Genomic DNA, 55,649 nt, shown 5'->3' with positions numbered 1-55,649 from the left:
TCGAGGCGGGCGTGGAAGAGCGCAACCAGGGCGCGGACGAACTCGGGCTGCGCGACGAGCAGATCGATGATCGTCGGCTCGGACAGCTCGAGACCGACCTGGCGCAGGTACCGGCTGGCTGCCCTGACCAGCACCGCATCGGTCCACGGCAGCTGCGCGGCTGCGACCAGTCGCAGGAAGCCGTCGACCTCGACCGCGCCGGTTGCGGTGGCGGCGAAGGCCCGCGACACCAGCTCCGCGGTATCCGGAGTCCAAGGAAAATCGGTGGGGCAGAAGGTGAATCGGTGTTCGTCGGTGGCGGGGGACCGGTCGTTGTCGCGCACCAGTTCGTGGGCGGCGACGCACAGGCCCATGTGGGCGAAGGTCTCCACCAGGTCGGCGAGCAGCGGGGCGCCGTCCGGCCAGGTCAGCGAGGCGATCAGCTCGCCGGAGCCGTCTCCGCCCGCGGGGGCGAAGCGCAGCGTGGCGGGTGGCGACGCCGGGTCATCCGATCGGACGTCCGGGGCCTTCCGGCCGGCTACCGTCGCGACATTCCCCATCGATACTCCCTACTTCGTTGTAGATCGTCTGGTGTGGACCAGTGTGTGGGAGGGAGACCTGGGCCACATCCGCCAGAACGGCGTGCAGCCACCCGTCCGCCACGCCCTTTTGGAATCGCCCTGCCGACCGCACTGCCGGGCGCTCGACGCCGCGGAGCCGACGGCTCCCGGGGGTCGGTGCACGTCAGACCGGGCGGCACAATGGTGGCGTGAGCGACAACAGCGTCGACGACGCGGAGCCGGGCCCCACCGAGTGGGGCGAGCACCCCAACGGGGTGGGGCCATGGGACACCGACCGGGACGGCCCGCTGCCTACCGATCCCCGCTACGACCCGGAGCTGCTCGCACTCGGTGACCGCCGCAACGTGGTGGACGCGTACCGGTACTGGACCCGCGAGGCGATCGTCGCGGACATCGACAGCAGGCGGCATTCGTTCCACGTCGCGATCGAGAACTTCGGGCACGACTCGAACATCGGCACCGTGGTCCGCACCGCCAACGCCTTCGCCGCGGCCGCGGTACACATCGTCGGCAGGCGTCGCTGGAATCGCCGCGGGGCCATGGTGACGGACCGATATCAGCACATCGTCCACCACCCGGACGTGGAGACCCTGCTCGAATACGCGGCCCGCAGCGACCTGGCCGTGGTGGCCGTGGACAACACGCCCGGCTCGGTGCCGCTGGAGACGGCGAGCCTGCCGCGCGAGTGCATCCTGCTGTTCGGCCAGGAGGGCCCCGGCGTCACCGACCACGCGAAACGGTCGGCGGAGATGACCGTCTCGATCGCCCAGTTCGGATCGACCAGGAGCATCAACGCGGGCGTCGCCGCCGGCATCGCGATGCACGCGTGGATTCGCCAGCACGCCGACCTGGGGCGTGCCTGGTAGCGATTCGTCACATATATAGGCAAGATCGTTTGTTATGCAGCATCAGTGGGCCGAGCGCGCCGACGCCGCCGAGGAAGCGATGGTCTCCCGGCACGTGCGCCGGTTGTGGGCCCTGCCCGGCACCGCGCTCGGCGTGGTGGCCTGGCCGCCGGTGCGTCGCGAACGGCTCTTCTTCAGCTGGCACTACTGGTGGCAGGCGCACCTGCTCGACTGCGTCGTGGATGCCGCGCTGCGCGATCCCACCCCCAAGCGCCGCCGTCGCATCACCAAAATTGCTCGGGCACATCGCGTCCGCAACATCGGGGGATGGACGAACAACTACTACGACGACATGGCCTGGCTCGGGATCGCGCTCGAGCGCGCGCAGCGACTGCACCACCTCGACTACCGGAACGCCATCCAGGACCTCGAATCCGAGCTCTTCGATGCGTGGGCCCCTGACCAGGGCGGCGGCATCCCGTGGTGCAAGAGGTCCAACTTCTACAACACCCCGGCGAACGGTCCCGCCGCGATCATGCTGGCCCGCACCGGGCGGCTGTGGCGGGCGCAGGCCATCGCGGACTGGATGGACGAGAAACTCCGGGACCCGTTCACCGGCCTGATGTTCGACGGCATCCGGACCGAGGGACCGGACTCGACCGGGGTGCTCGACCGCGAGATCTACAGCTACTGCCAGGGCGTGGCGCTGGGGACCGAGACCGAGCTCGCGGTGCGGCTCGGGGCGCCCCGGCACCGGCACCGGGTGCACGCGCTGGTCGAGGCTGTCGACAAACGGCTCACGGAGGACGGCCTGATCGTCGGCGGCGGGGGAGGGGACGGCGGCCTGTTCAACGGGATCCTCGCGCGCTACCTGGCACTGGTCGCCGCCGAGCTGCCGGGCGATCGCGCGGCGGACGTGCGGGCCCGCCGGACCGCGGCGCAGATCGTGCTGGACTCCGCGGAGGTCGCGTGGGAGAACCGCCTCCAGGTCGAGGGGCTACCGCTGTTCGGGCGCGATTGGACGGCGCCTGCTCACCTGCCCGGGCTCGGCGACGGGATCGCCACCTTCACCGGCGGCACCGTGCGGTCCTCCGACATCGCCGAGCGGGACTTCTCGGTGCAGCTCGGCGGCTGGATGCTGATGGAGGCCGCGTACGTGGCGTCGGGAGCGCTCTAGTCCCCGGCCTCAGCCCCCGGCCTTGATCACGCTGGTGACGGCGTCGATGAGCGCGAGGTGGGTGAACGCCTGCGGGAAGTTGCCCAGATGCCTGCCGCTGGACGACTCGATCTCCTCGGCGTAGAGATGCAGGGGGCTGGCGAACGAGAGCAGCTTCTCGCACAGCATCCGCGCCCGGTCGACCTCACCGATCAGGGCGAGGGCGGACACCAGCCAGAACGAGCAGATCGTGAACGTGCCCTCCACTCCCGAGAGGCCGTCGTCGGTCTCCTCCGTCCGGTAGCGCAGGACCAGGCCGTCGGCGGTCAGCTCGTCGGCGATCGCCAGCACCGTTGCACGGACCCGATCATCGTCCGGGGGAAGGAAACCCATGATCGGGATCAGCAGGGTGGCGGCGTCGAGGGCGGTGGTGTCGTAGTGCTGTACGAACACGTCTCGGTCGTCGACCCCGTTGGCGCAGACGTCGGCGTGGATCTCGTCGGCTGCCTGCCGCCACCTCTGTGCGAGCTCGGTCTGGCCGCGGTCCGCGGCCATGATCGCGCCGCGGTCGGCCGCAACCCAGCACATGACCTTCGAGGCCGTGAAGTGGCGGGGCTCGCCGCGCACCTCCCAGATCCCTCGATCCGGCTTGGGGTAAACGTCGATCGCGCCGTCGACCAGCTGGGTGACCAGGGCCCACGCGGGAGGGCCCAGCTGGCTGGCGTGCTTGACGTGGGTCGCGACCGACTCGATCAACATTCCCCACATGTCGTGCTGGCGCTGATTCCATGCGCCGTTGCCGACCCGGACCGGGCGGGCGCCGTCGTAGCCGGCCAGGTGGTCGAGGGTGCGTTCGGTCAGGTCTCGTTCGCCGTCGAGGCCGTACATGATCTGCAGCGGTCCGCTCGCGACCGCGTCGATCAGGAACGCGAAGTACTCGAAGGCCACCCAGTCGTAGCCGAGCTCGAACAGGGCCCGGAGCATGAAGGCCGAGTCGCGCACCCAGGTGTACCGGTAGTCCCAGTTTCGTTCGCCGCCAGGGGTTTCCGGCAGCGAGGTGGTCGCGGCGGCCATCAGCGCGCCCGACGGTGCGTAGGTCAGCCCCTTGAGGGTGAGGGCGCTGCGCTCGAGGTGTGGACGCCACCGGTGGTCGGGGAAGTTGCCCTTCCTGATCCAGTCGCGCCACATCCGGTCGGTGCCGTCGAGGAGCTCGGTGGCCTCGCCGACACTCGCGACGGAATGGCCGTCCCAGCAGAGGGCGACGAAAGCGGTTTCCCCCGAGGATAATTCGGTTCTGGCTCCCGCCCTCGCCGCGCCGAAGGTGAGCCGGAGGTTGCTCGTCAGCGTCAGTGTGAGCTCCCCGGCGGAGCAGGTGGCGCTTTCGTAGCCCTCGCCCGCGTAGGCCCACGAGCCGGTCGACCTGCCGTACTCGAAGAGCGGCATGCAGTTCACGGTGATCTCGACGCTGCCCTCGATGCACGCGGCGGTGCGCACCAGCATGTCCTGTGCCACGTGGTCGGCGGGCGGCCGCCGGTACTCGTCCGACCGGGTGGTGCCGTTCCACGGGCCCATCACCAGTGCGTCGCGCACCACCAGGGTTCCCGTCGGCAGGCACCAGGTCGTCTCGAGGACCATCGATCCCGGTAGGTACCGGCGCTGCGAGGGCACCTGGGCGTGCGTGGGGCTGAGTTGGAAGGAGCCAGCCGACCGGTCCAGCAGCGCGCCGAACACGCTGGGCGAGTCGGGCCGGGGAATGCACATCCACTCCACCGATCCGTCCGGCGCGACCAGGGCCGATGTCTGGCAGTCGGACAGGAAGGCGTAATCGGCGATCGGGGGGAACTCGGACATGACCGCCGTCCTTCGCCTCGTGTCCTGTGGTGCACCCATGCCCTGTGAAGGTACGCCGGAGCTCGGCGAGCGTGCGTGATTTGTACCCCCATTGGGGTGTGACTCGCGCACGGGCGACGCAGTCGCCTCAATTAAAACGACAACCATTATCATTAAGGTATGACTTCAGCCCCGACAAAGAAACTGCCCGTCACGGTCCTGTCCGGATTCCTCGGTGCGGGCAAGACCACCCTGCTCAACCACGTGCTCGCCAACCGCGACGGGCGCCGCGTCGCGGTGATCGTCAACGACATGAGCGAGGTCAACATCGACGCCGCCCTTGTCGCCGGCCAGGGGCACCTCGACCGGACCGAGGAGAGGCTGGTCGAGCTGACCAACGGCTGCATCTGCTGCACCCTGCGGGAGGACCTCATCGAGGCGGTCGGGGAACTGGCCAGGGACGGTCGGTTCGACCAGCTCATCATCGAATCGACCGGCATCTCCGAGCCGATGCCGGTCGCCGCGACCTTCGACTGGGAGTTCGAGGACGGGTTCAGCCTCGGCCAGATCGCGCAGCTCGACACGATGGTCACCGTCGTCGACGCCTCGACCTTCCTCGGTGAGCTCACCCGCGGTCAGCGCCTGGCCGACCGCGGCGAGGTCGCCGGGGACGGCGACGAGCGCACCATCTCGGACCTGCTCGTCGACCAGGTCGAGTTCGCCGACGTCCTGCTGCTCACCAAGACCGACCTCGTCAGCGAGAGGGCGCCGGGACCGTGGAGGCAACGCTGCGCAGGCTGAACCCGTCCGCGCGACTGCTGCGCACGGTGGCGGGCGTCGTCGACCTCGACGAGGTCCTCGAGACCGGGCTCTACGACCCCGAGCTCGCCGCCCGGGCGCCCGGCTGGGACGACGAGCTCGCCGGTGGGCACACCCCGGAGACCGAGGAGTACGGCATCCGCAGCGTCACCTACCGGGCCGACCGGCCGTTCCACCCGGCGCGACTCGAGGTCGCACTCACCGAGCTGAAGGGGGTGCTGCGCAGCAAGGGGTTCTGCTGGATCGCCAGCAGGCCCGAGGTCGCGGCGATCTGGTCGCAGGCGGGGCCGAACCTGACCATCGAGCCCGCGCAGCTGTGGTCGAGCACCGAGGTTCCGCGGGGGCAGGAGCTCGTGTTCATCGGTGTCCGCCTGGACGTGCACGGGCCGAAGCGGATCCTCGACGCCGCCCTGCTGACCGAGGACGAGGTGGCTGCAGGTGCGCGGGCGTGGGTCGGCTACCCGGATCCGTTGCCCGCGTGGGAACTCGGCGGTCACGAGCACTGAGTGGCTGCGCCGCGGCCACATTGCGGTCAGTGCACGCCTAGGGGAGGAGCATCGTCCGCTCGAAGGCGGCGCCGCCCTTGTCGTCGACGAAGACGAGCTTCACCGAGTCCGTGTGCGGATCGAAGGTCAGGAACGGCACGTGCGGGGTCCCGCTCTTCCACACGAACTGCTGGTCTGGAAGGAGCATCCATCCGGGGTTGGTGTTGCCGGACGTGCAACAGATTTCCCACATCTGCCCGGCGAGCGACCCGTCGTCGGCGGGCAGCTCCATCTGGCCCGCGTAACACATGTGGATGTCGCCGGTGACCCAGAGGACCTTGCGGATGTTCTTCTCGTTGATGAAGGTCTTCACCCGGTCGCGCTGGTCGCTGTACCCCTCCCAGCGGTCCTCTTTCGAAGGGAGGTGGTTGACCCGCGCGAAGGGCACGGAGGTGACGACACATTTGAAGTGGCAGGGCGACTGCTCGAGGCGCTGCAGGAGAAAGTCGAGTTGCTGCTCGCTCATCATGCGATCGGAGGTCCGCTCCTGGCGGCAGTCGAGGATGATGAATTCGACCGTGTTGCCCCAACGGAAGGTGCGCCACAGCGGCGTCTCCTCGGGGTCGTCGGCTTCGAGAGCCTGCACGCGGTAATAGGCGCGCTTGGCGTTGTCGATCTTCTGCCGCTCCGCGGGGTTGCTGGTCCAGGGAACGACCGTGCCGCTGTCGGTGACCTCGTGATCATCCCAGGTGGCGTAGATCCCCGCACGCGGGAAGAGGTCGCGATAGCCGCCGGCGTGATACGCCCCCCAGCCGGCGAGGTAGCCCTCGTACGTGCCGCCGTTGGCGTACACCAGGTCCATGTAGCCCTGGTCACCGAGCGTGATGAAGGCGTCGAAATCGCGTTCGGCGACCTTGCTGAGCAGGGGCCAGTGGAAGGGGGTGAGGCTGAGCGGGTTCGCGTAGTCGGGTAGGAGGGTGCCCTGTCCGACGCAGGAGCTGACGCCGACCGTGACGGGCTCGAGGCTGCCTTCAGCGAGCGCGGTGCGGGCGCTTCCGATGAGTGAGCGAATGGTCGCAGTCCCGGCCTCTCCATCGAAAAGGCCGTAGGAGTACCAGGTCCCGGACTCCAGGTTGTCGACCTTGGTCTTCGAGAAGCCGTCCGCGTCCGGGACCACGTTCGACTCGAACGCGACCTCGACCGTTTTCGGGGTCGCGCCCGCCCGCCAGACGACCAGGCGCTTGGGCGCCTTGTCGGCCATGTAGCACGCGACGACGAATGACGTCGGTCGCATGTCCCCCGCGATCACGGTGCGCGGGAAGACCGCGGTCGATTCGGGCACGGTCTCGGGCTCCCAGGACCGCACGGAGGCGGGGGACGAGGAGAGGTGGGGTGATCCGCTCGTGCCGGCGCCTCCTCCGGCCGGTCCCTCGCCGGGCCTCGCGTCGAGCACAGAGGCATTGGCTTCGGCACAGCCCGCAGCGAGTGCCGGGACGCCGATGGCGAGTGTCTTCAGGAACTTTCGGCGAGCGAGCTCCGCCGGGACGAGGGGGGCGGGGTCGTCATTCACACGCCGAGCATCGAACGAGTCCTTCGACAACGGGATTCCACCTTGAGCGCGAGAAGATACCGATTGGTCGGTGGAGAACCTATACCCATCCGATCGCTGCCGCAGCGCAACGAGGTCTGAAGGTCAGTCGACGGTGTAGTCCACGGGTGGCTTCGCCATCTCCTGCCGGTAGTGCCGGATGCCGAGCAGGGTGCCGACGATCAGGCACACCACCATCACCGCGAGCACCGCGGGCATCAGCCACGGCACGCGCTTGAGGAACTCACCCGCGTAGAAGCCGATCAGCAGCAGCACCGGTGCCCACGCCAGCGCTCCAAGGCTGCTGGCCACCGTGTACATGCGGTGGTTCATCCCCGCCGCGCCCGCGACCAGCGGGCACAGGGTGCGGACGAACGGGATCCAGCGGGCCACCAGCACCGACATGAAGCCGTGCCGGTCCAGCAGGACATTGACCTTGTGCAGGTTCTCGGCCGTCACGTAACGGCCACCGCGGCGAGCCACCAGGTGGTGGCCGGTACGCATACCGATCCGGTAGCCGACCTGGTTGCCGGCGATGGCGGCGACGGCGGCACCGGCGGACAGCGCCCACACGTGGACGGAACCCGAGGAATGGCCTGCGAGCACGATGCCCGCCGTGATCAGCAGCGAGTCACCGGGCAGGAACAGCCCGATGATGACGGCGCACTCGAGGAAGACGAAGGCGAGGACTATCAGCCACACCACCGCCGGCCCGGCGGTTTCAAGTGGCGCAAAACTGCCGGCGGCGAGCGTCATCGGCTACGGCGTCGGGTCGTCTTGGGCCACGGGGACCTCCTGCGCCGTCACCTCGGCCGGTTCCCGGCGCGAGGCCAGCACCTTTTTACCGACCGCGGCGATGCCCGGCAGGATCGAGATGAAGACGATGAGCAGGAAGATGGCCTCGACGTGGTCGCGGATGAAGGCCACATTGCCGAGGAAGTAGCCGAGGATCGTGACGCCACCGCCCCACAGGATGCCGCCGACGATGTCGTAGCCGAGGAAGGTGCGGTAGTTCATCTTCGAGACGCCCGCGATCACGGGGGTGAAGGTGCGCACGATCGGCACGAAGCGGGCCAGGATGATCGTCTTCGGCCCGTGCTTCTCGAAGAAGGCGTGCGACTCGGTCACGTACTCCTTCTTGAAGAAGCGCGAGTCCTCCTTCTTGAACAGCGCGGGGCCGATCTTGCGACCGATCCAGTACGCGGTCTGGTCGCCGAGGATCGCGATCACCGGCACGGCGACCATCAACACCCAGATGTTGACCGGCGGGTTCGGCTGGGCGGCGAGCAGGCCACCGGTGAACAGCAGCGAATCACCAGGCAGGAGCGGGAACAGCAGGCCCGTCTCGATGAAGACGATGGCGAGGATCGCCGGCAGCACCAGGTTCTTGAGCCAGGACTCCGTCAGCAGATACATCGGGTCCATCCACTGGGGCATCAGGGCTAGGTTGGTCACGGACTCCGAGGCTGCCTGCACAATCACGCGGCCCAGAGTACCGGCGATCGGCGTGTGCCCGCCCGCCCGCGCCCCGCGGCCGGTCGGCGAACGTGGCGACGCACGCGGCCGTGGCGGTAATCGTGAGGTCGCCGGGGGACGGTGAGGGTCAGGAGTCGGAGGGGACACCCGGCGGCGTTTGCAATACTGCATGTACCCCCGGCGCCCCTGACATCAAGGGACGCGCCCCCTCGACTCTTTATATGGAGGTCAGTTCCGTGCCGATCGCAACTCCCGAGGTCTACGCCGAGATGCTCGGTCGGGCCAAGGAGCACTCCTTTGCCTTCCCCGCCATCAACTGCACCTCTTCCGAGACCATCAACGCTGCCATCAAGGGCTTCGCGGACGCAGGCAGTGACGGCATCATCCAGTTCTCGACCGGCGGCGCGGAGTTCGGTTCCGGCCTCGGCGTCAAGGACATGGTCACCGGCGCCGTCGCGCTCGCCGAGTTCGCGCACGTCATCGCCGCGAAGTACGACGTGACCATCGCGCTGCACACCGACCACTGCCCCAAGGACAAGCTGGACGGCTTCGTGCGCCCGCTGCTCGCGATCTCGCAGGAGCGCGTCAACGCCGGCCAGAACCCGCTGTTCCAGTCGCACATGTGGGACGGCTCGGCCATCCCGATCGACGAGAACCTGGAGATCGCCAAGGAGCTGCTCAAGCTCTCGGCGGCCGCGAAGATCATCCTCGAGGTCGAGATCGGCGTCGTCGGCGGCGAAGAGGACGGCGTCGAGGCCGAGATCAACGACAAGCTCTACACCTCCAGCGAGGACTTCGAGAAGACCGTCGACGCGCTCGGCGTCGGCGAGAACGGCAAGTACCTGCTGGCCGCCACCTTCGGCAACGTCCACGGCGTCTACAAGCCGGGCAACGTCAAGCTCAAGCCCGCCGTGCTCGAGGAGGGCCAGAAGGTCGCGGCCGCGAAGCTCGGCCTGGCCGCGGGCTCGCAGCCGTTCGACTTCGTCTTCCACGGCGGCTCGGGCTCGCTGAAGTCGGAGATCGAGGACTCGCTGAACTTCGGCGTCGTCAAGATGAACGTCGACACCGACACCCAGTACGCATTCACCCGCCCGATCGCCGGACACCTCTTCGCCAACTACGACGGTGTCCTCAAGATCGACGGCGAGGTCGGCAACAAGAAGGTCTACGACCCGCGCAGCTACCTGAAGAAGGCCGAGGCCGGCATGACCGCTCGCGTCATCGAGGCCTGCAACGACCTCAAGTCGGCCGGACGCTCCGTTTCCGGCAGCTAGTCCGCTCGCACGAGAGTGCAGCTACCGGCTCGGCCTCTCGGCCGATGCCCCGGTAGCTGCACTTTCGTCGTTTCCGGGCCCGGTCAGCAGACCTTCCATGCGTCGCCGTCGCGCTGCAGGTTGAACGAGCGCGCCGAGCTCTCGTTCGGGGTCGCGCCGGTGTGGACGGTGGCCTGCGCGATCGCGGTGTCGTCGGTGATGGAGACCGTGTCGATGCTCTCGACCACGGGGATCGACTTCTGGTCGACCGCCACCCGGTACACATCGGCGAACTCGGCGTCGGGGATCTGTGCGTAGTAGGTCGCCAGATCGCCGCACGAGATCGTCCGCAGGGTCGCGAGGTCACCGTCTTCGATGGCGTCGACGAAGGTGTTGATCGCGGTCTGGACCTGGTCCTTGTCCGAGTCCCCGCTGACCTTCGAGGTGAGCAGGTAGGCCCCGCCCGCCGCGGCGGCCAGCACGACGCCGACGGTGACGACGATCGGCCACCGCTTCTTGCCGGTCGATGCGGGTTCCGGGGCGGGGATCTTCGCGGGGCCCGCGACCGGAGGGGCGGGACGCGGCGCGGCGGCCGCGGGAGCGGCACCGGCGGGCGGCCGGACCGTCGGCGCGGGTCGGCCGGGACCGACCTTCGCGGGCGCGGCCTTGGGACGCGAGACCTGGGTCGGGGGCACCACAGCGGCGGGCCGCGGGGGCGGCGGCGTGACCTTCGGGAGGGCGACGGTGGCGTCGTCCGGGGCCGCGGGCGGCGGTGTGACCCTCGGGAGGGCGACGGTGGCGTCCTCGGGGGTCGCCGGGGCGTCGGCCGGCGCGGGTGGGGCGCCTGCGGGCACGACCTTTCGCGGTGCCGCCGTCGGGACCTGCGGCTTCCATGCCGCGCCGGACCTGTCCACCGGGACGGTGACCGCGGCGGGCTCGTCGTCCGTGTCCGTCGGCTCGGACTCGGCCGGTGCGTCGGCCGCCTCGGACACCGTCTCGGCGGCGGCCTCGGGTTCCGCCTGCGCGGATTCGGGCTCGGACTCGGCGTCGGACTTGTCGTCAGGCGCGGCCGCGGGCTCGGCGTCGGACTCCGACTTGGGCTCCGGCTCCGGCTCGGGCTCGGGCTCGGCGTCGGACTCCGACTTGTGCTCGGGCTCGGGCTCGGGCTCCGGCTCCGGCTCCGACGCCGACGCCGACTCGGGCTCGGACTCGGTTTCGGTTTCGGGCTCCTGCTCGGCTTCGGTCACGCTCTGGACCGGCGCGGGGTCCTCGTCCTTCTCGGCCTGCTCCGCCGACGCGGATGTATCCGTGTCCGGCGTGTCGACGGCGGGATCCGCGTCCGCCGCGGGCTCGTCCGCCTTTGCGTCGGCATCGGCGGCGACGTCGGGTTCGGTGGCGGAGGTCTCGGTCTCGCTGGTCTCCTGCACCGCGGCGTCCGTCGCTTCCGGCGTTGTCACCGAGGTGTTTCCGGTGTTCTCCGCATCCGCGCCGGTCGCTGCCCGGTCGCTGCCGGGGTCCGCGCTCTGGGCGGCAGAGTCCTTGGGTTCCGAGTTCTTGGGGTCCGACACGTCCGCCCTCTCGTTCGACAATCCTCTTCGTGACTGTGGGCAGCCTATCGAGCGACCGGTGGCCGGGGCACAATGGTCGGCATGACCTCTTTCGGTGACCTGCTCGGCCCCCAGCCCACCCTGCTGCCAGGAGACGACGACGCGGAGTCCGAACTCCTGAACAAGGCGGATCCCAAGCAGGTTGCGGCCGACCATCCGACGGCCTCCATCGCGTGGGCCTACCTGGCCGAGGCCGCACTGGCCGACGATCAGACGATCACCGCCTACGCGTACGCGCGCACCGGCTACCACCGCGGGCTCGACCAGCTGCGGCGCAACGGCTGGAAGGGCTTCGGTCCGGTGCCGTACAGCCACGAGCCGAACCGCGGGTTCCTGCGCTGCGTCGCGGTGCTGGCCAAGGCCGCCGACGCGATCGGCGAATCCAACGAGCACGCCCGTTGCCTTGACCTGCTCGAGGACTGCGACCCCAGGGCCGCCGAAGCACTTGGCCTCGGCTAGCCCTCAGCTCTTCACAGCCGACCGGGGCCGCGCCCGACTGCGCGCCTCGGTCAAACGGCTGCGCGGATCGGCATTTCCCGTCCTGCAGTGCGCGCTCGCCGCCGGACTCGCCTGGTGGATCGCCAACGACCTGATCCACCACCCGAATCCGTTCTTCGCGCCCATCGCGGCCGTCGTCTCGCTCGGCCTGTCCCTCGGGGCGCGGCTGCGGCGGTCGGTGGAGCTGCTCGCCGGCGTCACCGTCGGCATCGGGATCGGCGACCTGTTGATCTCCCAGATCGGCACCGGCGCCTGGCAGATCGTGCTCGTGGTGCTGCTTGCCATGTCGACGGCGATCTTCCTCGACGGCGGGCCGATCATCTCCATGCAGGCCGGGACCTCCGCGGTGCTGGTCGCGACGCTCATCCCGCCCGAGCGGGGCGGCGGGCCCGACCGGATGATCGACGCTCTCATCGGTGGGCTGGTCGGGATCCTCGTCGTCGCGTTCGTGCCGACCCATCCGGTGCTGCGGGCGCGGCAGAACGCCGCCGCGATCCTCGGCACCGCGGGGGAGGTGCTGCAGCTGGTGGCGGACGGGCTGGTCGCGAACGACCCGGAACCGATCGTCAAGGCGCTGCAGAAGGCCCGCGACACCCAGTCGTCGATCGACGGGCTCAGGTCCAACCTGATCGGCGGTCGGGAGATCAGCCGGGTGTCGCCGCTGTACTGGAACTCGCGCGAGCGCCTCGCTCGGCTGAGCGCCACCGCGGACCCGATCGACAACGCGATGCGCAACATCCGGGTGCTCGCGCGGCGATCGCTGACGCTGGTCCGCGATGACGAGATCCTCGATCCGCGCTTGGTGGACGAGGTGGAGAAGCTCGCGCAGGCGCTGGAGGTGCTGCGCCGGATGATGCTGGCCGATCCCGGCGAGAAGCCCGATCAGGCCGATGCGGCGCGGGTGCTGCGCTCGGTGGCGGCGGGGGCGAAGGCCGAGCTGGTGGAGAACGCGGGCGTGTCCGCGACTGTGGTGTTCGCGCAGATCCGCTCGCTCACCGTTGACCTGCTGCAGGTCGCGGGTCTGAAGCGGATCTCGGCCATCGCGACCCTGCCGCCGACGGTCGCGAATCCCTACTACCGGCCGGAGCAGTAGCGGCGACGATGTAGCCACATATGCGAATGTATGCATATGATGGACGCGAACCGCACGAAGGGGAGCGTCATGGGAGTTGGGCACGGGCACAGCCACGGGGGTGAGCCGACCGCCGCGGGGCCGTCGGTGGGCCGCATCCGCCGGATGGTCATCGCACTGGGGATCCTGCTCGCGTTCCTCGCGCTCGAGGTGGCGGTCGGCCTGACGATCAACTCGCTCGCCCTCCTCGCGGACGCCGGGCACATGCTCACCGACGTCGTCGGCATGTCGATGGGGCTGGTGGCCCTGCTGCTCGCCAGACAGGGTTCCAAGGCCGCCGCACGCACCTTCGGCTGGCACCGCGCCGAGGTGCTCACCGCGATGGCCAACGCGGTGCTGCTGCTGGGTGTCGCGGTGTGGGTGATGTACGAGGCGATCGGACGGATCGGCGACGCCCCCGAGGTGCCCGGCCTGCCGCTGATGCTGACGGCGGCCGCCGGGCTCGCGGCCAACATCGTGGTGATGCTGATGCTGCGCGCGGATGCCAAGGGCTCCATCGCGGTCCGCGGCGCCTACCTCGAGGTGCTCGCGGACGCCGTCGGCAGTGTCGGCGTCCTCATCGCGGGCGCGGTGGTGCTGGTGTTCAACTGGCCGTACGCCGACATCGTGGTGGGCGTGCTGATCTCGCTGTGGGTGGTGCCCCGCGCGATCAAGCTGGCCGGCGCCGCGCTGCGCATCCTCACCCAGGCCTCGCCCGCGCACGTCGACGTCGACGCCGTCGAGGCGGATCTGCGCGCCCTGCCGGGGGTTTCGGACGTGCACGACCTGCACGTGTGGACGCTGACCACCGGCATGGACGTCGCGACAGTGCACCTGACCACCGAGGCTGATTCGCGCCAGGTGCTCGGCGCGGCGAAGGTCGTGCTCGACGCGCACGGGCTCGGCCACGCGACCGTGCAGGTCGAGTCCGGCGCCGAGGGCAGCCACTGCCAGGAGAACATCACCTGGTGACGCCGGCTCAGCGGTAGCCGTCGGTGTTCGCGGGCAGCCCCCGGTCCTGCACCTCGACGAGGTAACGCCAGCAGTCCGGCCGCGAGCCGTCCACGTCGGTGAAGCCGTACCGCTGTGCCAGCTGCCCGCTCGAGACGACGGTCCCGCTGAACTGCGTGACATCGGGATCGGCGGCCAGCGCGGCGACCGCCCGGCCGACGAAGGCAGGCGACTCGGAGATCGCGAAGTGCGGTTGCCGGTCGAGTGCGTCGCGCCAGTTGTCCTCGGTCACCCCGAAGATCTCCAGCATCGCCTCCGAGCGAAGCCAGCCAGGGGTGACGGCGACAGCCGCGCCGCCCAGCGGGGCCAGCTCGTGCGCCTGCGCGGTGGTCATCCGCTGCACCGCGGCCTTGACCAGGTCGTAGTAGAAGCCCACCTGGTGCCGATAGGCGACGTTGTATTCCGCTGTACCGTCGGTCATCTCGACGACCAGGCCGCCGGGCCGGCGGATCAGCAGGGGCAACGCGAAATGGCTGGTGATCGCGTGGGTGTCGATACCCATCCGCAGCATGCGCAGTCCGCCGTCGAGGTCGTGCTCCCAGAGCCTGGTGCCGAACTGCGCGTATCTGTCCCCGCCGAAGATGTCGTTGACCAGGATGTCGAGCCGACCGTGATCGGTGTCGATGCGGGTGATCAGGGCGCGCACCTGGTCCGGTTCGAGGTGGTCGACCCGCAGGGCGATGCCGTCACCGCCTGTGGTCGCGATGAGATCGCCCGTCTCCTCGATGGTCTCGGGCCTGCCGATCTCCGACCGGCCGGCGTCGCGGCTGCTGCGTCCGGTCGCGTAGACGGTCGCCCCGGCCCGGGCCAGCTCGACCGCGATGGCCCGGCCCGCGCCGCGGGTCGCACCCGCGACCAGCGCCACCTTTCCGGTCAGATCCGGCGCGCTCATCGGCTGCGCCTGGTGACGCCCGTGCCCGGACGCCACAGGTCGACGTGCAACTGGTCCTCCGAGACCGTCGTCAGGACTGCTTCCTCGATGCCGAGCTCGAAGATCTGCGCCTCGTCGCCGGGGTTCTCGTCGTAGCTCTCGAGGATGGCCTTCTTCTCGTCCCCGAACAGCTCGCGGGCCCGGCCCGAGATCTTCGCGTCGCCGCCCTCCATGGTGTGGTGGCCAGGATTGGTGTGCAGCGAGTAGCGGGGGTCGCGGCGCAGATCACGCACCTTCATCGCGCCCGGCATCGACCCGAGGACCAGCAGTCCACGGAAGGTCTCCACCTCGGTGCCGCTGACCCGGGGGGATCCGTCGGCCCGCAGCGTCGCGAGGACGTGGTGCTTGTGCGCGCGGAGCCGCGCAGCGATCGATTCGGACAAGGCCGGTGCTTCGTCGGAGAACTGCTGCCAGGTTGTCATGCCGACCAGTGTGCGCCGGAATCCCTGACATCTTGTGTCAGGGATTCCGCATAGACTCGTCCGGTGCGCTCCAGTCGGTTGCTCGACCTCATGCTGCGGCTGCAGGGCGGTCCCGGTGCCACCGCCGAGCGGCTGGCCGAACAGCTCGAGGTGTCCGTGCGCACCGTGTACCGCGACGTCGCGGCGCTGCAGGCCGCGGGCGTCCCGCTGTGGACGGAGAGCGGGCCGGGTGGCGGCATCCGGCTCCTCGACGGCTGGCAGTCCAAGCTGAGCGGGATGACCGGCGTCGAGACCTCCGCGCTCATGCTGCTCGGCGTGCCCGGCCTGGCGGCGGACCTGGGCCTGGGGGAGCAGACGGCCGCCGCGGAGGCCAAACTCCTCGGTGCCATGCCGCTTCCGCTGCGTGCGGGGGCCGAACTCTGGCGCAGGCGGCTGCACGTGGACGCCCCCGGCTGGTTCGGGCGGGCGGCGGACACCCCGCACCTGGCGACGGTGGCACGGGCGGTGCTCGAGGGCAGGCGGCTGCGGATCGGCTATCACCGGCGCGGCAGGGAGGTGACCCGCACCCTCGACCCCCTCGGGCTGGTGGCGAAGGCCGGGGTCTGGTACCTCGTCGCCGGGCATCGCGGTGCGACGCTGTCCTTCCTGGTCTCGCGGATCGGTGCCGCGGTGGTCCTCGACGAGGACGCCCGGCGGCCGGACGATTTCGACCTGGCGGCCTGGTGGGCGCGGTCGGCCGCCGAGTTCGACCGGTCGCTGCTGCGGTACCCGTGCCGGGTTCGGCTCGCGCCCGCGGCGTGGCGGTCGCTGCCCGCCGCGGTCGGGCGGGAGGCCGCGCGGGTGACCCCCGGCCCTGCGGATGCGGAGGGCCGGGTCGAGGCGGCGCTGCTGCTCGAGTCGGAAGAGGTTGCGGTGCACCAGCTGACGGCGCTCGGCTCGGGAGTGCAGGTGCTGGAACCGGACTCGCTGCGCGAGGGCCTGCGCGAGATCGGCGCCGAGATGGCACGCCGGAACGGCTGATCGGTCAGAGCATCCGGCGGACCCGGTCGAGCGCACGGGCCCGGCGCACCGACACCCGCGTCCACAGTGCCTGTTGAATCGTCAGCGTCGCCCAGCCGGCCATCGCCATGCCGGACAGGTTCAGCAGCAGCTGCAGCGAACTGCCCCAGATCTCGTGGCTTGCCCCGAAAGCCAGGGCCAGACCCACGTTTCCCGCCGCGGGCACCGTCGTCACGGAGATGAACACCCCGGCCAGCCCGGCCGACTTCGCCGAGGTCAGCGACAGCACCCCGGCGGCCGCCGCGATCACCGCCACGATGAACGACCACTTGTCCGGGCTGTAGATGAAAGCGGTGTCGGGCCGCGGGCCGGTGACGTCGTCGATCGTCACCCAGCCCAGCCCCCTGCCGACCAGCGCGAGGATCGCCGTGACCGCGATCGCGACCACGAACCCGACGACGAGGGTGCGGACCGCGAGCGCGAGCAGCACCCACCGGCGCCGCACCAGCGCGACCCCGAGCGCGGCGATCGCCCCGAACTCCGGCCCCAGCACCATCGCCCCGATCACCAGGATCTGTGAGTCGGTGATGATCGCGATCGCTGCCAGCAGGGTCGCAAGGGACATGAAGCTCAGGTAGGTCCAGTTGAGCTCGGTCTCCTCGTAGGAGCGTTGCGCGACCTCCGCCCACACCACGGAGTCCGCGCTGCTGCCCGGGGTGCTCAGTTCGGCGTCGAATCCGCTGCGGGAGAGCCACGCGTTGACCGGTTCGATCTCGATGCTGCCGCGGTGGTGCAGCCCGGTGGCCCGCAGGTCGTCGATGACCTCGTTGGCCGCCTCCCTGGCGATGTCGGCGTACACGACGTCGCCCTCCGGGCGCAGCGAGGCGCCGCGCATCACCGCGAGGCCGCTGACGGCCGGTTCCGCATCGAGGATCCGGAGGGCCTCGTCCGTCAGGTCGCTCGGCGCCAGGATCCGCAAGTGAAGCATGCGGACAGTCTGCCGGTCGGCGGACGGAAGTCGCGGGAGGCCGCATGCACGAAATTCGGTTTCCGGGGCGCAGGTGCGGTCGATAGCATGGCCTGCCATGGCTACCCCACATCCCCGCGTGTACTTCGGTGACCGGATCGTCGACGTCGCGGAGGCGACGCTCGGCGTCGCCACCTCGTCCGTGCTGTACGGGCTGAGCGTGTACACGGTGTTCCCGGTGCAGGTCGACGGGACCCGGCGCAGCGCGTTCCGTCTGCGCGACCACTTCCAGCGCATGGTCGAGTCCTGCAAGATCATCGGGATGGATCGGTTCGCGGACGAGTGGGACTACGACCGATTCGTCTCGGTGGCAACCGAACTCGTCGCCGCGAACGCGCCGACCGAGGACGTGTTCGTCCGGGCCACCGTGCACGTCGACGAGTCGATCGCGGGCACAAGGGTGCGCGGCTGCCACACCACCGTCAGCATGTTCGTCTACGACGCGGTGCCGATCGTCCCGCAGGACGGCATGCGCCTGAAGACCAGCACCTGGCGCCGGATCCCGGACGACGCGATCCCGTCGCGCGCCAAGGTCAACGGGGCGTACGTGAACTCGGTGCTGGCCAAGCAGGATGCCATCGACGCCGGCTACGACGACGCGATCTTCCTCGACGGGAACGGTCACGTCTGCGAGCTCAGCGCCGCCAACATCTTCCTGGTGCGCGGCGGCACCCTGATCACGCCGGACGTGTCCTGCGACATCCTCGACGGCATCAACCGGCGCACGCTGCTCACCCTCGCCGCCGAGGACGGCATCCCCGTCGTCGAGCGCACCGTCGACCTCACCGAGCTGTACATCGCCGACGAGGTGTTCGTCACCGGCACATCCGCGGGCGTCGCCCCGGTGACCGAGGTGGACGGCCGGGTGGTCGGCGACGGCATCCCCGGCCCGATCGGCCAGGCCCTGCGCAAGCGGCACGCGGCGGCGCTGCGCACCGACGAGCTGCACGGCTGGGTCACGGAGCTCTAGGCGCCTGCGGCGCCCGTGAGTACTTCTGGCCCGCAGAGGGACCGGAAGTACTCACGGGTGGCGGAGCCGCTCATTTCTTGACGGCGGTCAGCAGCAGGTACTCCCATTCCATGGTGCCGTCGCCACGGTCGTGCCGCCGTCCCAGTTCGGTCAGTTCGTGGTCAAGGGCCGCGACGCGCTCGGGGTCGTCGGCGATCGCCCGGTACACCGCGATCGTCGGGCCGTAGCAGGCCTTGAAGAAGTCGCGGAACTGCTCGGCGGTGTCGAAGCAGTCGACGGTCAGCCGCTCGCGGCGCGCCACGACCTCGGTGACGCGGTCGCCGAGGAGGGTGCGCACGTGCTCCTCGCTGCCCCACAGCGGTGGCGGCTGCGCGCCCGCGGGCGGCGGGGGAGCGTAGGGCTTCATCGTCGCGAACATCTGACCGATGAAACCCTCGGGTGTCCAGTTGATCAGGCCGAGAGTGCCGCCCGGTCGCAGGACGCGGACCAGTTCGTCCGCGCTCTCCTGGTGGTGGGGCGCGAACATCACGCCGACGCACGAGATCACGGCGTCGAACTCGTCGTTCGTGAACGGCAGTGCCTCCGCGTCGGCCTCGCGCCAGTCCAATGCCAGACCCAGCGACTCGGCCTCCCGACGTCCCGACTCGAGCAGCTCGGGGGTCAGATCCGAGGCGACGACGGTGGCGCCGATGCGGGCGGCGGGGATCGAGGCGTTGCCGGAACCGGCCGCGACGTCGAGTACGCGGTCGCCCGCCCGGATTCCGCAGGCCTCGACGAGGCTCGGGCCGAGGGCCGCGATGACGTCGGCGGCGACCGACGGGTAGTCGCCCAGTGCCCACATGGCCCGGTGCTTGGCCTTGATGTCGGGTGCGGCGTTGGTGGGTGTGCTCATGGAAGTCCTCCTCGTGTGTGGTGGTGCTTCCAGCGTCGGTCCATCCGGGCGCGCGTTCCAGTCCCAGATCTGAACCACCGGCGGTTCACGATCTGTACCGGCGTCGGTCCCCGGCTTGGCCCCGGGTCATCCCCGGGTCATCCCCGGGTATGACCCGGCCCCCGACGGATCTCGTCCGGCGAGTGGATGTCCCGCGGCGCGTGCCCTGATGGAGTGGAGGCATGCGTGAACAGGTGTTGTACTCGGTGCTCGTCGGGCTGGCCGTTGCCGCGGTGCTGGCGCTGCCGCTGACGGTCTGGCAGTACCGCAAGTACGGCCGGGTGTCGGCGGCGCGATCGACGGTGGTGGTCGCGGCCCTGATCTACACCGCGGCGGTCGTCGCCTTCACCATGTTCCCGCTGCCGTCGCTGACCCCGCGGTGGTGCGAGCTGTATGCGGTCACCGAGCCGGTGCTGCGCCCGTTCGCCTTCGTCTCCGACATCCGTCGCGACACCGCGGGGATGAGCGCGGTCGGGGTGCTGACGAGTTCCGCGGTCATGCAGGTGGTGCTCAATGTGGCGCTGTTCGTGCCGTTCGGGGTCTTCGGGCTGGTGCTGTTCGAGCGCTCCCGCGCCGCGACGATCGCCGCCGCCGTCGCCGTCTCGGGGCTGATCGAGCTGACCCAGTTCACCGCGGTGTGGGGTGTGTTCCCCTGCGCGTACCGGGTGGCGGACGTGAACGACGTGCTGCTCAACACGGCAGGCGCGGTGGTCGGGGTGGTGCTGGTCGGGCTCGCCCCGCAGCTCGTGCCGAGCCGTGGCCTGCTGGCGGTGGGCCGGCCGTTGCCGCGCCCGGTCACGGCCTGGCGCCGCTGGGTCGGCATGGCCGTCGATGTGACCGCGTTCGTTGGTGTCTTCGTCACGGCGGCCGTCGTGGTCCAGCTGGGCACGGAGGTCGTGGGTGTCGCGGTCGACGCGGACACCGCCAGGGCGGTGGCGGCGCTGTCGGCGATCGCGGCGGTCGTCGGGCCCGGCCTGATCGGGTCCGGTGCCTCGCTGGGGCAGCGGGTGGTGTGGTTGCGGCCGCAGTGGCCGACCGAGCCGACGGCCGGGGCCAGGACCGCGCGGGCGCTGAGCGTCGCCGGGGTGGGTGCGGTGCTGGTGTTCGTGGCCCCGCCTGCTGCGGTGCTGTGGCTGCTGGTCGTGGCGGCATCGGTTCCGTTCACCAGGGGAAACCGCGGGCTGTCCGGCGTGCTCAGCGGTGCCGACATGGTCGACGCCCGGGTGCGGCCGGAGCCGGCGGAGCCCGCGGTTGTTCGGTTTGCCGTCGACGCCGGACGCGGGTAGCCCTTCCCTCGAGCGGTTCCCGATCTGTACTGGCGTCCGAGCCTGGCCAGGCGTGTACTGGTCAGGGGGCAACCGAGGAGGAAGCCGTGTCGGCATACGGCCAGTTCTGCCCGGTGGCGAAGGCCATGGAGCTGCTCGACGAGCGTTGGACCATGCTCGTGGTGCGCGAGCTGCTGTCCGGCAGTACCCACTTCAACGACCTGCGGCGGGGCAATCCCAAGATGTCGCCCGCACTGCTGTCCAAGCGGCTACGGACCCTCGAGCGCGCCGGGGTGGTCCGCCGGACCGTCGAGGACGGCCGGAGCAGCTACACCCTCACCCCCTGCGGCGAGGAGCTCGGCGGCGTGGTCGAGGCGCTCGGGGCGTGGGGCGTGCGCTGGATCGGCGAGCTCGGCGAGGAGGACCTGGATCCGCACCTGCTGATGTGGGACATGCGACGGACGGTGCCGATCGACCGGTGGCCGCGCGGTCGCACCGTGGTGGCCTTCGAGTTCGACGACGTCGCCACCCGCGCCGGGCGGTGGTGGCTCTGCGTGACGGGCGACGAGGCCGACGTCTGCGATTACGACCCGGGCTTCGAGGTGACCGCCACCGTCGCCACCGGCCTGCGCACCCTCATCGAGGTGTGGCGCGGGGACCGGTCCTGGTCGCAGGCGCTGACGTCGGGGCTGGTCACCATCTCCGGACCGGGCTCCGCGGCGAGGGAGGTGCCCGCGTGGCTGGGCCAGATGAACCTGGCCGCGACCGTCAGGCCTGGGTGACGCGCGCGTGGGGCCCGAGTGTCCAACTAGAATGCCAACTGTCCAATCCACTGGACACCTTGCCTGCGGACGTGCCATGCTGCGGCGGTGCAAGATCATCATTCGTTCCGGATAGGCGTCTCCGCCGAGGCCGTCCGGCTCGCTCGGGAGCGGGCGGAGATCGCCGATGCGTCGTACCGGAACGTGATCGCCGAGGCGATCGCGGTCATGCGCGCCGAAGGATTGAGTGACCGCAGGATCGCGGCCGAATTGGACGTCAGCAAATCGTCGATCCGGGCGATGGCGATCGGTCCCGACGTCGACGAGTCCGCGGCCGGCCAGATCGAGGCGCTCAGGTTCGGGGTGTGGGTCGATGTCGCGGGTATGTCCGGGCAGCACTTCATCATCGAGGACGACCAGCTCGTCAGCCATGAGCGGATGGCCCTGCACGGCATCGGCATCGAACTCCTCCGCTCGGCCGGTCTTGCCGACACCGCTGCCCGGGAGTACCTGCACGTGACGACCGGCCAGCGGATCCTCGTGTACTCGCAGGAACGGTGGAAGGGCAGGCCAGACGAGGCGGCCGAGGACGGTTGGGACAAGCGAGGCCGCTACCGCATCGAACGCTGCCCCGGGCTGGAGGAGGGGCGATGCGCGGACAGCCACACGCCGCTGCTGCTCGGTGAGATCGGGCTGAGGGAGGGCGATGACCTCTTCGGAAACGGCTGGCCCGGCCGGCGCCCGACCGCGCATCAGGTGTGGAAGCTGCTCACCGCGGCCATCGAGGAGACCTTTGAGATCTTCGATCCCTCCTACCCGGAACTCGAGCGGCGGCGGCGGCCGGGCACCACGCCGCGTTACCAGGGGAGGCCGGGAAACGGTGTGTCCGTTACCGATTCCCATCGAAGCTGATCGGCCCGAAATCAACCGCCCAACCGAAGCGGTCCACGTGAGAAAGGGAGCCAGGAAGTGGCAACACAGGAAGAACTCGTTGCGGGAATCGCCGAGATCATCGAGGAGGTCACCGGAATCGAGCCGTCCGAGGTGACGATCGAGAAGGCCTTCGTCGACGATCTCGACATCGACTCGCTCTCCATGGTGGAGATCGCGGTCCAGACCGAGGACAAGTACGGCGTGAAGATCCCCGACGAGGATCTCGCCGGTCTCCGGACCGTCGGCGATGCCGTGGACTACATCCAGAAGTTGGCGGCCCAGGATTCGGAAGCCGCAGAAGCGATCCGGGCGAAGATCGAATCCGAGAACCCCTGACCCGCAGTCAGTGAAGGATCCGCCCCGGATGCCGGGGCGGATCCTTCCCGGCGGTGGGTGCTCAGATCTCGGCCCGGCGTTCCGCGGCCGCCGGCCATGGGTTCACCCCGTGGTTCAGCCACTCGGCGGTGCCACGCCAGAACCCGTCCCGGTGCCGGTCGTGGAAGAGCCCGAAGTGCCCGATCGCGTTGTGCCCGAGACTCTCCGGCCGCAGCTCCACCCTGGCCCGATCGCTGCCCCGGTAGTACCGGAGCGTTCGCTCGAGGGCGGCGGGGGTGCCGAACTCGTCGTCCGTGGTGGCCACCGCCAGGATCGGCGCCCGCACGGCGGCGAACCGGCGTCGCACCTCGGCTCGCTCGCCGCGCGGATAGCTGGACTCCATCGCGGCCCGGCGGAAGGCCCACTCGCGGGCCACCCCCGCGGGCAGGTCCTCGAGCCAGCCGAGCCGGCGACCGGGGAAGTACCCGTACGCGGCGGTGAGTGCCGGCATCGCCAGATGCCACTTCGCGAGCAGGCCAACGCGGCTTCGTCGCGCGTAGTCGCGCCAGTACGCGTACTGCGCGCCGACGGTGAGCATCCGGTCCACGTGCACCGCGCCCGCCGCGAACCCGGGCAGGAACCCACCGATGCTGTGCCCGACCACGGCCAGCGGACGGTTCGGCTCCTGCGCCCGCGCGAAGGCCACCGCCGCGTCGAAGTCCTGCTCGCCCCACGCCCGCCATGGAATCGCGGTGCCACGCAGCGTGTCGGGCGGCCGGGAAGCGCCGATGCCGCGATAGTCGTAGGTGAGCACCGGCGAGCCGAGCCCGGCCAGGTACCGCGCGTACCGGTGGTAGTAGCGGGCCAGCACCCCGGTGGCGCAGTTGACGATCACCATCGGCGCGTCCGTACCCGCGATCGCGGGGTCGAACAGGTGCCCGCCCAGCACGACACCGTCCCGGCACCCGAAGGTGACGGGACGGGTCGTGACCTCGGTGGATGTCACGGCAGACGTTCGATGACCGTTGCGTTCGCCATGCCGCCAGCCTCGCACATGGTCTGCAGGCCGTAGCGGGCGCCGCCCTGCTCCATCGCGCCGACCAGGGTGGTGAGCAGGCGGGCACCGCTCGCGCCCAGCGGGTGACCGAGGGCGAGCGCGCCCCCGTGCACGTTCACCTTGTCGAGGTCGGCGCCGGTCTCCCGCGCCCAGGCCAGCACCACCGAGGCGAAGGCCTCGTTCACCTCGAACAGGTCGATGTCCGCCAGCGTCAGCCCGGCCCGTCGCAGCACCTTCTCGGTGGCCGGGATGATCGCGGTGAGCATGTACAGCGGGTCGTCGCCTGCGACCGCGAAGCTGTGCAGCCGCGCCAGCGGGGTGAGCCCGAGGCGCGCCGCGGTCTCGCTGGTGGTGACGAGCACGGCGGCGCTGCCGTCGCTGAGCGGGCTCGAGTTGCCCGCGGTCACACTCCAGTCGATCTGCGGGAAACGCTGCGCCGCTGCCTCGTTCGCGAACGCCGGGCGCAGCGCCGCCATCGACTCGAGCGTGCCCCCTGGACGGACCGCCTCGTCGGTGGCGAGCTCGGGCAGCGCGGCGAGCTCCTTCGCGAACGCGCCGCCGATCGTCGCGGCATAGGCCTTGGCGTGGCTGCGCAGCGCGAACTCGTCCATCTCGGTACGGGTGATGCCCCACCGTGCGGCGATCAGTTCGGCGCTGATGCCCTGGGGCACCAGGCCGTCCGGGTAGCGCTCGGCGAACCGGGTGCCGCGCGGATCGGCGCCTGCGCCGATGTTCGACCCCATGGGGGTGCGGCTCATCGACTCCACGCCGCAGGCGATCACCACGTCGTAGGCGCCCGAGATGACGCCCTGCGCGGCGAAATGCACGGCCTGCTGGCTGCTGCCGCACTGCCGGTCGATCGTGGTGCCCGGCACCGATTCGGGGAAACCCGCGGCCAGCAGCGCCGTGCGGGTGATGTTGGCGGCCTGCTGGTCGACCTGGGTGACGCAGCCGCCGATCACGTCGTCGACGAGCGCCGGGTCGATGCCGGTGCGGTCGACGAGCGCGGTCAGGCTGTGCGCGAGCAGGTCCACCGGGTGGATCCCGTGCAGCGCGCCGCCCGGCTTGCCCTTGCCGATCGGGGTGCGGACGGCGGCCGCGATCACGGCGTCTCTCATGACTGCTCCTTCGTGGTGGTGCCGCCGAGGATTCGGCGGAGCTGGCGTGCCTGTCCGGCGAGTTCACCTGTCGCGGTGTGAAGTTCGGACTCGTCGACGCACAGATCGTCGGTTGCCCACACGGTGCGGTGGCGCAGCCGGTACCAGCGTGAGGCCGGTGCGGCGGGTGGGAAGTGGGCGCTGAACTCGATGGTGGGGATCGGGTCGGGTGCGGTGCGGGTGGCGTACAGGCCCGGCGGCAGGGCGTCGAGCAACACCGCCGCGACCTCCTGCGGGGCGAAGTCGATGTCGGCGGTCAGGCGGATCCAGACGTCGAATTCCGGGGTCTCACCGCCGGCGAACGGCCGGGCCGAGTTGATCGGCCGGATGTCGAGGTACTGCGAGAACGGCACGAAGTCGACCGGGATCTCCAGGGGAGGAAGCGATTCCGGATCCACCTCGGACACGGCGGCGGGCCCGGGTGGCCAGCGCAGGGTGGTGTCGGGGGTGCGGGCCAGCCGGACGACCGCGGTCGCGGCGTCGCCGAGGCGCGTCCGGACGCCTGCCGAGCGGCCGCCCCGCAGCACCTCCGCGTCCACGGTGAACGGGCCTGCGCCGACCGGGGCGTACAGGTGAGCGGTGACCGCGATCGGCGTGGCGTCGAGGGCACCGGCGGCACCGCGCAGGAGCGCGGCGACGACCAGGCCGCCGTGGATGCCGCCGAAACCCCGCCACGAGTCGTCGAAGTTCGTCGGGAACGCGGTGTTCGTGGTGGTGGTGGTCATCGCAATGCCTCTGCGGTTTCGGTTGTCGGGTGGACGGGGGAATCGGGGGAAGGTGCCCGCGCGGTGATGCCGAGTGCGGCGGCGGCAGCGAGCACCGAGACCGCCGCGACGGCCCACCAGGAGTGCGTGAAAGCCGTTTTGGCGGAGTCGAATCCGATGGGTGTGCCCAGGATGGCGACGAGGGCGCTGATGCCGATGACCGCGCCGATCTGCCGGTGCATGGTGACCACGGCGCTGCCGGTGGCCGCGCGGTCCTGCGGCAGTCCGGCGGTGGCGGTGGCCAGCACGGTCGGCAGTGCGAGGCCGACCCCGACGCCCGCGATCAGCCAGCCGGGCAGGATCTGCGTCGCGTAGGCCGGCTCGGGCCCGACGGACGCCGCGACGAGCAGCGCGCCGCCGCCCCAGAGCAGGCAGCCGAGGGCGGCGATCCGTCCCGCGTCGACCCGGGACGAGAGCCGCTGCGCGACGATCGCGAACACCGGCACCATCAGCGGGCCCGGTGCGATCGCCATGCCGGTGCGCAGCGCCGAGTAGCCCCAGACCGTCTGCATCCAGAGGATGGTCGCCAGCAGCGCGGCGGCGAACCCGGCGTTGAAGAGCAGCATCGCGGCGTTGGACCACGCGAAGCTGCGCACCCTGAGCATGGCGGGGTCGAGGATCGGGGCGTCGCCGCGACCGTTGCGGATCCAGAACAACGCACTCGAGACCAGCGCAACGGCGAGCGCGCCCAGCACACCCGCGCTCGACCAGCCCCAGTCGGGCCCCTCGACCAGCGCGAGGGCGAGCGCCCCGACCGCCGCGGTGAGCAGGGCGGCGGCGAGGACGTCGGGATGGTCGGCGTCGCGGTCGCGGGACTCGGGGATGGAGCGGGCCGCCAGCACCAGGAACGCGATCCCGATCGGCACGTTGATCAGGAACACCCAGCGCCAGGACGCGGCGACCAGGACGCCGCCGATCACGGGGCCCGCCGCTGCGGCGACGGCGCCGGCGGCGGCCCAGACGCGGACCGATGCGGAGCGTCGCTCGGCAGGCAGGACGGTGAGGATCAGGGCGAGGCTTGCCGGGGTGAGCAGCGCCGCACCGATGGCCTGCGCGGCGCGGAAACCGATGAGGGACCACAGGTTCGGGGCCACCGCGCAGGCCGCGCTCGCCGCGACGAACAGCCCGAGCCCGAGCAGGAAGCCGCGCCGTCGGCCCACCTTGTCCGCCCAGCGTCCCAGCGGGATCAGCAGCGCGGCGTAGAGGATCGCGTAGCCGTTGAGGATCCAGCTCAGGTCGGCGAGCGAGTGGCCGGTGAAGTCGGCGCCGATCTCGTCGAACGCCACGTTGACGACGAACAGGTCGAGGCCGGCCAGGAAGCTGGCGCCGCAGAGGGCGAGGAGCACCGGTCCGGGGCGGACCGGTCGCGATAGCTGACTATGGAGTTCCATAGTCAGCACGCTACGAGCTGACTATGGATTACGCAAGCCAGGGGTACGATGACGTCATGGGAGCGATACATCTGGAGGGCGTGCTGGCCGACCGGGACGCCTGGCAGGCCACGCGCTGCTCGATCGGCAAGGCGATGGAGGTCATCGGCACCCGGTCGGCGATGCTCATCATGCGAGAGGCCTACTACGGCACAACGCGATTCGACGACTTCGCGTCCCGCGTCGGGATCACCGAGGCGGTCGCGTCGGCGCGGCTGCGCGAGCTGGCCGAGGCCGGGTTGCTCGAGCGCAGCCCCTACCGGGAGCCGGGGCAGCGCACCAGGCACGAGTACCTGCTCACCGAGATGGGGCGCGATCTGCTGCCCGCGGTGCTGGCGCTGATGCAGTGGGGCGACAAATACCTGCAGGACGGCAGGGGCGCGCCCCTTGACCTGGTCGAGAACGACACCGGCGAGCCGGTGCGGGTGGAGGTGCGCGGCGAGTCGGGGCGCGCGATGCCGCTCGAGGGTCTGCGGATCCGTCCCGGGGAGCAGTACCGCGCCAGCCGGCTACGCCGGCCGTGAGTCCTTTTGGCCCACTGGCGGACCAAAAGGACTCACGGGCGGCGGAGCCGCCTACAGCCAGAAGCGCATCAGGTAGTTGCCGTACTGCGCCCAGATCTCCGGCACCCCGGACAGGCCGAACAGCCAGTAGATGGCGTCGAAGAACACCCGGTTGACCGACGGCACGAACAAGAACGCCACCAGGAACAGGATGCCGAGGCCCTTGTACTGGTCGAGGGCGCGACGGGTCTGCGGCGACAGCGAGGGCTCCAGCGCCCCGTACCCGTCCAGACCCGGCACCGGGAGCAGGTTCAGCACCGTGGCCATCACCTGCAGAAACGCCAGGAAGCTCAGGCCGTACCAGAAGACCTTGTGGTCGCCGCCGAGGCCGAACAGTCGGATGACCACCAGCAGCAGCACCGCCGCGGCCGCGTTGACCGCCGGACCGGCCAGCGAGATCTGCCGCTGCACCCGGGCCGGCAGACCCGCGGTGCGCAGATAGACGGCGCCGCCGGGCAGCCCGATGCCGCCGAGCGCGATGAACAGCACCGGCAGCCCGATCGAGAGCAGCGGGTGGCTGTACTTGAGCGGGTTCAGCGTGAGGTACCCGCGGGCCTCCACCTCGTCGTCCCCGTGCCGCCACGCGGTGTAGGCGTGGCCGAACTCGTGCAGGCACACCGTCACCACCCAACCCGCGATGACCAGCAGGAAGACGCCGAAGTGCGCGAGCGTGGACTTCGGGGCGGCGTTCCAGGAGAGCGCGCCGCCGAGCACGGCCAGCGCGAGCACGCCGTAGAAGACCGGGCTCGGGCGTATCGCAACCCTCCGAGTGGGGGCGCCGGGAAAGGTCATGCGCCCAGTATCACCCGCGCCCGCGCCCGCGTCGCGGTCGGCGAGGTGTGGCCGGATTCCTTCCGCTCGGGGCCTCCGAGCGGAAGGATGGCGGGTACGAGCGTCAACCAATGCCCAATTGGGGGTGTGATGTCTGGACGGGGAACGGGGCACCAGCCGCACCCCGTCGCCCTGCTGCTCGCGGCGGGCGTGCTGCTGGCGGCGACGGGCTGTTCGTACGGTTCCCCCGACGGGTCGCCGACGGCGACCCCGACGTTCGGCCCACCGCTGCCGGGCGGCGCGCAGGTCCTCGAGCCGGTCAGCGGGGCGCCCTCGAGCGAGCCGGCGCCGACGAGCTGCGACGCGACCGCCAGCCTGCGGCCCGGCCCGCAGACGACGCCGGGGGCGATGCCGCCCGGCGGCCCGCTGGCCCGCATCGCCGAACGCGGCAGGCTGATCGTCGCGACCGACCAGTCCACGAACCTGTTCAGCTTCCGCGATCCCGAATCGGGTCAGATCGCCGGATTCGACGTCGACGTCGCGAAGGAGATCGCTCGCGACCTCTTCGGCGACCCGTCGAAGGTCGAGTTCCAGGTCCGGGACACCGTCGATCGCGAGCCCGCGCTACGGGACGGTTCGGTGGACCTCATCGTCAACGCCATGACGATCACCTGTGACCGGGCGGAGCGGATCGCCTTCTCGACCGTCTACCTTCAGGCCGCGCAACGGATCCTGGTGACCGAGGGGTCGGGAATCGGCGGCGTCGCGGACCTCGCGGGCAAGCGGGTGTGCACCGTGCCGAACACCACCTCGCTGGCCAACCTGCAGCGGCTCCAGCCGGCCGCCACCGTCCTCGCCACCGAAACCTGGGCGGATTGCCTTGTCGCACTGCAGCAGCGACAGGTCGAGGCGGCCACCACCGACGACGCACTGCTGGCCGGTCTCGCGGCACAGGACCCGTACCTCGAGATCGTCGGGGGCAGCCTGGAACCGGAGCCGTACGGCATCGGGATCAGAAGCGCGGACGAGGAACTGGTCCGCTTCGTCAACGGGACGCTCGATCGGATGCGCTCGGACGGGACCTGGGCGAGGCTGTACGACCGCTGGCTGTCGGTGCTGGGGCCCGCGCCCGCGCCACCCGAGCCCCGGTACCGCGACTAGCGCCGTCAGCGCACGAGCAACCAGTCCTGCGGGTGCCGATAGAAGCTGCACCGCTTCAGCGAGCGCGGGGTGGTGACGCCGTCGCGGGTGACGACGGCGGCCGTCGACCCCGTCTGCACGGCGCGTGCGCCGGTCCACTTCGGGCCGAGGAATCCCCAGCCGCGGCCGACGGTGGCCCGGACGCCAGGGGCCTCCAGAGTCGGTGCGACGCGCACCGACCGGACCGTCCCGGAGAACAGCCGCGTCGAGTCCGCGTAGGTCTCGCCGACGAGCTCGCCGCCCTCGGGACCGGTGATGGTGGCCAGTCCGACCAGCGCGGTGCCCGAGTCGTCCCGGACCAGCGGCAGCGGAGCGGCCCGCCCCAGCACGGCCAGATCGGCGGCGGGGGAGCCGGTCGGGAGCCGGTACAGCCGGGTGGCGGCGGTTCGCGTCGCCGTGACGTAGGCCAGTTCGACGGACAGGCGCTCGCTCCGCATCAGCCGGGTCAGCGCCGCGGCCAGGGCGGCGTCCTCGCCGACGACGATCAGTCGGGGTGCGGACCTCGACCGTTCGCCCAGCTCGTCGAGCCGGGGGAGCAGCTCGTCGAAGTCCGGCTTGGCGGGGACGGCGGGTGCGGTGACCGTGGCGAGCTCCGCCAGCCGGGGTGGGATGGGCGCGTCACCGCAGGCGAGCACGAGACAGGTCAAGGTTCTGCTCCCGGTTCGGGTCGGGCGGTCGACCGGAGGTCACATTCGTACAACCAGACGATACGAAGGTGACATTCGGTCGACCAAACCGGGCACGCGGACATAACGAGTACCTCACTACTCGTGCCATCGGCGCGCCGCGGCAATAGCGTCGAAGTCAGACGACCAACCGACCGGAGATCCCCATGCAGATCACGATGCCGACGACCCGAGACCATCCCGACACCCTTGCCCGGACCATCCGGTTCTGCAGGTCAGGACTCGTCGCGGCGGCAGCCGAGATGCACGGCGAGGGCGAGGCAGGACGCGCAGCGGACCTCGAGGCGGCCAGGCGTCTGCTCGACCTCGGGATCGGGCAGATGTGCACCCCGTCCGGGCTGAACTCCAGGCGCTTCCAGGTACAGCCGCGCGGGATGCGGATCGGCAGGGCCAGGATCGACCGGCTCGTCGCGCGGGCCGACACCCTGCGGTTCACGGTTGACCTCCCCACGGGTTCCGGCCCTGAATCGTGGGACGAGACGCTCACGGTGACCTGGTTCAACATGGCCACCCTCCAGGGCGGAACCCACCCGCTCGACCACTTCACTGCCGAGAACCCACCGGAACCGGCAAGCCGCTCGGCGCTGGTGCGGACCGGAGTCGGGGTGATCGTCGCCGCGATCGACGGCTCGGAGGACGACGGGGGCCCCTCGCATCGGCCCGGGTTCGTTCTCATTGCGGAGTAACGGCACTCTCATCGCTGAGTAACGGCATTTCAGCGCCAGAGCTTAGAATCCGGCCATGGTCTTCGCGTGGCCCACGGTGAATCGGGACGACGAGCTCCGCACCGTGGTGTCCACGTTGCGTAATCGGCGGGGTCCGTGGGGTGCCGTGCTCACCGGCGACGCCGGGGTCGGCAAGACCACCCTGGCAAGGGCGGCCGTCGGAGCCTTCGCCGGTGAACGCCGGTGGGCCGCGGGCACGGAATCGGCGCGCGCCGTGCCGCTCGGCGCCTTCGCCCACCTCGTCGGCGTGTCGAGCCCGATGGACGCGGCCTCGGTGCTGCGTGCGGCGAGGGAGCATCTCGTCGCCGACGGCGCCGACATCGTGATCGGCGTCGACGACGCGCACCTGCTCGACCGGCTCTCCGCGACGTTCGTGCACCAGCTCGCCGTCAACCGGATCGCGCCGCTCGTGGTCACCGTCCGGACCGGGGAACCGGTGCCGGACGCGATCACAGCCCTCTGGAAGGACAACCTGCTCACCCGGGTGGAGCTGCCCCCGTTCACGCAGGCGGAGGCGGTCTCGCTCGTCGAATCGGTGCTCGGAGGGCCGGTCGAGGAGTCGAGCTCCAACCGGATATTCGTGATGTCGGAGGGCAATCCGCTGTTCCTGCGGCATGTCGTGGAGGGCGCGCTGGAGGCGGGCACGCTGCGCGAGGTCGCCGGGGTCTGGCAGCTCCGCGGCGAGACCGTGATCAGCCCCCACCTGAGCACGCTGATCGAGTCGCGGATCGATCACCTGGACCCCGAGCTGCGGCACGTGCTGGAACTGCTGGCATTTCAGGAGCCGCTCTCGCTCGAGGTGCTCTCGAAGCTCAGCGCCCCCGAGACGGTCGAGGCGGCGGAGAACGAGGGCCTGGTCCGGGTGCGCCGCCGCGACGACTCCGGGCTGACGGTGAAGTTGGCGCACCCGCTGTACGGCGAGGTGGTGCGCGCAGGCACCGGCATCCTCGCCGCGCGGCGGTTGCGCGGCGAGATGGCGCGTCAGATCGCGGATCATCCGCCCGCCCACGTGAGCGACCGGATCCGGTTGGCCGCCCTCGCGCTCGACAGCGACTCGCCCCCGGAGGCGGAGCTGCTGATCTCCGCGGCCAGGGACGCGCTCACCCTCGGCGAACTGGTCCTCGGGGAGCGGCTCGCACGCGGGGCGATGGCCATGGGCGCCGGGTTCGCGGCGGCCCTTCCGCTCGCCCACTCACTGGCCTGGCAGGGTCGCGGAACCGAGGCCGAGGCCGTGCTCGGCCCGATCGACACCACCTCCCTCGGCGAGTTCGACCTGCTGCTGTGGTGCCTGCCCCGTTCGGCGAACCTGTTCTGGATGCTCGGCAGGCCCGACGAGGCCGCCTCGGTGATGGCCACGGTGCGCGCCAGGCTCTCCAATCCGGCGGCGGTGAACCTGCTGGACGCGCTGGAGGCGATGTTCGCCGTGTATGCCGCGCAACCCGCGGCGGCGACGGCGAGCATCTACGAGGTGATCGACTCGCCCGTCGCGCTGCCGCTCGCGAAGGCATGGGCGGGCGCGAGCGGGGCCCTTGCCACCGCGTATCTGGGCCGGTTCGACGAGGTCCCGTCGTTCGCCGAGCGCGGGTTGGCGGCGGCGGCGGAGTCCGAGACCGGGTTGCTGCGCTTCACCATCGGGCTCGGCCAGGTGTACACGCTGACGATGTCGGGCGAGCTCGACGCGGCTGAGGAGCTCGCGCGGCACTACGTCGACTTCGCCGAGATGCAGCAGCCGGGCCGTTCGCTCGGTGGCGTGCTGCTGGGCCGGGTGCTGTTCGTCAAGGGCGCGCTGGCCGCCGCGGAGACCGAATTCCGCCAGGCGGCAGCGGTTCTCGAGGGAACCGGCTATTCGTGGGCCTTCCTGTCCGCGGCGTTCCTGTGTCAGTCCCTCGCCGCGCTCGGTCGGGCAGGGGACGCCCGCGAGGAGTTGGCGCGCGCCGAGCGCCTGTTCGGTGCGAACACCGAGGTCTTCCGGTCCGACCTCGAGGTGACCAGGGCATGGGTCGTGGCCAGCGAGTCCGACACCAGGCAGGCGATCGCCCATGCCAGGGCCGGGGCCGCCGCGGCCGCCGGGTCGGAACTGCTCGCGCAGGAGGGCCTGTGCCTGTACCTGGCCACCCGGTTCGGGGACGCGACCACAGCGCCGCGCCTGGCGGAGATCGCGGACCTGGTCCCCAGCCCCCTGCTCAAGGCCGCCGCGGCCCACGCGAGGGCGCTGGCGGAGGGCGACGGGGAGGCGCTGGACACCATCGCCGGGAAGGTGGAGGAGGCGGGCGCCCTGCTCGCGGCGGCGGACGCAGCGGCGCAGGCGGCGGCGGCGCACGCGAGCGCGGGGAACCGCCGCGCCGAACTCGCCTCGACGGCCAATGCCAAGCGGCTTGCGGACCTGTGCGGGGCCACCACGCCCGCGCTCGCCGTTGTCGCGAAGCCGCTGCCGCTGACCGAGAGGGAACGGGAGGTCGCGTCGATGGTGGCGCTCGGCCTGTCCAACAAGGAGATCGCGGATCGCCTCGTGGTCTCCGTCCGCACGGTCGAGGGTCACATCTACCGCTCCTGCACCAAGCTGAACGTCGCGGATCGGGCCGCGCTGGCGGACGCGGTTCGGGTCGGAAGCAGGTAGCCGACTACGCGCGCCGTAATCGGACGTAGGCGACACAATGGAAGGGACAACAACCGCCCCTTCCGATGAACGGAGCCGTAATGCGGCGAACCAAGCGCAGACGGCTCGATCCTGCGCGACTCGACGGTGCCGCCTTCGCACCGCCAGGTCCCCGACAGTCCGTCTCGTCACAGGCCCGGTTCGAGACCGTCCCCTTCCACACCGCGGAGGAGGAGCCTCGCGAGCTCAACCTCAAGCACCTGCTGCCGGGGTCGACCGCCCCAGGGGAAGGCCCGGTGCTGTTGATCGCCGGTACCAGCGTCCGCGCCGACATCTTCTCGCCGCCGACGGAGGACACGCTGCCGGAGTTCCTCGCCCGCGCCGGCTACGACGTGTGGATCCTCAACTGGCGGGCCAGCATCGACTTCGCCCCCAGCGAGTACCACCTCGACGACGCCGCCGTGTACGACCACCCCGCCGCGGTGCGGACGGTGCTCGAACGAACCGGCGCGGAGACCCTCAAGGCGGTGGTGCACTGCCAGGGCTCGACCAGCTTCATGATGTCCATCGTCTCCGGCCTCTTGCCGGAAGTGACCACGGTGGTGAGCAATTCGGTGGCGCTGCACCCGCAGCTGACCTCCCTGTCGTTCCTGAAGCTGCCTCTCGCCGTCGCCACCTTCGGCAAGGTGATGCCCTACTTCAATCCGCAGTGGGGGCTGCACGCGCCGGGGTTCTGGCCCAAGGTGTTCGACTGGGCGGTGCGGGCGACGCATCACGAATGCAACAACGCGGTGTGCAAGCACAGCAGCTTCACCTACGGCAGCAGCTTCCCGACGCTGTGGTCGCACGAGAACCTGGACGAGGCGACCCACGAGTGGATCAAGGGTGAGTTCGGGTTCGTCCCTGTCACCTTCTTCGCGCAGATGGCCGAATGCGCCGCCGCAGGCCACCTGGTCACGATGGGCAACTACCCGGATGTGCTGCCGAGCGACCTGTTCGCGCAGGCACCGCAGACCGATGCCCGGTTCGCCTTCATGACCGGCGACCAGAACAACACCTTCCTGCCCTCGGGGATGGCGAAGACCTTCGACTACTTCGAGCGGATCGCGCCGGGGCGCCACGTGTTCCAGCAGATGCACGGGTACGGGCATCTTGACGTGTTCCTCGGCAGGCACGCCGCGCGGGACGTCTTCCCCTTCATCCTCGACGAACTGAACAGGGGCTGACGATGCCGCGTTCGCTGCTGTGGAGCCACCTGCTGCTGTTGCTCTGCGCCTCGCTGCTCATGGGTGCCGGACTGGCCGCCGCGCTCTCCGACGAGGCCGCCGGTCCGCGGCCGCTGCCCGACGGATGGTTCCTCGCGCTCTGGCTGATCGCGTTGCTGACCGGGCTGCTGATGATGGGCACCGAATGGCTCAGTGGTCTCGGCTGGCCGCCGCGGGTCGCGGTGGTCGCCGGGCTGGCCGCGACGGCCATCGCGTACAAGACCGACTCGCTCAGCTCCGTCGCGGTGGTCCTGTGGTTCGTCCAGTGGGCCGCGGTGGCGTACTGGTTCTACCGGCTCGCCTTCGACGCCAGGGCGGACCGGTGAGCGGGCCGTCCGGTCGGTCCGTCGCCGGGATCCGCTTCGGCGAGACCATGACCGGGCAGCTCACGCTCGGCGAGACCGACCCGAGGGCGGGGTATCGCAACCCGGGCGCGTTCGGTGCGGTGGTGCGCGGGACCATCCACATCGAGGATCTCGGCGCGTTCCTCGACGATCCGCGCCACGAGGCGCGGCTGTCCGGCGAGGTCGACATCCCGTCGCTCGGTGGCCGATTCGAGTCCGACTCGGGGCGATTCGGTCTGTTCACTCCCACGGAGCAGGCCCGGATGACCCACATGGTCTACGAACTCGGTGTGGACATCGACGGGGTCAGGCACTGGTTCCGGGGGCACAAGGAGATCCGGGTCGCGGGTCCGTGGCGGCTGTGGCCCGCCACCACCACCCTGCTGGTGACCCTGCACGAGGGGGACCGGGAGGGTCCGGTGGTGGCGGCGGGGTCGCTGCGGCTGCGCCTGACGGCCTTCACGGCGCTGCTCGGCTCGCTCACCGTGACCGGTGGCGTGTCGATGTGGCGCCGGTGGGCGGCCGCGGGACGGTTCTCCGCGTTCTTCGCGGGCGGACTGATCTCCACCTATCTGCTGCGGCGGCGGGCATGACCGCGCCGTACCGGATGGCCGCCGGCCGGCTGACGATCAGTCCGCAGCGCAAGGTCGGCTGGTTCGAGGCCCGGCAACTCGTCGCTCTCGGCGCGCGCGCCGTCGCCGCATCGGTGATCGGTTCGATGAGCGGGCGCCGCGAGATCATGGCCGCGCTCGAGGCCGAACCGGCGTTCTGCGCGGATTGTTCCGGCGCGGAAGAGATCTGGCTGGATTACCTGGCGGACACCGGTGACGGCTGGGACGCCACCGCCTCCGTCATGTGGCTGCTCGGCCGGGACGGACTGGTGGTCGCGGAACCGGGGGCGCCGGTGCCGCAGCGGGTGCCAGGTGACTGTCGGACCGAGGGGCTGCCGACCCCTGGCCCCGGGCAGGCCGTGCTGCCCGCCGGCGAGGTGCTGTTGCTCGGCGGCGACCAGGTGTACCCCGCGGGGTCGCGTCAGGAGTACCAGCACCGGCTGGTCGATCCGATGCGCAGCGCCCGGATCGCACACCCGACGGGACGCACGCTCTTCGCCATTCCGGGGAACCACGACTGGTACGACGGCCTGACCGCGTTCATCCGCCAGTTCTGTCAATCACCCGACGGCAGAACCTGGTTCGGGGCCTGGGAGGCGCAGCAGCGGCGCAGCTACTACGCGCTGCGGCTGCCGCACCGGTGGTGGGTCTGGGGTGTGGACACCGCGCTGGAGGACGACCTGGACCCGCCGCAGTACGACTACTTCCGGGCCCGCGCGCAGCAACTGGAGCCCGGAGACCGGGTGATCCTCTGCGTGCCGAACCCGACGTGGATAGACGATGCCGCGGCCGGAACGCCCGGCGGCCGAGTGGATTCCGCGACCGCCACGAAGCTCGACATCATCATGGACCTGGCCCGCAGGCCCGACCGCGACATCGAGGTGCCGCTGGTGCTCAGCGGCGACCACCATCACTACGTGCGCCATCACGGCACCGTGGGGGATCAGGAGCGCCACTACATCGTGTGCGGCGGGGGCGGTGCATTCACCCAGGGCACGATCGGCACGCCGGTGGATGTGTCGATGTCGGACGGGCCCTCCTACGTCGGCTCCGCCCGACGGCAGGCGGCCTTCCCGACGGAGCGGCAGTCCGTCCGCCTGCGGCGCGGGGTGCTGGGCTTCGCGGCCTCGAACGTCTTCACCACCGCCGTGCTCACCGTGCTGTCCGGGTTCGCCGCGATGCTGCTGGGGGCCGGCGGCGGCAACGAGGGGATCCTTGGCGGTGTGCTCGGGACCCTGCAGGGGTTCGGACCGGCGGCGGTGTGCCTCGCCATCGTCGCCGCGCTGTCCGCGTTCGGGGTCAGCGGTTGCGCGCCCGGGATGCGTCCCGCCGCCGCGGGGGTCGTCGGCGGGGCGCATGCGCTGCTCCTGCTGACGGGTGGATTCCTGCTCGTGCGGTGGGTGCTGAGGGCAGGCCTCGCCTGGTGGCTCAGCGTCCCGATCTCGTTGGGCGCCCTCTACCTGTACTGCGGCACGCTCTTCGGTCTGTACCTGTTCCTGAGCCACAAGTTGCTGGGAATGCACAACCTGGAGGTCTATTCGGCGCAGGGCATCGAGGGCTACAAGTCCTTCCTCCGGATGCACATCTCCGCGCAGGGGCTGCGTGTCTATCCGGTCGGCCTGCACGCACCGTCGACCGGGTGGGTGGCGGCGCCCGGTGTGGAGTCCCGAAACGACCCGGCGCCGCGAGGCCGGTTCCGCCGGACCGGGTCGGTGAGCCTGGACCTGCCGGAGGGCTGTCAGCGGGTCATCGACCCCGTCGAACCGCTGCGCCCGCACCTGATCGAGGGGCCGTTCCTGATACCCAACGGCGCCGCGCCTGGTGGCTCGCCGTGATGTACGACGTGGTGATCGTGGGCAGCGGGTTCGGCGGCGCGGTCGCGGCCTGCCGGCTCGCGGCGGCCGGGCGTAGCGTGCTGGTGCTCGAACGGGGCAGGCGATGGGAACCGGAGGACTATCCGCGCAGGCCCGGCGACGCGTGGCTGTTCGATCCCCGCGCCCCACACCGGCGCAACGGGTGGCTGGAGCTGCGGTTCCTCGATCAGATGCTCGTCGCGCAGGGCGCGGGGGTCGGCGGGGGATCGCTCATCTACGCGAACGTGTGCATCGATGCCCGGCCGGAGGCGTTCGACTCCGGCTGGCCGTCCGCGATCACGGCGCAGGAGATGGCGCCGTACTACCGGGCCGTCTCCGACATGCTGACCCCGATGGAGATCCCCACGGGCCAGCACACCGCCCGGCTCGAGCTGATGCGGCGGGCCGCGGACGCCATCGGTGAGGGCGAGCGCTTCCAGAAGGTGCCCCTGGCGATCCGATTCGACCCGCAGTTCACGCCCGCACCCGCGGAGACGCCCGAGTACGAGAGGTCGGTCGTGGCGCGCAACGCCCACGGCCGCGAGCAGGGCACCTGCGTGCACTGCGGCAGCTGCGACGTCGGGTGTCCCACGCGGGCGAAGAACACCCTCGACCTGAACTACCTCGCGGCGGCGGAGAACTCCGGTGCCGTCATCGCGCCGCTGTCCCTTGCGCGGCACCTCTCGCGGGAGGACGGGGGCTGGCGCGTGCATTTCGATCACCTGGATGGTGGGCGTCGCAGGCCCGACTCGGTGACGGCACGCCGGGTGATCCTCGCCGCCGGGTCACTCGGCTCCACGGAACTGCTGCTGCGCTCGCGCGACGAGCACCGGACGCTGCCGGACCTGCCGCGCGCCCTCGGCCGCGGTTGGAGCTCGAACGGGGACTTCCTCACCCCCTCCGGGTACGGCCGCACGTCGATAGCGCCGACGTCAGGTCCGACGATCACCTCGGCCATCGACTTCCTCGACGGTGCGCGCGGTGGGCGGTACTTCGTGGAGGACGGCGGGATCCCGAACCTGCTGCGGAACTGTTTCGAGCAGCGGCTGCGCGACGGCGTCGGTTCACCGTTGCGCCGCCGCATGTGGCTGCGCCTGTCGCGGGCCGGCGCCTTCGACTCGGTGATGCCGTGGTTCGGCCAGTCGGTCGACGCGGCGGACGGCTCCTTCTACCTCGGTCGCGGCCGGGTCCGGCCGTGGCGCCGGGTGGTGAAGCTGGACTGGAATCCGCACCGGTCCGAGACGGCGATCGGGGCGATGGCCGAGATGCACGGGCTGCTGACCGAGGCGACCGGGGGCAAGCCCAACCCGTTGCTCACCTGGAAGCGGTTTCGCGCCCTGGTGACGCCGCACCCGCTGGGCGGGTGCAACATGGCGGCCTCGCCCGCGGCCGGGGTCGTCGATCACGCGTGCCGGGTGTTCGGGCAGGACGGGCTCTACGTCATGGACGGCGCGGTGATCCCGAGGGCGATCGGGCTGAACCCGTCGAAGACCATCGCCGCCGTTGCCGAACGCGCCGTCGCCCTGCTGCTCGCCGAGGACTGATCGCGGTGCGAACAGGCGGGTAGTGGACTACTGGTGCCGATGTCGGTGCGCGGTGTCACGATGGAGTCAGCGCGAACGATAGACATGTGGGACGGATGAACCGAGGTGATTGGCGATGACATGCGTGACCGTCAGGGTCGTCAACACGACCAACGAGGAACTGCTGCTCGACGGCGGGCCACCGAGCCCTGTGCAGCCGCCGCCTCCGCGGCGGATCGGTCCGCACGCGACCGACGAGTTCCGGACGGACACGGACCTGTGTTACCTGCTCGGCGGTGATCCGGATCGGGCGATCTTCATGCAGCTCAACGGTGCCGTCTGGGCACCGCCCACCTCCTCGATCCGGGCCGCGGCAGGCCCTTCGGTGCTCGAAGTCCAGGTCAGCCCCGCACCGTGGGTGCACGCGCCGCACGTCGCCTGACCGGCCGCGTCGCCGGGCTCAGTTCGCCTGTCGGAGCGCGCCGAACAGGCCGTCCTTCTCGTCCTCCGGTCCGGCGGTGAAGTACAGGGCGTCGGCGTCGCCCAGGCTCTCCCCGTTCCCGAACAACAGACCCCACAGCCCCTCCACCGCCAGCGGCGCACCCGCGTCGTCCCGCAGATAGTCCACGAAGTCTCCTGTGCCGTCGTCGAAGGCGAGGATGCGTCCGGCGCCGGCGAAATTGCCGACGAGCAGCTTGCCGCCGAGCGCGCCGAACTCGGCCGGGGCGAGGGCGACGCCCCACGGGGCGTTGAGGCGGCCCTGGTCGTCGAGCACCCGGACGAGGGTGCCCGCGGCGTCGAACTCGGCGACCTTCCCGCGATCGGGCCGGTCCCCGGCGGCGGCCTCCTGCTCGGCGTCGAGGGAGTCCTCCTCGCCCGCATGGTCCTCCGCCCGGGCCGGCGCCATGCGGAAGCCGCCGCGGATGGGGAGCGAACATCATCCTGTCCTCGGTGAGGCGCCGGGCACCTACGTCCGCGAATGAGAGTCCGGTGCCCAGAGACGGCACCCAGCCCGAGCGTTAGCAGTCATTCTGCTAATCTGCTAACAATCCGCCGATTCGACACCAGGAGACAAAAATGACCGCTCAGAAGACCACGCCGAACGCCGAGGCCACCGCGTCCGCCGCCGCTGCCACTGTCACGGCCGCCGCGGCCGACGGCGTCGCCGCTTTCGCCAAGATCGCAGGAGAGAATGCCGACCGGATCGTCGCTCTCAACGAGGCGGTCGTCGAGGCGGCGAAGCGGACGGCACGATCACGCTCGACGCCTACGAGTCCGGCCTCGCGGACCTGCTCGCCATCGAGGAGAGGATCGGCGCCGCCACCCGGCTGGACTGGGTGGGCACCCTGACCAAGGCTCACGCGTCCTACGTCAAGGATTTCAGTTCGGCGGCAACCGCGCTCGCGCGCGAAGCCATGAAGTGATCCACGCGCAGATGTGAAGCCCGGCCCGAGCGCCCGGTACGGTCATCCGACTGTGCCGGGCGTTCTCTCTTCGTGGGGCGTTCGCGGCAGCACGCGCCGCGTCATTCGGTGCGCGTCCCTCGCCGCCGCTTGGCCCTGGTGACGTCGCGGAACGTCTCGTACATCTCCTCGAGGGCCAGGCGCTGTGCCTTCGTCAGATCCGGATCCCGGCGGATGTGGCGCACCATCTCCGGCAGGTCCTCGGGTTCATCGCGACGCGCCTCCGCCGTCAGGACATCCGCGGACAGGTGGAGCTGCTCCGCGATCGCCTCGAGCACGCGGTCGCTCGGTTCGCGGAGATTGCGTTCGATCTGCGACAGGTACGGGTTCGAGATCCCCACCAGCGCGGCCAGTTGGCGCATCGGGAGCTCCGCCAGTTCCCGCTGTCGCCTGATGATCTCGCCCAGGGTGAGGCGACGTGCTTCATCGCTGGTCATGGGGCAAGAGTAGTGGGTTGGGTCAGCGTCATCCGACCCGTCTTGGGGCGGTCCGGCGATGCGCGGCCGGTTCGGGTCCGAGGCTGGACTAAACTGTCCTTTCGGCCACTGTCCAGGGACGGCTGGCCTCTGCGCTGCGACATGCACAGATGCCCGTCAACCGTAGGAGTCAACGTCATGCCGGCAATCGTCCTGATCGGAGCCCAGTGGGGCGACGAGGGTAAGGGCAAAGCTACCGATCTACTGGGCGGACGCCTGCAGTGGGTGGTGCGCTACCAGGGCGGTAACAACGCGGGTCACACCGTGGTCCTGCCGAACGGCGACAAGTTCGCGCTGCATCTGATCCCGTCGGGCATCCTGACCCCCGGCGTGACCAACGTGATCGGCAACGGCGTCGTGGTCGACCCGGGCGTGCTGCTGACCGAGCTCGCGGGCCTCGAAGAGCGCAAGGTCGACACCAGTCGACTGCTGCTCTCGGCCGACGCGCACCTGATCATGCCGTACCACGTGGCCATCGACAAGGTGACCGAACGATTCCTGGGCGCCAAGAAGATCGGCACCACCGGGCGCGGAATCGGGCCCTGCTACCAGGACAAGATCGCCCGCGTCGGCGTGCGTGTCGCGGACGTCCTCGACGAGAAGATCCTCACCCAGAAGGTCGAGGCGGCCCTGGAGTACAAGAACCAGGTCCTGGTCAAGATCTACAACCGCAAGGCGCTCGACGCCCAGCAGGTCGTCGAGGAGGTGCTCGGCCAGGCGGAGGGCTTCAAGCACCGGATCGCCGACACCCGGCTGCAGCTGAACCAGGCGCTCGAGGCGGGCGAGACCGTGTTGCTCGAGGGGTCGCAGGGCACGCTGCTCGACGTCGACCACGGCACCTACCCGTACGTGACCTCGTCCAACCCCACTTCCGGTGGCGCGGCGGTCGGTTCGGGCATCGGGCCGACCAAGATCACCACGGTCCTCGGCATCCTCAAGGCGTACACCACCCGCGTGGGCTCGGGCCCGTTCCCGACCGAGCTCTTCGACAACCACGGCGAGTACCTGGCCAAGCAGGGCGGCGAGGTCGGCGTCACGACCGGTCGCGCGCGGCGCACCGGCTGGTTCGACGCCGTGATCGCCCGCTACGCCACGCGTGTCAACGGCATCACCGACTACTTCCTGACCAAGCTGGACGTGCTCAGCAGCCTGGAGACCGTGCCGATCTGCGTCGCCTACGAGATCGACGGCGTGCGGTACGAGGAAATGCCGATGTCGCAGACCGAGGTTCACCACGCCAAGCCGATCTACGAGGAGATGCCGGGCTGGTGGGAGGACATCTCGCAGGCCCGCACCTTCGAGGAGCTGCCGGTGAACGCGCGGAACTACGTGCTGCGGCTCGAGGAGCTCTCGGGCGCCTACATCTCGTGCATCGGTGTCGGCCCCGGCCGGGACGAGACCATCGTCCGTCGCGACGTCCTGAGGTAGGACCCGCGGCCCGGGCGCATCAGCCGACAAAGAGGCCGATGCGCCCGATCCGTAGCGGCAGAGTGGTTTTCGTGGGGAGACCGGATTCCACGGCGCCCGCGTGCGCCCTCGTGGTGGGATGTACCGGCTGAACCGTCACCGTCAACGCCGCCGGATCCCACCGGTAGGCGGACGCGAGCGCCTGCACCAGGGCGGTGATGTCGAAGGTGAAGCCGAGTCGCCCGTCGGCGTCGACGCCGAACAGCGAGAAGGTCCCGGCGAGGTGGTGCTCGGGCTTGCCGTCGACCTCGGCATCGGGCAGGTTCATGTACACGTGGTACACGCACCCCGGGTTCCGCTGTGCCGCAAGGCCGTCGACCGTCAGCAGCACCGCACCGAAGCCGGCAGCGGCCGCGGTGTCCGGGGCGTGCTCGACGACAGGGCGGCAGCTCGGCGAGACCTCGAGCCCGACGGTGGTCCGTCCGGTCAGCTCGGTGGGTGCAGGAGACGAAGCGACCAGCGTGGGATTCGGCGTGACCGGGACCACCCGCTGCGGCCGGACGGGGAGCTGGGCCTGGTCGTCGTAGCGGTATCCGAGGCGATCGACGTGATCGAGCACGTCGCGGACCGGGCAGTCGACGGGTCGGCCGTCGGCGTCGTAGAACCGGAACTCGGCGTCGAGCCAATCCCCATCGGTCGGATTCGCGTGACGCTCGAGCCACTGCACCCACAGCCGGTCGAGATTCGCGTGGTGCAGCCAGAAGATCGGGTCACGCGCGGCGGAGTCGGCACTGCTCATCAGCGCGCCGAGTTCGTCGCCCGGATCACCGCCGATGGCCGCGTGCACCGCGCCGTGCGGGATGTTCTCCAGCTGCCCGGAGAACCCGGTGCGCATGGCGCCGGAGAACGACGGCTGCCACATGGCGGTGAACGAGGACGTGATGGTGGGGCTCAACGGATCCCCCGCCATGAGGGCGGCATTGCGCAGCGGGGCGGGGAGCGCCAGCGGATTGGGTGAGCCGTCCGGGAGGTCGAGCCCGGTGTCGCGGAACGGGTGGGGGAGCGTGCTCTGTGGCTCCGGGTTGCCGTAGTTCCAGTAGGGCAGCGCGAAATCGGCGGGCCCGCCGTTGTCGATGACGGTCGCACGCAGGATCTGCTCGAAGAAGTACAGGTACATCCGGTGCCACGGGAGGAAGAACCGGTTGCCGTCGTGGCTGTGGTCGGCATCGGCGAACGTGGCGCGGTAGGCGCCGTACAGGTTCGCCTGGAAGTCCCAGCTGGTGGGGTCGTCGGCCGGGCGTGCCTGCATGGTGCGAACGGCCTGGGCGTAGGCGAGCAGGGTCTGGTCCCAGCCGCGGCCGGTGCTCAGCCGCCACACATTGCGCCGGACCCGTTCCGCCGACCGGGCGGGCGGGTTCTCGGTGGTGGCCTGCACCTGGTCGAGCCCGAGCACCGTCCGCGATCCGAGCTCGCCGGTCGCCGCGGCGGTCCCCAGCTCGTTGAGCTGGAACCGGCGCACCGCCGCCGCGGTCTCGCTGCCGTAGGTCTTGTCGATGCCGTGCACGGGCAGGCTGTTCGGGTCCCATGACAGCAGGGCCGTCTGGACCTTTCCCACCGCATCGCCTGCGTCGTTCCTGGTCCGCGACATGGTGTCGAGGCCCGCGGCAATGGCGGCGAGCACGCCATCCCCCTGGAACAGTGCGGAAACGATCATTGAGCGGGCCCCCCGGGACGTTCGGACATCGAAACTGACTCGATTCTGATTCTTCGGGGGATCGCCCTCGCAGTCGCGGGTAGTGCACTACCTGTTCCGCGCGCGATCCTGAGCGAGTACCCGCCCGGCGTCGATTGGGGTCGCCGCATGAATCGATGTGGCTGGGTGTGGTGACCTCGGCGGCCGAGACGCCGATCGCCACCTCGGCGCCGGATCCCGGTCGTCCCGCGGGCACCACGACGTACGTCGTGGCACCCGGCGGCAGCCTGTCGGATGTGGCGACGTCGGGGAGATCCTGCGGCTCAACGGCTTCCCGAGCGTGGACACCGCGATCTACCCGGGCAGGTGCTGACGTGCCGGACAGGCCGGGCGTTGGCCCGTACTTCCCTGGTGCGGGCGGCAATCCGCCCCCGCCGCAGGGGATCGCGGACGTCACCTGTGGTCCGTTCGCCATCGGCCCCACCCAGTTCGACCTCGTCGCGGTGAGCACCTCCGCGGGCCGGGTGGGGTGCGGCGAGGCGTTCACCGTCATGGAGGGCTTCATCGCGACGCCGGGCGCGCCCGCGCAGGCCGCGAACATCCGGGGATGGGACTGCCATCCGCGCGAGAACAACTTCCCCGAGTGCACCAGGGACGGCCTGATGATGTTCGGCGCTCCGTAGACCGGCCTCAGGCTGGCTGTGGCCCAGATCAGAACAGTGTCGGCTCGTCGAAGCCGGGAGCGCGCTCGATCGTCAGCAGTGCGCGCTTGGTGACCGGCCCCCCGTGCGCGGAGAAGCCGCCGGTCTTCCCGCCCGCGGCCAGCACCCGGTGGCAGGGGACCAGGATCGGAATCGGGTTGCGCCCCAATGCCTGACCGACGGCCTGGGCGGCGTCGGGGCTGCCGATCCTGGCGGCGACCTCGCCGTAGGTGAGCGTCGCCCCCGGCTCGATCGCCCTGGTCACCGCGTAGACCCTGCGGTCGAAGTCCGGCACCGCGCGCAGGTCGAGTTGTACGTCGGTGAGGGGATCGGGTTCACCCGCCAGCAGGGCGAGGGCCCCGTCGATCGCGCGTCGGGCCGCCGGGCTCGAGTCCGGGTCCCCCTCGGTGGCGTCGGGGAAGAGCCGCGCGTTCCGTTCGCGGGTCAGTTCGTCCGAGCCCTCGGGGAGCTGGAAGCCCACGATCCCCTGCTCGCCCCACACCACCGCGCACCGGCCGACCGGGGTGTCGAAGAGGGCGAATTCGAGTGAGCGCACGGGTCCAGTATGCGTCAGCATTGCCCGTGTTCGACGGGTTCCACCGGGGCCACCAGTCCAGTTGGGGGCAACTGGACTGGTGGCCGTGGGCGGTCAGTGATGCGGCGCGGCCTTGACCGTCATGACGGCCTCGTGCCGCGACTGCACGGCCTGCAGGTCGCGGTGGGCGCGCGCCGCGTCGCGCTCTTCCGGCAGGAGTCCGGCCAGCGGTGCGGCGGGGCGGAACTGGTCGAGGTGGAAAATTCGGTTGCCGTTCGACCGACGCGCCGCGACGAACAGGCCCGCGGAGCCGAGGGTCAGGACGGTGAGGATCAGTGCTGCGAACATGCCCCCATCGTGCGCCCAACTGGTATTGCAATAAACATCCACTTTGCGAATACTGGACCGCATGACGGTGAAAGAGTCGAGTCCGCGGGGCCTGGCCCGATGAGGGTGATCGGCGCGACCACGCTGGCGCGCGACCTCGGGCAGTGGGACCCCAAGAAGGCGCAGGACGAGGACCGGGACGGCAGGCGGCAGATCGCCAGGCCGGCCTATCGGGCGCTCGCGGACAGCGTGCGACTGCTGGTGGCGGACGGGCGGATCCCGCTCGGGGTGGCGCTGCCGAGCGAGCGAGACCTGGCCGCCGTCCTCGAGCTGAGCCGGACGACCATCACCTCCGCGTACGCGGTGCTGCGCGACGAGGGGTACCTGGTCAGCAGGCAGGGCTCGCGGAGCACGGTTGCGCTGCCCGAACTCGGCTCCTCGGGTGTGGCGTTGCGCGACAAGGGGTTCGGCAGCGGGCACGGCGGACCCGTCGTCGATCTCACCTGCGCCGCGATGTCGGCGCCGGCGGAGCCGGTGCAACGGGCGTTCGCAGAGGGGCTCGAGGCGTTGCCCGGATACCTCGGCGGGCACGGTCTGGAGCCGGTCGGGCTGCCGGTCCTGCGGGAGGCGATCGCCGAGCGATACCGCGCGCGGGGGCTGCCGACATCGCCCGACCAGATCATGGTCACCTCAGGAGCGCAGCACGCGCTGGTCCTGCTGCTCGGCCTGCTGACCGCGCCGGGGGAACGCGTCCTCATCGATCACCCGACCTATACGAATGCCATCGAGGCGATCAAGCGGATGGGTGCGCGCCCGGTGCCGGTCGCGGTCCGGCAGGAGACCAGGGGCTGGGACCTCGACGGCATCCGCAGTACCGCCAGGCAGACCGCGGCCAGGCTGGCGTACCTGATCCCGGACTTCCACAACCCGACCGGCTTCTGCCTCGACGACGAGGGCCGGGCCGAGCTGGTCACCATCGCGCGGGACACCCGGATGACGCTCATCATCGACGAGACGATGGCCGACCTCGGGCTCGACGCCCCGACCCCGACCCCGGTCGCGGCCTTCGCGCGCGGCGCGGGACGGGCGGACGTCGTCACCATCGGCTCGACCTCCAAGGCCTTCTGGTCCGGGTTGCGGATCGGCTGGATCCGGGCGGAGCCGTCCCTGATCAGCGCGCTGGTGGCGGCCAGGTCCGCCCTCGACCTGGGTACCGCGGTACTCGAACAGCTGGCGGCGGTGTCGATGTTCGAGGCCGCGGATCACGTGCTGCCGGAACGGCGCGAGCAGCTACGCAGGCAGCGCGCCGCGTTGCTGGACGCGGTCGCGACCGATCTGCCCGACTGGCGGTGCACGCCGGGCGACGGCGGCATGGCGCTGTGGATGCAGCTGCCCGGCCCGATGTCGACCGCGCTCGCCGCCACGTCGCCCTATCACGGCGTGCTGCTCGCGGCCGGTCCACGTTTCGGCCTCGAAGGCGCGTTCGAGCGGTACCTCCGACTGCCGTATGCCCGCAGCGAGGACGATCTCCGGACCGCCGTCAGGGGCATCGCCGCCGCGTACCGGGCGCTGGCAGGCGGCACCGAGGTGGACCGTCCGGCCCTGGTGATCTGAGGTCGACGGATCTAGCGTTGACGCCAACGGAGGTTCCGGTGCGCCGAGATCACGTTGGACCACTCGATCGCGTCATCCGCCTGCGCGACGGCCGTCGGTTGGGTTTCGCGGACTACGGTGACCCGGCCGGATTCGTCGTCGTGAACGCCCACGGTGGGCTGGCGGGACGGCTCGACGTGTCGGCCGCGTCGGCCGTCGCCCGCGACGCGGGGATCCGGTTGATCTCGCCCGACCGGCCCGGCATCGGTCTCTCCGATCAGGTGCCGGGACGGACGCCGCTCGACTGGGCGCGCGACGTGGGGGAGCTGGCCGATCGCCTCGAGGTCGACCGGATGTCGGCGATGGGGTGGTCGATGGGCGGACAGTACGCCGCGGCGCTCGGATTCGCGTTGGCGCAGCGGCTGAACCGGGTGGCCATCATCGCGGGGGCGCTGCCGCTGACCGAGGACGGCGTGTTCGACCGGTTACCCGCGATGGATCGCGTGTTCACCCGGCTGTCCCAGCGCGCCGCGCCGGTCGCGCGGGTGGTGTTCCAGGCGATGGGCGTGACGGCAAGGGTCGCGCCGAGGCTGTTCACCCGGGTCTCGGCGAGGGGCCTCGGCAGAGCGGACGCCGAGGTGATCCTCGGCGAGCCCGTGGCGAACTTCGCCGCCATGACGGGGGAGGCGTTGCGCGGCGGCAGGGGGATGGTGGAGGACTACCGCGCCTGGGCGCGGCCATGGGGATTCGGCCCCGAGGACCTCACCGTGCCCGTCGACGTCTGGTACGGCGACGACGACGAGCTGGTCCCGAGCGCGTGGCCGAGGGAGCTGGCCAGGCGGATACCAGGCGCGCGGCTGCACACGCGTCCGGGCGGCCACTTCGTGGCGCATCTGTACTACCGAGAGATCCTCGAATCGCTCACGGCGCCCGCGTGATCCGGCTTCGATGAAGGAAAAGGGCGGGCGGGTACCCGAAATGGGAACCCGCCCGCCCTCGTGGCGTGCGTAATCGCGACCCGCTACTTCCAGACGTCGTCCGCGTCGACGGCCGCGCGCGGCGGCGGGGTCGGCAGGCCCGTCTCGGTCCGCGAGAACCGCGGCGCCGGGCGGTGCTGGGTGACCTTGTCGAGCTCGACGAGCGAACCGCGGGCCGCGATGTGCGCATTGTCGGGCGCCTCGGCGAAGGTCAGAACCGGGGTGGTGCAGGCGTCGGTGCCGTCGAAGATCGCGGTCCATTCGTCGCGGGTCTTGGACAGGAACGTCTCGGTGAAGACCTTCCGCAGCTCGGGCCAGCCGGTGAAGTCGTTCTGGCCGGGCAGCGCCGCCGGGTCCAGTTCGAGCAGCTTCAGCAGTTCGGCGTAGAACTGCGGCTCGATCGCGCCGACGGCCATGTACTTGCCGTCCGACGTCTCGTAGGTGTCGTAGTACGGGGCGCCGGTGTCGAGCATGTTCACGCCGCGCTCGTCCGACCACACGCCCTGTCCGCGGAAGCTCCAGATCATGTGCGAGAGGGCAAGCGTGCCGTCGACCATCGCCGCGTCGACGACCTGGCCCTTACCGGAGTTCTGCCGCTCGACGAGGGCGGCGAGGATGCCGAACACCAGGAACATCGAGCCGCCGCCGAAGTCGCCGACCATGTTCAGGGGCGGCACCGGGCGCTCGCCCTCGCGGCCGATGGCGTGCAGCACGCCGGTCAGGGAGATGTAGTTGATGTCGTGACCCGCGGACTGCGCGAGCGGACCCTCCTGGCCCCACCCGGTCATCCGGCCGTAGACCAGGCGCGGGTTGCGCTCCAGCACAACGTCGGGGCCGAGCCCCATCCGCTCGGTGACGCCGGGCCGGAAACCCTCGATCAGCACGTCGGCGCGCTCGAGCAGGCCGAGGACCTTCTCGATGTCGGCCGGGTCCTTGAGGTTGGCCTCGACGATCCGGCGGCCGCGCTGGGTCTGGTCGTGACGCTTTTCGGGGCCGGGGATCATCCCGGCGCGCTGCACCCGGACGACATCGGCGCCGAGGTCGGCGAGCAGCAGCGCGGCGTGCGGTCCCGGCCCGATGCCTGCCAGTTCGACCACGCGGACGCCCGCGAGCGGGCCTTTCCTTACGTCTTCTGCGGACACGGATTCTCCTCGTTCTGGGCACGGTGTGGCGTGAATTAACAGACGTTAACCCGTGGCTGCGGGGGTGTGTGCCGCGGGTCACTGATCGCTGTCATGCGGACCAGCAGGGGGCGGGGTCTTGCCTGTTCGCGACCGGCCGAGCAGAGTGAGTCCATGGCCTTCCCCGGTCGACTCGTGGCGTTCGCGCCCAGCACGGACCTCGACGTCTCGGCGATGTTCTACCTGGACACGCTGGGGCTCACCCTCACCGAACGGACCCCGTTTGCTCTGGTGGTCGACGGTGGGAACGGGGTCGAACTCCGGATCACCCTGGTCCAGTCGAAAGCGGACACCGGGTACACGGTGCTCGGCTGGCAGATGGACGACCTGGACGCGGCGGTCGAGGAACTGCGGTCCAAGGGCGTGGAGTTCAGCCGGTACCCGGGTCTGGACCAGGACGAGCACGACGCCTGGACGGGTCCCGACGGCACCCGGATCGCGTGGTTCCGGGACCCGCACGCGAACGTGCTTTCGCTGCACCAGGTCCCGGCGTAGCGGTCAGCCGAGCAGCTGCCCGCGGACGAACCCGGCCAGCAGCACCGCGAAACCGCCCATCTCGCCGACGATCAGCGCGATCATCGCCAGGCGCAGCCCCAGATCCGGGTGCTCGAACTGGTTGGTGGTGTCGCGCTTGGCGCCGTGCACGATGTAGCTCGCGATTGCGGCGACGAAGAAGAACACCGTCACTGCCGCCGCCGCCAGGTTCACCCACGTCGGCCAGGCGCTGAGCTCGACGAACACCGCGATGAGCAGGGTGGCGAAGGAGTACAACAGCGCCGCCCGGTGCGCGATGTCGACGTACGGGTGCGCGAGGTGGTTGTCCGACAGGGCCATCTGCCGGTACTTCCACACCCCGAGGCCGAGCGCGAGCAGGAAGATCAACCCGGCGGCGAGCAGGGTCAGCGTGGTGTCGATCCCCAGATCCATCCGGCCATTGTGGCGTGCGTGGCGGCGGAGCAGGGCAGCGGTCTGGCACAGTATCGCCGGTGAGCGTCGGAGTCGAGGTCCTGATCGGGTTGGCGATCGTGGTGGGACTGGTCGGGGTGGTGCTGCCGATCCTGCCCGGTGCGCTGCTGATCCTGGGGGCCATCGCCGTCTGGGCGATCCTCGAGGGCACCGGGACCGGGTGGGCGGTGTTCGCCGCGGCGGCCGTGCTGCTGATCGTGTCGGGCGTCGTCAAGTACACCTGGCCGGGCCGCCGGATGCGCGACGCGGGCGTACCCAAGCGGTCGCTGGTCGCCGGCGCGCTGCTGGGCATCGTCGGGTTCTTCGTGATCCCGGTCGTCGGCCTGCTGATCGGATTCCTGCTCGGCACCTACCTGGCGGAGGTGCACCGCCACCGCACGCACTCGGATGCCTGGAGCTCGACCGTGCACGCGACGAAGGCCGTCGGGCTGTCGATCCTGGTCGAGCTGCTCGGCGCGCTGCTGGCGGCCGGGATCTGGCTGGCCGCGGCGATCTTCGTGTAGCGAGAACCTCTCGCCCGGTCAGGTGAGGCGGTACCAGGCGCGGGCGTTGCCGCCGAGGACCGCCTCGAGGTCGTCGCCGACCGCGGCCGCGACGATGTCGAGGTCCGCGGCCTCGAAGGCTCGCCTGGCCCTGGTCCCGGGCAGGTCGGTGCCGAACATCAACGACTCCGGGTTCACGGCGTGGATGCGCCGCAACGCGTCGCCGACGTCGTCGATGGTGGCCCGGCCGAAGCCGGTCGCCTTCACCTTGACGCCGCGGTCGACCAGGTTCAGCAGGTAGGGCAGGCCCCTGGTGGACATGCCGAGGTGGTCGATGCTCACCGCGGGCAGCTTTTTGAACACCGGCTCCAGGGACAGCAGCAGCGCCGCGTCCACGTAGAACTCCGCGTGCCAGCCCACCAGGTCCCAGGCCCGCTGCGCCTGCGTGGCCAGCAGTTTCAGGTCGGTTGCGCTGCGGCGCAGATTGAAGCGCAGTGCCCGGACGCCCGCCTTGTCCAGCTCGAGGATGTCGTCGTCGGTGGCGTCCTCGGCGAGCTGGGTCACGCCAACCCAGCCGGGGCCGAGCTCCTGCAGCGCGGCGACCAGATAGGCCTGGTCGGTGCCCTGATACGACGCGGTCACCACCGCGCCGCCGTCCACGCCGAAGCCGTCGACCCGCTTGCGGTAATCGGCGATGGTGAACGGTTCCGGCAGGTAGCCGTCGTTCTCCACCAGTGGGAACCGGGGATCGATGATGTGTACGTGGGCGTCAAACACGGTAAGAGCATGCCTTGTCGGTGAAAAAAGTGTGGCGTCCGGCCCGCTCAGCGGGCCGAACGCCACCTCTTACGTGAAGAATCTACTGCTGCGAGGCGCGCAGCATGTCCTCGCGTTCGACGACCTTGATGCGCTCGCGGCCCTCGGGCTCGCCGAGGGAACGCTCGTGGGCGTCGAGGCGGTACCAGCCGTCCCAGGTGGTGAACGGGACCTGCTTGCCCTCGAGGAACGCCACGACCGCGTCCTCCTCGGGCTGCTGTGCGCCCTCGAAGTTGGGGGCGTCCTCGAGCAGGCAGGCGATGGTCTCGTTGGCGTCGCCCTTGGTGTGGCCGATCAGGCCGACCGGGCCGCGCTTGATCCAGCCGGTGACGTAGGTGCCCGCGATGTGGTTGCCGTCCTCGCCGATGACCCGGCCCGCCTCGTTGGGCACGGTCCCGGCCTGGTCGTCGAACGGCAGCTTCGCGATGTTCTGCGACAGGTAGCCGACGGCGCGGTAGACGGCCTGGACGTCCCAGTCGTTGAACTTGCCGGTGCCGCGGACGTTGCCGGTGCCGTCCAGCTCGGTGCGCTCGGTGCGCAGGCCGACGACCTTGCCGTCCTCGCCGAGCACCTCGGTGGGCGACTCGAAGAAGTGCAGGAACAGCTTGTGCGGGCGGTCGCCCTGGTCGCGGATGGCCCAGTCCTGCAGGGTGTTGGCGACCATGTCGACCTGCTTCGAGCTGCGGCGCGCGGCCTCGGAGCCCTCGTCGTAGTCGATGTCCTCGGGGTCGACGATGACCTCGATGGTGGACGAGTGGTCGAGCTCGCGCAGCTCGAGCGGCGTGAACTTGGCCTGCGCCGGGCCGCGGCGGCCGAAGACGTGGACCTCGACGGCCTTGTTGTTCTTCAGGCCCTCGTAGACGTTCGCGGGGATCTCGGTCGGCAGCAGCTCGTCGCCGGTCTTGGCGAGCACGCGCGCGATGTCGAGGGCGACGTTGCCGACGCCGAGCACGGCGACCTTCTCGGCCTCCAGCGGCCAGGCGCGCGGGACATCGGGGTGGCCGTCGTACCAGGAGACGAAGTCGGCGGCGCCGTAGCTGCCGTCGAGGTCGATGCCCGGGATGTTCAGGGCGCGGTCGGCGTTGGCGCCGGTGGAGAAGATGACCGCGTCGTAGAAGGTGCGCAGGTCGTCGAGGGTGATGTCGGTGCCGTAGTCGATGTTGCCGAGCAGGCGGACCTGCGGCTTGTCGAGCACCTTGTGCAGGGCGGTGATGATGCCCTTGATCCGCGGGTGGTCGGGGGCGACGCCGTAGCGGATCAGGCCGAACGGGGCGGGCATCCGCTCGAACAGGTCGATCGACACGCCGCGTCCGGAGGCAGTATCGGACTTCATGAGGGCGTCGGCGGCGTAGATACCGGCAGGGCCGGCACCAACGATGGCCACGCGCAAAGGACGGGTCTGAGTCATCGGGAGCGAACTACCTTTTCGATGTGCGGACGGTCGGTTTCGAGCATGGTCAGGCCGTTCTCGGGCCCACCGGTCGGCTTCCAGCTTAGGCTAAGCACACTCCGACCGGACGTCCGAGGCAAGAGCCTCGAACCGCAACTGTCAATCCTGCGCCCTCTGGCGCCCCGCCGCTAGGCAGCCCCCGGTTGGGGGGTCACAACTGTTGCTTGTGTCCCTCACTACGGGAGCGGCAGGCGTGTGCGCAACCCTCCCGATCACTCTGAGCGGAATCCTTGTCAGAACCCGGTTGGTGGGTGCGCGTGGGCAAGGTGCCGCCGCAGCGTGAATGGATTCACCGGCTGTGAAAAACTGATGCCATGAGCTACGCAGGCGACATCACCCCGCAGCAGGCATGGGACCTGCTGCGCGAGCATCCGGAGGCGGTCCTCGTGGATGTCCGCACCGACGCCGAGTGGAAGTTCGTGGGTGTTCCCGACACCTCTGAGCTCGGTAAACATCCGGTGTTCATCGAGTGGGTGAGCGTGCGAGGGGCCAGGAACGACAACTTCGTCGACCACCTCAAGGAGGCCGGTATCACCGGCGAGCGTCCCGTGGTGTTCCTGTGCCGGTCCGGTCAGCGCTCCATCGGCGCGGCCGAGGCCGCGACCGCGGCCGGGATCGAGCCGTCGTACAACGTCCTCGACGGCTTCGAGGGCGGCATCGACGCGGACGGCCACCGCGGGGCGGCAGGCTGGCGCGCGGTCGGACTCCCGTGGCGGCAGTCGTGAGTGGCATCCCGCAGGGCGGGGCCTTCCAGCGCGACCTCCCGCCGGATGTCGGACTCGGCACGCTCGGCGTGCGCGGCGGGGTCATGCGCACCGGGTTCGAGGAGACCTCCGAGGCGTTGTTCCTCAACTCCGGCTTCGTCTACGAGTCCGCCGGCGCGGCCGAGCAGGCGTTCACCGGCGAGGTCGACCACTTCGTCTACTCCCGCTACGGCAACCCGACCGTGAAGATGTTCGAGGAGCGGCTGCGGCTGATCGAGGGTGCCGAGGCCTGCTTCGGGACCTCCAGCGGCATGTCGGCGGTGTTCACTGCGCTCGGTGCGCTGCTGAAGGCGGGGGACCGACTGGTCGCGGCGCGCAGCCTCTTCGGCTCCTGCTTCGTGGTGTGCAACGAGATCCTGCCGCGCTGGGGCGTGGAGACCGTCTTCGTCGACGGCGAGGACCTCGAGCAGTGGGAGCAGGCGCTGTCGGTGCCGACCACCGCGGTGTTCTTCGAGACCCCGTCGAACCCGATGCAGTCGCTGGTGGATGTCCCGCGGGTCTCCGAGCTGGCGCACGCGGCGGGAGCAAAGGTGGTGCTGGACAACGTCTTCGCCACCCCGCTGTTGCAGCGCAGCCTCGACCTGGGTGCGGACATCGTGGTGTATTCCGGCACCAAGCACATCGACGGCCAGGGCCGGGTGCTCGGCGGTGCGATCCTCGGGCCGAAGGACTACATCGAGGGTCCGGTGCAGAACCTGATGCGGCACACCGGTCCCGCGCTGAGCCCGTTCAACGCCTGGACGCTGCTCAAGGGGCTCGAGACCATGCCGGTGCGGGTGCGGCACTCGGTCGACTCGGCGCTCCAGATCGCCCGGTTCCTCGAGGGGCACAAGTCGGTGCGCTGGGTGAAGTACCCGTACCTCGAATCGCATCCGCAGCACGATCTGGCCAAGCGGCAGATGAGCGGCGGCGGCACCGTCGTCACGTTCGAGCTCGACGCGCCGGACTCCGAGGCCAAGAAGCGGGCCTTCGAGGTGCTCGACGCGCTGCGGGTCATCGACATCTCGAACAACCTCGGTGACGCCAAGTCGCTGATCACCCACCCGGCCACCACCACGCATCGCGCGATGGGCCCGGAAGGCCGTGCGGCCGTTGGGCTCACCGACGGCGTGGTCCGGCTGTCCGTCGGGCTAGAGGACACGGCCGACCTCTTGTCGGACCTGGACAACGCGCTGCGCTAGGTGTACTGCCCAGGGACGTTGGTCAAGCGGCTGAAGGGAACGTGCCTGCCGATGGCTGAGTGTTGCCGGTGGTGATTGTAGGTGTGCAGCCACCCCGGCAGCGCGGTCCGTCGGGCTTGTTCTGACTGATAGTGGCGTGCGAACGCCCATTCAGCGGCCATCGTGCGGTGGAAGCGTTCGATCTTGCCGTTTGTCTGTGGCCGGTAGGGACGGGTGTATTTGGGTTTGATGTCCAGTTCGGTGCAGGTCTGCTTCCACAAGGCGGATCGGTAGCAGCTCCCGTTGTCGGACAGGACCCG

The 55,649-nt window shown here is 70.3% G+C and carries 56 protein-coding genes and 2 pseudogenes (1 of these 58 running past the window's edge); 32 read left to right on the top strand and 26 right to left on the bottom strand.

All coding sequences use genetic code 11. The features are described from left to right. Positions 1-539 carry the 5' end (the start) of an NAD-glutamate dehydrogenase domain-containing protein gene (locus tag BR31_RS29490; RefSeq protein ID WP_051637607.1) on the bottom strand. The gene continues 2,608 nt to the left of window position 1, outside the view, so only the first 539 of its 3,147 coding nucleotides appear in the window; the start codon lies at positions 537-539; the stop codon falls past the left edge of the window. 209 nt (positions 540-748) lie between these two features. On the opposite strand from BR31_RS29490, the gene BR31_RS0120165 reads away from it, so the two are divergent. Further along, positions 749-1,426 (top strand): TrmH family RNA methyltransferase, encoded by a 678-nt coding sequence (locus BR31_RS0120165; protein ID WP_027502549.1) that lies wholly within the window; start codon positions 749-751, stop codon positions 1,424-1,426. A 34-nt stretch (positions 1,427-1,460) separates the two neighbouring features. Further along, complete coding sequence (locus BR31_RS0120160) at positions 1,461-2,582, top strand: glycoside hydrolase family 76 protein (protein WP_027502548.1); 1,122 nt, start codon at positions 1,461-1,463, stop codon at positions 2,580-2,582. Positions 2,583-2,591: 9 nt separating this feature from the next. Here BR31_RS0120160 and BR31_RS29485 read toward each other — a convergent pair whose 3' ends face one another. Next, positions 2,592-4,559, bottom strand: a complete 1,968-nt coding sequence (locus tag BR31_RS29485) for a glycoside hydrolase family 15 protein (RefSeq protein ID WP_081830602.1) — start codon at positions 4,557-4,559, stop codon at positions 2,592-2,594. Positions 4,560-4,571: 12 nt separating this feature from the next. Here BR31_RS29485 and BR31_RS29480 point away from each other — a divergent pair. Further along, a pseudogene (locus BR31_RS29480) lies at positions 4,572-5,716 on the top strand (GTP-binding protein). Between the two features lie 37 nt (positions 5,717-5,753). On the opposite strand, the gene BR31_RS0120145 reads toward BR31_RS29480, so the two are convergent. The 3 genes from BR31_RS0120145 to BR31_RS29475 form a co-directional block, all read right to left on the bottom strand. Next, a complete protein-coding gene (locus BR31_RS0120145) occupies positions 5,754-7,265 on the bottom strand; it encodes an alkaline phosphatase D family protein (protein WP_027502547.1) in 1,512 nt (503 codons plus the stop codon). A gap of 123 nt (positions 7,266-7,388) precedes the next feature. Continuing rightward, positions 7,389-8,039 carry a DedA family protein gene (locus BR31_RS0120140; protein WP_027502546.1) on the bottom strand — a complete coding sequence of 217 codons (651 nt, stop codon included), beginning with the start codon at positions 8,037-8,039 and terminating at the stop codon, positions 7,389-7,391. Between the two features lie 3 nt (positions 8,040-8,042). Then, positions 8,043-8,720 (bottom strand): DedA family protein, encoded by a 678-nt coding sequence (locus BR31_RS29475; RefSeq protein WP_197023675.1) that lies wholly within the window; start codon positions 8,718-8,720, stop codon positions 8,043-8,045. A gap of 275 nt (positions 8,721-8,995) precedes the next feature. Between BR31_RS29475 and fbaA the strand changes: the two genes are divergently transcribed. Further along, a complete protein-coding gene (gene fbaA, locus BR31_RS0120130; RefSeq protein WP_027502545.1) occupies positions 8,996-10,033 on the top strand; it encodes a class II fructose-bisphosphate aldolase in 1,038 nt (345 codons plus the stop codon). Positions 10,034-10,116: 83 nt separating this feature from the next. On the opposite strand, the gene BR31_RS31625 is transcribed toward fbaA, so the two are convergent. Next, the gene (locus tag BR31_RS31625; protein ID WP_156042557.1) at positions 10,117-11,580 is read right to left on the bottom strand and encodes an Rv0361 family membrane protein; all 1,464 of its coding nucleotides are present in this window, start codon (positions 11,578-11,580) and stop codon (positions 10,117-10,119) included. Between the two features lie 81 nt (positions 11,581-11,661). Here BR31_RS31625 and BR31_RS0120120 point away from each other — a divergent pair, with 81 nt between their 5' ends. The 3 genes from BR31_RS0120120 to BR31_RS0120110 all read left to right on the top strand — a co-directional run bounded on the left by BR31_RS0120120 (position 11,662) and on the right by BR31_RS0120110 (position 14,200). Continuing rightward, entirely contained in the window at positions 11,662-12,078 is a 417-nt protein-coding gene (locus BR31_RS0120120) for a DUF3151 domain-containing protein (RefSeq protein ID WP_027502544.1), read from the top strand. Positions 12,079-12,115: 37 nt separating this feature from the next. Further along, positions 12,116-13,210 carry an FUSC family protein gene (locus BR31_RS0120115; RefSeq protein WP_027502543.1) on the top strand — a complete coding sequence of 365 codons (1,095 nt, stop codon included), beginning with the start codon at positions 12,116-12,118 and terminating at the stop codon, positions 13,208-13,210. Between the two features lie 69 nt (positions 13,211-13,279). Next, entirely contained in the window at positions 13,280-14,200 is a 921-nt protein-coding gene (locus tag BR31_RS0120110) for a cation diffusion facilitator family transporter (protein ID WP_027502542.1), read from the top strand. A 7-nt stretch (positions 14,201-14,207) separates the two neighbouring features. Here the strand turns inward: BR31_RS0120110 and BR31_RS0120105 are convergent, their stop codons facing one another. Both BR31_RS0120105 and BR31_RS0120100 read right to left on the bottom strand, forming a co-directional pair. Beyond that, the gene (locus tag BR31_RS0120105; RefSeq protein ID WP_027502541.1) at positions 14,208-15,131 is read right to left on the bottom strand and encodes an SDR family oxidoreductase; all 924 of its coding nucleotides are present in this window, start codon (positions 15,129-15,131) and stop codon (positions 14,208-14,210) included. Further along, positions 15,128-15,592, bottom strand: coding sequence for a pyridoxamine 5'-phosphate oxidase family protein (locus BR31_RS0120100; protein ID WP_027502540.1), 465 nt, complete (start codon positions 15,590-15,592; stop codon positions 15,128-15,130). The genes BR31_RS0120105 and BR31_RS0120100 overlap by 4 nt, the downstream gene beginning before the upstream one ends. Positions 15,593-15,655: 63 nt before the next feature. Here BR31_RS0120100 and BR31_RS0120095 point away from each other — a divergent pair, with 63 nt between their 5' ends. Then, complete coding sequence (locus BR31_RS0120095) at positions 15,656-16,612, top strand: helix-turn-helix transcriptional regulator (RefSeq protein ID WP_027502539.1); 957 nt, start codon at positions 15,656-15,658, stop codon at positions 16,610-16,612. A 4-nt stretch (positions 16,613-16,616) separates the two neighbouring features. Here the strand turns inward: BR31_RS0120095 and BR31_RS0120090 are convergent, their stop codons facing one another. After that, positions 16,617-17,579 (bottom strand): DUF389 domain-containing protein, encoded by a 963-nt coding sequence (locus BR31_RS0120090; protein WP_027502538.1) that lies wholly within the window; start codon positions 17,577-17,579, stop codon positions 16,617-16,619. 97 nt (positions 17,580-17,676) lie between these two features. Between BR31_RS0120090 and BR31_RS0120085 the strand changes: the two genes are divergently transcribed. After that, a complete protein-coding gene (locus BR31_RS0120085) occupies positions 17,677-18,588 on the top strand; it encodes an aminotransferase class IV (protein ID WP_027502537.1) in 912 nt (303 codons plus the stop codon). Between the two features lie 70 nt (positions 18,589-18,658). Here BR31_RS0120085 and BR31_RS0120080 read toward each other — a convergent pair whose 3' ends face one another. Next, complete coding sequence (locus BR31_RS0120080) at positions 18,659-19,480, bottom strand: class I SAM-dependent methyltransferase (RefSeq protein ID WP_027502536.1); 822 nt, start codon at positions 19,478-19,480, stop codon at positions 18,659-18,661. Positions 19,481-19,701: 221 nt separating this feature from the next. Here BR31_RS0120080 and BR31_RS0120075 point away from each other — a divergent pair, with 221 nt between their 5' ends. The 4 genes from BR31_RS0120075 to acpM all read left to right on the top strand — a co-directional run bounded on the left by BR31_RS0120075 (position 19,702) and on the right by acpM (position 22,814). Continuing rightward, complete coding sequence (locus BR31_RS0120075; RefSeq protein WP_027502535.1) at positions 19,702-20,805, top strand: VanZ family protein; 1,104 nt, start codon at positions 19,702-19,704, stop codon at positions 20,803-20,805. Between the two features lie 86 nt (positions 20,806-20,891). Next, the gene (locus BR31_RS0120070; protein ID WP_027502534.1) at positions 20,892-21,566 is read left to right on the top strand and encodes a winged helix-turn-helix transcriptional regulator; all 675 of its coding nucleotides are present in this window, start codon (positions 20,892-20,894) and stop codon (positions 21,564-21,566) included. 87 nt (positions 21,567-21,653) lie between these two features. Continuing rightward, on the top strand, positions 21,654-22,457 hold the full coding sequence (locus tag BR31_RS0120065; protein ID WP_027502533.1) for a helix-turn-helix domain-containing protein: 804 nt from the start codon (positions 21,654-21,656) through the stop codon (positions 22,455-22,457). A gap of 57 nt (positions 22,458-22,514) precedes the next feature. Further along, positions 22,515-22,814 (top strand): meromycolate extension acyl carrier protein AcpM, encoded by a 300-nt coding sequence (acpM, locus tag BR31_RS0120060; protein WP_027502532.1) that lies wholly within the window; start codon positions 22,515-22,517, stop codon positions 22,812-22,814. 61 nt (positions 22,815-22,875) lie between these two features. Here acpM and BR31_RS29460 read toward each other — a convergent pair whose 3' ends face one another. Genes BR31_RS29460 through BR31_RS29455 form a run of 4 tightly spaced genes read right to left on the bottom strand, consistent with a single transcriptional unit; the run spans position 22,876 to position 27,162 of the window. Further along, positions 22,876-23,799, bottom strand: coding sequence for an alpha/beta hydrolase family protein (locus BR31_RS29460; protein WP_037177465.1), 924 nt, complete (start codon positions 23,797-23,799; stop codon positions 22,876-22,878). Beyond that, positions 23,796-24,968, bottom strand: coding sequence for a thiolase family protein (locus tag BR31_RS0120050; RefSeq protein WP_027502531.1), 1,173 nt, complete (start codon positions 24,966-24,968; stop codon positions 23,796-23,798). Before BR31_RS0120050 ends, BR31_RS29460 begins: the two co-directional genes overlap by 4 nt. Further along, positions 24,965-25,732 (bottom strand): thioesterase family protein, encoded by a 768-nt coding sequence (locus tag BR31_RS0120045; protein WP_027502530.1) that lies wholly within the window; start codon positions 25,730-25,732, stop codon positions 24,965-24,967. The genes BR31_RS0120050 and BR31_RS0120045 overlap by 4 nt, the downstream gene beginning before the upstream one ends. Continuing rightward, positions 25,729-27,162: an MFS transporter gene (locus BR31_RS29455; RefSeq protein WP_051637603.1), complete on the bottom strand. Its 1,434-nt coding sequence runs from the start codon at positions 27,160-27,162 to the stop codon at positions 25,729-25,731. Before BR31_RS29455 ends, BR31_RS0120045 begins: the two co-directional genes overlap by 4 nt. A gap of 56 nt (positions 27,163-27,218) precedes the next feature. Here BR31_RS29455 and BR31_RS0120035 point away from each other — a divergent pair, with 56 nt between their 5' ends. Next, complete coding sequence (locus BR31_RS0120035; protein WP_027502529.1) at positions 27,219-27,725, top strand: winged helix-turn-helix transcriptional regulator; 507 nt, start codon at positions 27,219-27,221, stop codon at positions 27,723-27,725. Between the two features lie 51 nt (positions 27,726-27,776). Here the strand turns inward: BR31_RS0120035 and BR31_RS0120030 are convergent, their stop codons facing one another. After that, positions 27,777-28,556, bottom strand: a complete 780-nt coding sequence (locus BR31_RS0120030) for a site-2 protease family protein (RefSeq protein ID WP_027502528.1) — start codon at positions 28,554-28,556, stop codon at positions 27,777-27,779. A 129-nt stretch (positions 28,557-28,685) separates the two neighbouring features. Here BR31_RS0120030 and BR31_RS0120025 point away from each other — a divergent pair, with 129 nt between their 5' ends. Further along, positions 28,686-29,696: a glutamate ABC transporter substrate-binding protein gene (locus BR31_RS0120025; protein WP_027502527.1), complete on the top strand. Its 1,011-nt coding sequence runs from the start codon at positions 28,686-28,688 to the stop codon at positions 29,694-29,696. Positions 29,697-29,701: 5 nt separating this feature from the next. On the opposite strand, the gene BR31_RS0120020 is transcribed toward BR31_RS0120025, so the two are convergent. Further along, positions 29,702-30,382, bottom strand: coding sequence for a hypothetical protein (locus BR31_RS0120020; RefSeq protein ID WP_231496634.1), 681 nt, complete (start codon positions 30,380-30,382; stop codon positions 29,702-29,704). A gap of 185 nt (positions 30,383-30,567) precedes the next feature. Here BR31_RS0120020 and BR31_RS0120015 point away from each other — a divergent pair, with 185 nt between their 5' ends. The 8 genes from BR31_RS0120015 to BR31_RS0119980 all read left to right on the top strand — a co-directional run bounded on the left by BR31_RS0120015 (position 30,568) and on the right by BR31_RS0119980 (position 39,780). Beyond that, positions 30,568-31,107, top strand: a complete 540-nt coding sequence (locus tag BR31_RS0120015; RefSeq protein WP_027502525.1) for a hypothetical protein — start codon at positions 30,568-30,570, stop codon at positions 31,105-31,107. A gap of 55 nt (positions 31,108-31,162) precedes the next feature. Further along, positions 31,163-33,763 carry a helix-turn-helix transcriptional regulator gene (locus tag BR31_RS0120010; protein WP_027502524.1) on the top strand — a complete coding sequence of 867 codons (2,601 nt, stop codon included), beginning with the start codon at positions 31,163-31,165 and terminating at the stop codon, positions 33,761-33,763. An 80-nt stretch (positions 33,764-33,843) separates the two neighbouring features. Next, entirely contained in the window at positions 33,844-34,968 is a 1,125-nt protein-coding gene (locus BR31_RS29450) for an alpha/beta hydrolase family protein (RefSeq protein WP_197023670.1), read from the top strand. 2 nt (positions 34,969-34,970) lie between these two features. Then, a complete protein-coding gene (locus tag BR31_RS0120000; RefSeq protein ID WP_027502523.1) occupies positions 34,971-35,333 on the top strand; it encodes a hypothetical protein in 363 nt (120 codons plus the stop codon). Then, on the top strand, positions 35,330-35,944 hold the full coding sequence (locus BR31_RS0119995) for a hypothetical protein (RefSeq protein ID WP_027502522.1): 615 nt from the start codon (positions 35,330-35,332) through the stop codon (positions 35,942-35,944). Before BR31_RS0120000 ends, BR31_RS0119995 begins: the two co-directional genes overlap by 4 nt. Then, positions 35,941-37,797, top strand: a complete 1,857-nt coding sequence (locus tag BR31_RS0119990; RefSeq protein ID WP_027502521.1) for a metallophosphoesterase family protein — start codon at positions 35,941-35,943, stop codon at positions 37,795-37,797. Before BR31_RS0119995 ends, BR31_RS0119990 begins: the two co-directional genes overlap by 4 nt. Further along, a complete protein-coding gene (locus tag BR31_RS0119985) occupies positions 37,797-39,359 on the top strand; it encodes a GMC oxidoreductase (protein ID WP_027502520.1) in 1,563 nt (520 codons plus the stop codon). Before BR31_RS0119990 ends, BR31_RS0119985 begins: the two co-directional genes overlap by 1 nt. 115 nt (positions 39,360-39,474) lie before the next feature. Continuing rightward, positions 39,475-39,780 carry a hypothetical protein gene (locus tag BR31_RS0119980; RefSeq protein WP_156042556.1) on the top strand — a complete coding sequence of 102 codons (306 nt, stop codon included), beginning with the start codon at positions 39,475-39,477 and terminating at the stop codon, positions 39,778-39,780. Between the two features lie 18 nt (positions 39,781-39,798). Here BR31_RS0119980 and BR31_RS0119975 read toward each other — a convergent pair. Next, positions 39,799-40,227: pseudogene (locus BR31_RS0119975) on the bottom strand (TIGR03118 family protein); the annotation flags it as partial. A 188-nt stretch (positions 40,228-40,415) separates the two neighbouring features. On the opposite strand from BR31_RS0119975, the gene BR31_RS31620 reads away from it, so the two are divergent. Beyond that, positions 40,416-40,688, top strand: coding sequence for a hypothetical protein (locus BR31_RS31620; RefSeq protein WP_156042555.1), 273 nt, complete (start codon positions 40,416-40,418; stop codon positions 40,686-40,688). A gap of 175 nt (positions 40,689-40,863) precedes the next feature. Here the strand turns inward: BR31_RS31620 and BR31_RS0119965 are convergent, their stop codons facing one another. Beyond that, on the bottom strand, positions 40,864-41,238 hold the full coding sequence (locus BR31_RS0119965) for a helix-turn-helix domain-containing protein (RefSeq protein ID WP_027502516.1): 375 nt from the start codon (positions 41,236-41,238) through the stop codon (positions 40,864-40,866). Between the two features lie 177 nt (positions 41,239-41,415). Here BR31_RS0119965 and BR31_RS0119960 point away from each other — a divergent pair, with 177 nt between their 5' ends. Continuing rightward, positions 41,416-42,705 (top strand): adenylosuccinate synthase, encoded by a 1,290-nt coding sequence (locus BR31_RS0119960; protein WP_027502515.1) that lies wholly within the window; start codon positions 41,416-41,418, stop codon positions 42,703-42,705. Positions 42,706-42,724: 19 nt separating this feature from the next. Here BR31_RS0119960 and BR31_RS30725 read toward each other — a convergent pair whose 3' ends face one another. Beyond that, a complete protein-coding gene (locus BR31_RS30725; RefSeq protein WP_051637602.1) occupies positions 42,725-44,398 on the bottom strand; it encodes a tyrosinase family protein in 1,674 nt (557 codons plus the stop codon). A 353-nt stretch (positions 44,399-44,751) separates the two neighbouring features. On the opposite strand from BR31_RS30725, the gene BR31_RS0119950 reads away from it, so the two are divergent. Continuing rightward, complete coding sequence (locus BR31_RS0119950; RefSeq protein WP_027502514.1) at positions 44,752-45,060, top strand: hypothetical protein; 309 nt, start codon at positions 44,752-44,754, stop codon at positions 45,058-45,060. A gap of 28 nt (positions 45,061-45,088) precedes the next feature. On the opposite strand, the gene BR31_RS0119945 is transcribed toward BR31_RS0119950, so the two are convergent. Together BR31_RS0119945 and BR31_RS29435 are read right to left on the bottom strand one after the other, a co-directional pair. Further along, entirely contained in the window at positions 45,089-45,655 is a 567-nt protein-coding gene (locus tag BR31_RS0119945; protein ID WP_081830600.1) for a methylated-DNA--[protein]-cysteine S-methyltransferase, read from the bottom strand. A gap of 72 nt (positions 45,656-45,727) precedes the next feature. After that, positions 45,728-45,961, bottom strand: coding sequence for a hypothetical protein (locus BR31_RS29435; protein WP_037177457.1), 234 nt, complete (start codon positions 45,959-45,961; stop codon positions 45,728-45,730). A gap of 99 nt (positions 45,962-46,060) precedes the next feature. Here BR31_RS29435 and yczR point away from each other — a divergent pair, with 99 nt between their 5' ends. Next, positions 46,061-47,554, top strand: a complete 1,494-nt coding sequence (gene yczR, locus BR31_RS0119935) for a MocR-like transcription factor YczR (protein ID WP_037177454.1) — start codon at positions 46,061-46,063, stop codon at positions 47,552-47,554. A 38-nt stretch (positions 47,555-47,592) separates the two neighbouring features. Continuing rightward, positions 47,593-48,471 carry an alpha/beta fold hydrolase gene (locus BR31_RS0119930; RefSeq protein WP_027502511.1) on the top strand — a complete coding sequence of 293 codons (879 nt, stop codon included), beginning with the start codon at positions 47,593-47,595 and terminating at the stop codon, positions 48,469-48,471. Positions 48,472-48,554: 83 nt separating this feature from the next. Here the strand turns inward: BR31_RS0119930 and BR31_RS0119925 are convergent, their stop codons facing one another. After that, entirely contained in the window at positions 48,555-49,652 is a 1,098-nt protein-coding gene (locus BR31_RS0119925; RefSeq protein WP_027502510.1) for a CaiB/BaiF CoA transferase family protein, read from the bottom strand. 153 nt (positions 49,653-49,805) lie between these two features. On the opposite strand from BR31_RS0119925, the gene BR31_RS0119920 reads away from it, so the two are divergent. Further along, positions 49,806-50,186 (top strand): VOC family protein, encoded by a 381-nt coding sequence (locus BR31_RS0119920; protein WP_027502509.1) that lies wholly within the window; start codon positions 49,806-49,808, stop codon positions 50,184-50,186. A gap of 3 nt (positions 50,187-50,189) precedes the next feature. On the opposite strand, the gene BR31_RS0119915 is transcribed toward BR31_RS0119920, so the two are convergent. After that, positions 50,190-50,618 carry a hypothetical protein gene (locus tag BR31_RS0119915; protein ID WP_027502508.1) on the bottom strand — a complete coding sequence of 143 codons (429 nt, stop codon included), beginning with the start codon at positions 50,616-50,618 and terminating at the stop codon, positions 50,190-50,192. 59 nt (positions 50,619-50,677) lie between these two features. Between BR31_RS0119915 and BR31_RS0119910 the strand changes: the two genes are divergently transcribed. Next, complete coding sequence (locus BR31_RS0119910; protein ID WP_027502507.1) at positions 50,678-51,160, top strand: DUF456 domain-containing protein; 483 nt, start codon at positions 50,678-50,680, stop codon at positions 51,158-51,160. Positions 51,161-51,178: 18 nt separating this feature from the next. Here the strand turns inward: BR31_RS0119910 and BR31_RS0119905 are convergent, their stop codons facing one another. Together BR31_RS0119905 and BR31_RS0119900 are read right to left on the bottom strand one after the other, a co-directional pair. Then, positions 51,179-51,916, bottom strand: coding sequence for an amidohydrolase family protein (locus BR31_RS0119905; protein WP_027502506.1), 738 nt, complete (start codon positions 51,914-51,916; stop codon positions 51,179-51,181). 82 nt (positions 51,917-51,998) lie between these two features. Continuing rightward, on the bottom strand, positions 51,999-53,363 hold the full coding sequence (locus BR31_RS0119900) for an FAD-dependent oxidoreductase (protein ID WP_027502505.1): 1,365 nt from the start codon (positions 53,361-53,363) through the stop codon (positions 51,999-52,001). 356 nt (positions 53,364-53,719) lie between these two features. On the opposite strand from BR31_RS0119900, the gene BR31_RS0119895 reads away from it, so the two are divergent. Continuing rightward, a complete protein-coding gene (locus BR31_RS0119895) occupies positions 53,720-54,130 on the top strand; it encodes a rhodanese-like domain-containing protein (protein ID WP_027502504.1) in 411 nt (136 codons plus the stop codon). Continuing rightward, complete coding sequence (locus BR31_RS0119890) at positions 54,127-55,350, top strand: O-succinylhomoserine sulfhydrylase (protein WP_027502503.1); 1,224 nt, start codon at positions 54,127-54,129, stop codon at positions 55,348-55,350. Before BR31_RS0119895 ends, BR31_RS0119890 begins: the two co-directional genes overlap by 4 nt. Here BR31_RS0119890 and BR31_RS0119885 read toward each other — a convergent pair. Continuing rightward, a partial coding sequence (locus tag BR31_RS0119885; protein ID WP_156042554.1) for an integrase core domain-containing protein occupies positions 55,347-55,649 on the bottom strand: 303 nt, incomplete at its 5' end. The genes BR31_RS0119890 and BR31_RS0119885 overlap by 4 nt on opposite strands.

The organism is Rhodococcus sp. UNC363MFTsu5.1, assembly GCF_000686785.1.
GTDB classification, from domain to species: Bacteria; Actinomycetota; Actinomycetes; order Mycobacteriales; family Mycobacteriaceae; genus Rhodococcus_G; species Rhodococcus_G maanshanensis.
Note: the sequence above shows the minus strand (reverse complement) of the source record. Positions and strands in the feature narration are given on the sequence as shown.

Bases quoted from the DNA above. Each gene is read 5' to 3' on its own strand.
- BR31_RS0120160 (WP_027502548.1), top strand. From the start codon at position 1,461: ATGCAGCATCAGTGGGCCGAGCGCGCCGACGCCGCCGAGGAAGCGATG.
- BR31_RS29485 (WP_081830602.1), bottom strand. From the start codon at position 4,559: ATGGTTGTCGTTTTAATTGAGGCGACTGCGTCGCCCGTGCGCGAGTCA.
- BR31_RS0120140 (WP_027502546.1), bottom strand. From the start codon at position 8,039: ATGACGCTCGCCGCCGGCAGTTTTGCGCCACTTGAAACCGCCGGGCCG.
- BR31_RS29475 (WP_197023675.1), bottom strand. From the start codon at position 8,720: ATGCCCCAGTGGATGGACCCGATGTATCTGCTGACGGAGTCCTGGCTC.
- BR31_RS0120120 (WP_027502544.1), top strand. From the start codon at position 11,662: ATGACCTCTTTCGGTGACCTGCTCGGCCCCCAGCCCACCCTGCTGCCA.
- BR31_RS0120110 (WP_027502542.1), top strand. From the start codon at position 13,280: ATGGGAGTTGGGCACGGGCACAGCCACGGGGGTGAGCCGACCGCCGCG.
- BR31_RS0120105 (WP_027502541.1), bottom strand. From the start codon at position 15,131: ATGAGCGCGCCGGATCTGACCGGAAAGGTGGCGCTGGTCGCGGGTGCG.
- BR31_RS0120100 (WP_027502540.1), bottom strand. From the start codon at position 15,592: ATGACAACCTGGCAGCAGTTCTCCGACGAAGCACCGGCCTTGTCCGAA.
- BR31_RS0120090 (WP_027502538.1), bottom strand. From the start codon at position 17,579: ATGCTTCACTTGCGGATCCTGGCGCCGAGCGACCTGACGGACGAGGCC.
- BR31_RS0120085 (WP_027502537.1), top strand. From the start codon at position 17,677: ATGGCTACCCCACATCCCCGCGTGTACTTCGGTGACCGGATCGTCGAC.
- BR31_RS0120080 (WP_027502536.1), bottom strand. From the start codon at position 19,480: ATGAGCACACCCACCAACGCCGCACCCGACATCAAGGCCAAGCACCGG.
- BR31_RS0120075 (WP_027502535.1), top strand. From the start codon at position 19,702: ATGCGTGAACAGGTGTTGTACTCGGTGCTCGTCGGGCTGGCCGTTGCC.
- BR31_RS0120050 (WP_027502531.1), bottom strand. From the start codon at position 24,968: ATGAGAGACGCCGTGATCGCGGCCGCCGTCCGCACCCCGATCGGCAAG.
- BR31_RS0120045 (WP_027502530.1), bottom strand. From the start codon at position 25,732: ATGACCACCACCACCACGAACACCGCGTTCCCGACGAACTTCGACGAC.
- BR31_RS29455 (WP_051637603.1), bottom strand. From the start codon at position 27,162: ATGGAACTCCATAGTCAGCTATCGCGACCGGTCCGCCCCGGACCGGTG.
- BR31_RS0120035 (WP_027502529.1), top strand. From the start codon at position 27,219: ATGGGAGCGATACATCTGGAGGGCGTGCTGGCCGACCGGGACGCCTGG.
- BR31_RS0120030 (WP_027502528.1), bottom strand. From the start codon at position 28,556: ATGACCTTTCCCGGCGCCCCCACTCGGAGGGTTGCGATACGCCCGAGC.
- BR31_RS0120025 (WP_027502527.1), top strand. From the start codon at position 28,686: ATGTCTGGACGGGGAACGGGGCACCAGCCGCACCCCGTCGCCCTGCTG.
- BR31_RS0120015 (WP_027502525.1), top strand. From the start codon at position 30,568: ATGCAGATCACGATGCCGACGACCCGAGACCATCCCGACACCCTTGCC.
- BR31_RS0120010 (WP_027502524.1), top strand. From the start codon at position 31,163: ATGGTCTTCGCGTGGCCCACGGTGAATCGGGACGACGAGCTCCGCACC.
- BR31_RS29450 (WP_197023670.1), top strand. From the start codon at position 33,844: ATGCGGCGAACCAAGCGCAGACGGCTCGATCCTGCGCGACTCGACGGT.
- BR31_RS0120000 (WP_027502523.1), top strand. From the start codon at position 34,971: ATGCCGCGTTCGCTGCTGTGGAGCCACCTGCTGCTGTTGCTCTGCGCC.
- BR31_RS0119990 (WP_027502521.1), top strand. From the start codon at position 35,941: ATGACCGCGCCGTACCGGATGGCCGCCGGCCGGCTGACGATCAGTCCG.
- BR31_RS0119985 (WP_027502520.1), top strand. From the start codon at position 37,797: ATGTACGACGTGGTGATCGTGGGCAGCGGGTTCGGCGGCGCGGTCGCG.
- BR31_RS0119980 (WP_156042556.1), top strand. From the start codon at position 39,475: ATGACATGCGTGACCGTCAGGGTCGTCAACACGACCAACGAGGAACTG.
- BR31_RS31620 (WP_156042555.1), top strand. From the start codon at position 40,416: ATGACCGCTCAGAAGACCACGCCGAACGCCGAGGCCACCGCGTCCGCC.
- BR31_RS0119965 (WP_027502516.1), bottom strand. From the start codon at position 41,238: ATGACCAGCGATGAAGCACGTCGCCTCACCCTGGGCGAGATCATCAGG.
- BR31_RS0119960 (WP_027502515.1), top strand. From the start codon at position 41,416: ATGCCGGCAATCGTCCTGATCGGAGCCCAGTGGGGCGACGAGGGTAAG.
- BR31_RS30725 (WP_051637602.1), bottom strand. From the start codon at position 44,398: ATGATCGTTTCCGCACTGTTCCAGGGGGATGGCGTGCTCGCCGCCATT.
- BR31_RS0119945 (WP_081830600.1), bottom strand. From the start codon at position 45,655: ATGCTGACGCATACTGGACCCGTGCGCTCACTCGAATTCGCCCTCTTC.
- BR31_RS29435 (WP_037177457.1), bottom strand. From the start codon at position 45,961: ATGTTCGCAGCACTGATCCTCACCGTCCTGACCCTCGGCTCCGCGGGC.
- yczR (WP_037177454.1), top strand. From the start codon at position 46,061: ATGAGGGTGATCGGCGCGACCACGCTGGCGCGCGACCTCGGGCAGTGG.
- BR31_RS0119920 (WP_027502509.1), top strand. From the start codon at position 49,806: ATGGCCTTCCCCGGTCGACTCGTGGCGTTCGCGCCCAGCACGGACCTC.
- BR31_RS0119915 (WP_027502508.1), bottom strand. From the start codon at position 50,618: ATGGATCTGGGGATCGACACCACGCTGACCCTGCTCGCCGCCGGGTTG.
- BR31_RS0119900 (WP_027502505.1), bottom strand. From the start codon at position 53,363: ATGACTCAGACCCGTCCTTTGCGCGTGGCCATCGTTGGTGCCGGCCCT.
- BR31_RS0119895 (WP_027502504.1), top strand. From the start codon at position 53,720: ATGAGCTACGCAGGCGACATCACCCCGCAGCAGGCATGGGACCTGCTG.